General features: G+C 69.4%; 60 protein-coding genes (1 of these 60 cut by a window edge). 39 read left to right on the forward strand and 21 right to left on the reverse strand.

The annotated features are described in order from the left end of the window. The 4 genes from KAH28_RS12750 to KAH28_RS12765 form a co-directional block, all read left to right on the forward strand. Positions 1–578, forward strand: a 578-nt coding sequence (locus KAH28_RS12750; protein WP_366918184.1) for a DALR domain-containing protein, incomplete at its 5' end; no start/stop codon positions are given. Between the two features lie 380 nt (positions 579–958). Beyond that, positions 959–1,981, forward strand: coding sequence for a hypothetical protein (locus tag KAH28_RS12755; protein ID WP_290577198.1), 1,023 nt, complete (start codon positions 959–961; stop codon positions 1,979–1,981). A gap of 339 nt (positions 1,982–2,320) precedes the next feature. Continuing rightward, positions 2,321–3,136, forward strand: a complete 816-nt coding sequence (locus KAH28_RS12760; RefSeq protein ID WP_290577200.1) for an alpha/beta fold hydrolase — start codon at positions 2,321–2,323, stop codon at positions 3,134–3,136. A 90-nt stretch (positions 3,137–3,226) separates the two neighbouring features. Beyond that, entirely contained in the window at positions 3,227–3,688 is a 462-nt protein-coding gene (locus KAH28_RS12765) for a DUF6713 family protein (protein WP_290577202.1), read from the forward strand. On the opposite strand, the gene KAH28_RS12770 is transcribed toward KAH28_RS12765, so the two are convergent. The 4 genes from KAH28_RS12770 to KAH28_RS12785 are packed head-to-tail and all read right to left on the reverse strand — an operon-like array spanning position 3,636 to position 6,604. Further along, positions 3,636–4,049, reverse strand: coding sequence for a PGPGW domain-containing protein (locus tag KAH28_RS12770; RefSeq protein ID WP_290577204.1), 414 nt, complete (start codon positions 4,047–4,049; stop codon positions 3,636–3,638). The genes KAH28_RS12765 and KAH28_RS12770 overlap by 53 nt on opposite strands. Beyond that, positions 4,042–4,611 carry a DNA-3-methyladenine glycosylase I gene (locus tag KAH28_RS12775; RefSeq protein ID WP_290577206.1) on the reverse strand — a complete coding sequence of 190 codons (570 nt, stop codon included), beginning with the start codon at positions 4,609–4,611 and terminating at the stop codon, positions 4,042–4,044. The genes KAH28_RS12770 and KAH28_RS12775 overlap by 8 nt, the downstream gene beginning before the upstream one ends. Beyond that, positions 4,608–5,942: a dihydroorotase gene (locus tag KAH28_RS12780; RefSeq protein ID WP_290577208.1), complete on the reverse strand. Its 1,335-nt coding sequence runs from the start codon at positions 5,940–5,942 to the stop codon at positions 4,608–4,610. The genes KAH28_RS12775 and KAH28_RS12780 overlap by 4 nt, the downstream gene beginning before the upstream one ends. Before the next feature lie 17 nt (positions 5,943–5,959). Next, positions 5,960–6,604, reverse strand: coding sequence for a pyridoxamine 5'-phosphate oxidase family protein (locus KAH28_RS12785; RefSeq protein WP_290577210.1), 645 nt, complete (start codon positions 6,602–6,604; stop codon positions 5,960–5,962). Here KAH28_RS12785 and KAH28_RS12790 point away from each other — a divergent pair. Then, positions 6,603–8,159, forward strand: a complete 1,557-nt coding sequence (locus KAH28_RS12790) for a deoxyribodipyrimidine photo-lyase (RefSeq protein WP_290577212.1) — start codon at positions 6,603–6,605, stop codon at positions 8,157–8,159. The two genes, KAH28_RS12785 and KAH28_RS12790, sit on opposite strands and share 2 nt — an antisense overlap. Here KAH28_RS12790 and KAH28_RS12795 read toward each other — a convergent pair. Together KAH28_RS12795 and KAH28_RS12800 are read right to left on the reverse strand one after the other, a co-directional pair. Next, the gene (locus KAH28_RS12795) at positions 8,156–8,776 is read right to left on the reverse strand and encodes a DUF3047 domain-containing protein (RefSeq protein WP_290577214.1); all 621 of its coding nucleotides are present in this window, start codon (positions 8,774–8,776) and stop codon (positions 8,156–8,158) included. The genes KAH28_RS12790 and KAH28_RS12795 overlap by 4 nt on opposite strands. A 142-nt stretch (positions 8,777–8,918) precedes the next feature. Beyond that, positions 8,919–9,623: a ComF family protein gene (locus KAH28_RS12800; protein ID WP_290577216.1), complete on the reverse strand. Its 705-nt coding sequence runs from the start codon at positions 9,621–9,623 to the stop codon at positions 8,919–8,921. 121 nt (positions 9,624–9,744) lie between these two features. Here KAH28_RS12800 and bioB point away from each other — a divergent pair, with 121 nt between their 5' ends. Genes bioB through bioD form a run of 3 tightly spaced genes read left to right on the forward strand, consistent with a single transcriptional unit; the run spans position 9,745 to position 12,675 of the window. Continuing rightward, positions 9,745–10,758 (forward strand): biotin synthase BioB, encoded by a 1,014-nt coding sequence (gene bioB, locus KAH28_RS12805; protein ID WP_366918185.1) that lies wholly within the window; start codon positions 9,745–9,747, stop codon positions 10,756–10,758. Between the two features lie 7 nt (positions 10,759–10,765). Beyond that, complete coding sequence (locus KAH28_RS12810) at positions 10,766–11,968, forward strand: 8-amino-7-oxononanoate synthase (protein WP_290577218.1); 1,203 nt, start codon at positions 10,766–10,768, stop codon at positions 11,966–11,968. Then, a complete protein-coding gene (gene bioD / locus KAH28_RS12815; protein ID WP_290577220.1) occupies positions 11,965–12,675 on the forward strand; it encodes a dethiobiotin synthase in 711 nt (236 codons plus the stop codon). The genes KAH28_RS12810 and bioD overlap by 4 nt, the downstream gene beginning before the upstream one ends. Before the next feature lie 12 nt (positions 12,676–12,687). Here the strand turns inward: bioD and KAH28_RS12820 are convergent, their stop codons facing one another. Together KAH28_RS12820 and KAH28_RS12825 are read right to left on the reverse strand one after the other, a co-directional pair. After that, positions 12,688–13,659 carry a M56 family metallopeptidase gene (locus KAH28_RS12820; protein ID WP_290577222.1) on the reverse strand — a complete coding sequence of 324 codons (972 nt, stop codon included), beginning with the start codon at positions 13,657–13,659 and terminating at the stop codon, positions 12,688–12,690. Beyond that, on the reverse strand, positions 13,656–14,093 hold the full coding sequence (locus KAH28_RS12825; protein ID WP_290577224.1) for a BlaI/MecI/CopY family transcriptional regulator: 438 nt from the start codon (positions 14,091–14,093) through the stop codon (positions 13,656–13,658). The genes KAH28_RS12820 and KAH28_RS12825 overlap by 4 nt, the downstream gene beginning before the upstream one ends. An 89-nt stretch (positions 14,094–14,182) precedes the next feature. Here KAH28_RS12825 and KAH28_RS12830 point away from each other — a divergent pair, with 89 nt between their 5' ends. The 7 genes from KAH28_RS12830 to KAH28_RS12860 all read left to right on the forward strand — a co-directional run bounded on the left by KAH28_RS12830 (position 14,183) and on the right by KAH28_RS12860 (position 22,102). Beyond that, entirely contained in the window at positions 14,183–16,210 is a 2,028-nt protein-coding gene (locus KAH28_RS12830; RefSeq protein WP_290577226.1) for a TonB-dependent hemoglobin/transferrin/lactoferrin family receptor, read from the forward strand. 17 nt (positions 16,211–16,227) lie between these two features. Then, complete coding sequence (locus tag KAH28_RS12835) at positions 16,228–16,977, forward strand: DUF4198 domain-containing protein (RefSeq protein ID WP_290577228.1); 750 nt, start codon at positions 16,228–16,230, stop codon at positions 16,975–16,977. 107 nt (positions 16,978–17,084) lie between these two features. Beyond that, positions 17,085–17,612 (forward strand): DUF2244 domain-containing protein, encoded by a 528-nt coding sequence (locus KAH28_RS12840; protein ID WP_290577230.1) that lies wholly within the window; start codon positions 17,085–17,087, stop codon positions 17,610–17,612. A 55-nt stretch (positions 17,613–17,667) separates the two neighbouring features. Further along, positions 17,668–18,885, forward strand: a complete 1,218-nt coding sequence (coxB, locus tag KAH28_RS12845; protein WP_366918186.1) for a cytochrome c oxidase subunit II — start codon at positions 17,668–17,670, stop codon at positions 18,883–18,885. Positions 18,886–18,978: 93 nt separating this feature from the next. Beyond that, complete coding sequence (gene ctaD, locus KAH28_RS12850) at positions 18,979–20,526, forward strand: cytochrome c oxidase subunit I (RefSeq protein ID WP_366918187.1); 1,548 nt, start codon at positions 18,979–18,981, stop codon at positions 20,524–20,526. 118 nt (positions 20,527–20,644) lie between these two features. Further along, positions 20,645–21,202 (forward strand): cytochrome c oxidase assembly protein, encoded by a 558-nt coding sequence (locus KAH28_RS12855; protein WP_290577234.1) that lies wholly within the window; start codon positions 20,645–20,647, stop codon positions 21,200–21,202. A gap of 21 nt (positions 21,203–21,223) precedes the next feature. Then, entirely contained in the window at positions 21,224–22,102 is an 879-nt protein-coding gene (locus tag KAH28_RS12860) for a cytochrome c oxidase subunit 3 (protein ID WP_290577235.1), read from the forward strand. Positions 22,103–22,193: 91 nt separating this feature from the next. Here KAH28_RS12860 and KAH28_RS12865 read toward each other — a convergent pair whose 3' ends face one another. Continuing rightward, positions 22,194–22,397 (reverse strand): DUF2909 domain-containing protein, encoded by a 204-nt coding sequence (locus KAH28_RS12865; RefSeq protein WP_290577236.1) that lies wholly within the window; start codon positions 22,395–22,397, stop codon positions 22,194–22,196. A 32-nt stretch (positions 22,398–22,429) separates the two neighbouring features. Here KAH28_RS12865 and KAH28_RS12870 point away from each other — a divergent pair, with 32 nt between their 5' ends. The 8 genes from KAH28_RS12870 to KAH28_RS12905 all read left to right on the forward strand — a co-directional run bounded on the left by KAH28_RS12870 (position 22,430) and on the right by KAH28_RS12905 (position 29,013). Beyond that, positions 22,430–23,149 carry an SURF1 family protein gene (locus KAH28_RS12870; protein ID WP_290577238.1) on the forward strand — a complete coding sequence of 240 codons (720 nt, stop codon included), beginning with the start codon at positions 22,430–22,432 and terminating at the stop codon, positions 23,147–23,149. A 2-nt stretch (positions 23,150–23,151) separates the two neighbouring features. Then, positions 23,152–23,757, forward strand: coding sequence for a hypothetical protein (locus tag KAH28_RS12875; protein ID WP_290577240.1), 606 nt, complete (start codon positions 23,152–23,154; stop codon positions 23,755–23,757). A 6-nt stretch (positions 23,758–23,763) separates the two neighbouring features. Continuing rightward, entirely contained in the window at positions 23,764–24,771 is a 1,008-nt protein-coding gene (locus tag KAH28_RS12880; protein WP_290577242.1) for a heme A synthase, read from the forward strand. Beyond that, positions 24,768–25,694 (forward strand): heme o synthase, encoded by a 927-nt coding sequence (gene cyoE, locus KAH28_RS12885; RefSeq protein ID WP_290577244.1) that lies wholly within the window; start codon positions 24,768–24,770, stop codon positions 25,692–25,694. The genes KAH28_RS12880 and cyoE overlap by 4 nt, the downstream gene beginning before the upstream one ends. After that, positions 25,681–26,280: a GNAT family N-acetyltransferase gene (locus KAH28_RS12890; protein WP_290577245.1), complete on the forward strand. Its 600-nt coding sequence runs from the start codon at positions 25,681–25,683 to the stop codon at positions 26,278–26,280. The genes cyoE and KAH28_RS12890 overlap by 14 nt, the downstream gene beginning before the upstream one ends. Positions 26,281–26,398: 118 nt before the next feature. Then, entirely contained in the window at positions 26,399–27,034 is a 636-nt protein-coding gene (locus tag KAH28_RS12895; protein ID WP_290577246.1) for a hypothetical protein, read from the forward strand. Between the two features lie 87 nt (positions 27,035–27,121). Next, a complete protein-coding gene (locus KAH28_RS12900; protein WP_366918188.1) occupies positions 27,122–27,526 on the forward strand; it encodes a hypothetical protein in 405 nt (134 codons plus the stop codon). A gap of 122 nt (positions 27,527–27,648) precedes the next feature. Continuing rightward, the gene (locus tag KAH28_RS12905; protein WP_290577249.1) at positions 27,649–29,013 is read left to right on the forward strand and encodes a phosphomannomutase; all 1,365 of its coding nucleotides are present in this window, start codon (positions 27,649–27,651) and stop codon (positions 29,011–29,013) included. A 157-nt stretch (positions 29,014–29,170) separates the two neighbouring features. Here the strand turns inward: KAH28_RS12905 and rpoH are convergent, their stop codons facing one another. The 3 genes from rpoH to ftsE all read right to left on the reverse strand — a co-directional run bounded on the left by rpoH (position 29,171) and on the right by ftsE (position 31,767). Next, a complete protein-coding gene (gene rpoH, locus KAH28_RS12910) occupies positions 29,171–30,037 on the reverse strand; it encodes an RNA polymerase sigma factor RpoH (protein ID WP_290577251.1) in 867 nt (288 codons plus the stop codon). A 132-nt stretch (positions 30,038–30,169) separates the two neighbouring features. After that, positions 30,170–31,111, reverse strand: coding sequence for a permease-like cell division protein FtsX (ftsX, locus tag KAH28_RS12915; RefSeq protein ID WP_290577253.1), 942 nt, complete (start codon positions 31,109–31,111; stop codon positions 30,170–30,172). After that, a complete protein-coding gene (gene ftsE / locus KAH28_RS12920; RefSeq protein ID WP_366918189.1) occupies positions 31,108–31,767 on the reverse strand; it encodes a cell division ATP-binding protein FtsE in 660 nt (219 codons plus the stop codon). Before ftsE ends, ftsX begins: the two co-directional genes overlap by 4 nt. A 310-nt stretch (positions 31,768–32,077) precedes the next feature. On the opposite strand from ftsE, the gene KAH28_RS12925 reads away from it, so the two are divergent. Next, positions 32,078–33,841, forward strand: a complete 1,764-nt coding sequence (locus KAH28_RS12925; protein WP_290577257.1) for an SLC13 family permease — start codon at positions 32,078–32,080, stop codon at positions 33,839–33,841. A 269-nt stretch (positions 33,842–34,110) separates the two neighbouring features. Here KAH28_RS12925 and mnmG read toward each other — a convergent pair whose 3' ends face one another. Continuing rightward, positions 34,111–35,991, reverse strand: coding sequence for a tRNA uridine-5-carboxymethylaminomethyl(34) synthesis enzyme MnmG (gene mnmG, locus KAH28_RS12930; protein WP_290577259.1), 1,881 nt, complete (start codon positions 35,989–35,991; stop codon positions 34,111–34,113). Positions 35,992–36,131: 140 nt separating this feature from the next. Then, the gene (locus tag KAH28_RS12935) at positions 36,132–36,446 is read right to left on the reverse strand and encodes a DUF962 domain-containing protein (RefSeq protein WP_290577261.1); all 315 of its coding nucleotides are present in this window, start codon (positions 36,444–36,446) and stop codon (positions 36,132–36,134) included. Positions 36,447–36,480: 34 nt separating this feature from the next. On the opposite strand from KAH28_RS12935, the gene KAH28_RS12940 reads away from it, so the two are divergent. The 15 genes from KAH28_RS12940 (at position 36,481) to KAH28_RS13010 (ending at position 49,001) form a co-directional block, all read left to right on the forward strand. Beyond that, positions 36,481–36,915, forward strand: a complete 435-nt coding sequence (locus KAH28_RS12940; protein ID WP_290577263.1) for a RimK/LysX family protein — start codon at positions 36,481–36,483, stop codon at positions 36,913–36,915. Then, positions 36,912–37,817: a 30S ribosomal protein S6--L-glutamate ligase gene (gene rimK, locus KAH28_RS12945; RefSeq protein WP_290577266.1), complete on the forward strand. Its 906-nt coding sequence runs from the start codon at positions 36,912–36,914 to the stop codon at positions 37,815–37,817. The genes KAH28_RS12940 and rimK overlap by 4 nt, the downstream gene beginning before the upstream one ends. A 9-nt stretch (positions 37,818–37,826) precedes the next feature. Beyond that, a complete protein-coding gene (locus tag KAH28_RS12950) occupies positions 37,827–38,873 on the forward strand; it encodes a succinylglutamate desuccinylase/aspartoacylase family protein (protein ID WP_290577268.1) in 1,047 nt (348 codons plus the stop codon). 128 nt (positions 38,874–39,001) lie between these two features. Next, positions 39,002–40,360, forward strand: coding sequence for a Na(+)-translocating NADH-quinone reductase subunit A (locus KAH28_RS12955; protein WP_290577270.1), 1,359 nt, complete (start codon positions 39,002–39,004; stop codon positions 40,358–40,360). 4 nt (positions 40,361–40,364) lie between these two features. Continuing rightward, positions 40,365–41,585 carry an NADH:ubiquinone reductase (Na(+)-transporting) subunit B gene (locus tag KAH28_RS12960; protein ID WP_290577272.1) on the forward strand — a complete coding sequence of 407 codons (1,221 nt, stop codon included), beginning with the start codon at positions 40,365–40,367 and terminating at the stop codon, positions 41,583–41,585. A gap of 1 nt (position 41,586) precedes the next feature. Next, the gene (locus tag KAH28_RS12965; protein ID WP_290577274.1) at positions 41,587–42,363 is read left to right on the forward strand and encodes a Na(+)-translocating NADH-quinone reductase subunit C; all 777 of its coding nucleotides are present in this window, start codon (positions 41,587–41,589) and stop codon (positions 42,361–42,363) included. Between the two features lie 5 nt (positions 42,364–42,368). Continuing rightward, a complete protein-coding gene (locus tag KAH28_RS12970; protein ID WP_290577276.1) occupies positions 42,369–43,031 on the forward strand; it encodes an NADH:ubiquinone reductase (Na(+)-transporting) subunit D in 663 nt (220 codons plus the stop codon). A 12-nt stretch (positions 43,032–43,043) separates the two neighbouring features. Next, complete coding sequence (gene nqrE, locus KAH28_RS12975) at positions 43,044–43,649, forward strand: NADH:ubiquinone reductase (Na(+)-transporting) subunit E (RefSeq protein ID WP_290577279.1); 606 nt, start codon at positions 43,044–43,046, stop codon at positions 43,647–43,649. Between the two features lie 15 nt (positions 43,650–43,664). After that, positions 43,665–44,882: an NADH:ubiquinone reductase (Na(+)-transporting) subunit F gene (gene nqrF, locus KAH28_RS12980; RefSeq protein ID WP_366918190.1), complete on the forward strand. Its 1,218-nt coding sequence runs from the start codon at positions 43,665–43,667 to the stop codon at positions 44,880–44,882. A gap of 58 nt (positions 44,883–44,940) precedes the next feature. After that, a complete protein-coding gene (gene nqrM, locus KAH28_RS12985) occupies positions 44,941–45,132 on the forward strand; it encodes a (Na+)-NQR maturation NqrM (protein WP_290577281.1) in 192 nt (63 codons plus the stop codon). Positions 45,133–45,204: 72 nt separating this feature from the next. Further along, complete coding sequence (locus tag KAH28_RS12990) at positions 45,205–45,624, forward strand: CBS domain-containing protein (RefSeq protein ID WP_290577282.1); 420 nt, start codon at positions 45,205–45,207, stop codon at positions 45,622–45,624. Positions 45,625–45,655: 31 nt separating this feature from the next. After that, positions 45,656–46,480 carry a lysophospholipid acyltransferase family protein gene (locus KAH28_RS12995; protein ID WP_290577283.1) on the forward strand — a complete coding sequence of 275 codons (825 nt, stop codon included), beginning with the start codon at positions 45,656–45,658 and terminating at the stop codon, positions 46,478–46,480. Next, positions 46,477–47,442 (forward strand): NAD-dependent epimerase/dehydratase family protein, encoded by a 966-nt coding sequence (locus KAH28_RS13000; RefSeq protein WP_290577285.1) that lies wholly within the window; start codon positions 46,477–46,479, stop codon positions 47,440–47,442. The genes KAH28_RS12995 and KAH28_RS13000 overlap by 4 nt, the downstream gene beginning before the upstream one ends. A gap of 93 nt (positions 47,443–47,535) precedes the next feature. Next, the gene (locus tag KAH28_RS13005) at positions 47,536–48,003 is read left to right on the forward strand and encodes a Dps family protein (protein WP_290577287.1); all 468 of its coding nucleotides are present in this window, start codon (positions 47,536–47,538) and stop codon (positions 48,001–48,003) included. After that, complete coding sequence (locus KAH28_RS13010) at positions 47,976–49,001, forward strand: oligopeptide/dipeptide ABC transporter ATP-binding protein (RefSeq protein WP_290577289.1); 1,026 nt, start codon at positions 47,976–47,978, stop codon at positions 48,999–49,001. The genes KAH28_RS13005 and KAH28_RS13010 overlap by 28 nt, the downstream gene beginning before the upstream one ends. Before the next feature lie 176 nt (positions 49,002–49,177). Here the strand turns inward: KAH28_RS13010 and KAH28_RS13015 are convergent, their stop codons facing one another. The 7 genes from KAH28_RS13015 to KAH28_RS13045 all read right to left on the reverse strand — a co-directional run. Continuing rightward, a complete protein-coding gene (locus KAH28_RS13015; protein WP_290577291.1) occupies positions 49,178–50,782 on the reverse strand; it encodes a sulfite reductase subunit alpha in 1,605 nt (534 codons plus the stop codon). A 6-nt stretch (positions 50,783–50,788) separates the two neighbouring features. Next, a complete protein-coding gene (locus KAH28_RS13020; protein ID WP_290577293.1) occupies positions 50,789–51,610 on the reverse strand; it encodes a DUF4198 domain-containing protein in 822 nt (273 codons plus the stop codon). 25 nt (positions 51,611–51,635) lie between these two features. Next, positions 51,636–52,148 (reverse strand): DUF2271 domain-containing protein, encoded by a 513-nt coding sequence (locus KAH28_RS13025; protein ID WP_290577295.1) that lies wholly within the window; start codon positions 52,146–52,148, stop codon positions 51,636–51,638. 10 nt (positions 52,149–52,158) lie between these two features. After that, the gene (locus KAH28_RS13030; protein WP_290577297.1) at positions 52,159–52,785 is read right to left on the reverse strand and encodes a PepSY-associated TM helix domain-containing protein; all 627 of its coding nucleotides are present in this window, start codon (positions 52,783–52,785) and stop codon (positions 52,159–52,161) included. 142 nt (positions 52,786–52,927) lie between these two features. After that, positions 52,928–53,788 (reverse strand): acetylglutamate kinase, encoded by an 861-nt coding sequence (argB, locus tag KAH28_RS13035; protein ID WP_290577298.1) that lies wholly within the window; start codon positions 53,786–53,788, stop codon positions 52,928–52,930. After that, positions 53,788–54,231 carry a dUTP diphosphatase gene (gene dut, locus KAH28_RS13040; protein WP_290577300.1) on the reverse strand — a complete coding sequence of 148 codons (444 nt, stop codon included), beginning with the start codon at positions 54,229–54,231 and terminating at the stop codon, positions 53,788–53,790. The genes argB and dut overlap by 1 nt, the downstream gene beginning before the upstream one ends. A 36-nt stretch (positions 54,232–54,267) precedes the next feature. Beyond that, positions 54,268–54,373, reverse strand: partial view of a type II toxin-antitoxin system HicB family antitoxin gene (locus tag KAH28_RS13045; RefSeq protein WP_290577302.1) — the 3' end only. It continues 107 nt past the right edge of the window; only the last 106 of its 213 coding nucleotides appear in the window; the start codon falls outside the window, past its right edge — the gene reads right to left on this strand; the stop codon is at positions 54,268–54,270.

The following is a 54,373-nucleotide window of genomic DNA, read 5'->3' on the forward strand; positions in this document are numbered from 1 at the left end:
AGAAGATGAGCAAGTCGCTGGGCAACGTCCTGCTGGTGCGCGACCTGCTCGCCCAGGCGCCCGGCGAGGTCGTGCGTCTGGCGCTGCTCGCCGGTCACTACCGCCAGCCGCTGGACTGGAACGACGACACCCTGCCGCGTGCGCGCAAGCAGCTCGACCGGCTCTACGGCGCGCTGCGCGACACCGCCGACGTCGAGGCCGCCGCGGCCGAGCCGCCGGAAGCCTTCGTGGCGGCGCTGGAGGACGATCTCAACACGCCGGCGGCGCTGGCCGAGCTCTTCGAGCTGGCGCGCGCGCTCAACAAGGCGGAGGATCCCGCCGAGCGCGCCCGCCTCAAGGGCAGCCTCGTTGCCGCCGGCGAGCTGATGGGGCTGCTGGTCCAGCAGCCGGAGGCCTGGTTCGCGGGCGAATCCGGCGGGGTCAGTGCCGAGCGCGTCGAGGCGCTGATCGCCGCCCGTGCCGAGGCGCGCAAGGCCAGGGACTTCGCCGAGGCCGACCGCATCCGCGACGAGATCACCGCGCTGGGCGTGACCATCGAGGATTCGCCGCAGGGCACGCGCTGGCGGGTCGCGAGCTAGCGTCGCGGTGCATGCCCCCGCCGCCTCCGTGGCGGCGACGGCGATATCCGATGCTCACACCGGTCGGCCGGGTGGCTCCCGGCCACCGTGGCGCGTGCAGCCCGGTCGATCCGATGCGGTGCGAAGCCATCCGGGACGCGCCTTCAGCGCATTCGCGACCCTGCGGCGACAACCACCCACCGGTGCGTTCAGCGTGATCGCCGGCGCGGCGCATCGGCCCGCACGGCAGCGGTGCATGGTGCGGATGCGCGTGTCCCCGCGTTCGATTCCGGCAGCCATGCCAGCATCGCGCAACGCGACCCCTGTCCCGAATTCCCGGGTCTCGCGCAGGAACGAGAAATGCCATCGTCGGCCCCGAAAATCGCACAGGGGAGCCATCGATGCAGCGTTTCGAGAAGATCCCGTTATCCGAGCGGGTGGGGAAGGTCGGGTATCTGATCAAGCACACCTTCACGGTGGTCGGCCGCGATTCCGACATCGTCAATCCCATTGCGCGCATGGCGCTCTACGGCATCGTGCAGTCGTCTGCCTTTCTGCTCGGCGCCATGGCGCTTCTGTACGCCATGGTGGGCGAAGGAGAGGCGGAGGGGCTCTGGCTCTGGGGGTGGACGGGCGTGCTCGGCGGCCTGGCGCTGCTCGTGTACAAGTTCTTCTACTTCAACCGCCAGGAGTTCCGTCTGAGCTACCTCGTGCACCAGACGGTGACGGGGGAGGACAAGAGCTACGGCGATGCCGCCGGCGGAACGCGCGAACTGAAGTCCTCCATGCGCGGCATGGCCCTGATCGACATGCTCATGGCCTACGTCAACAAGACCAGCAGCAATGGGGAGAAGAAGGGGCTCTCCGGAATGCTGATCTCGCTGGTGCTGGCCGGGCTCAACGAGGTCTGGGACCTGGTCAACCACTTCATGATCCCGGCCATCGTCGTGGACCGGGTGCGTCTGCGGGATTGCGTCGAGCACATGAAGGAGCTGCAGCGGCAGGTTCCCGAGACCCTGGTCGGCGTCTTCGGCATCGATCTCTTCGGTCGGATCGTCGTCACGCTCATGGCGCCGATCTATCTCGTGATGCTGCTGCTGGCACTCTGGCTGAGCATCGCGCTGGCGGGGGCGCTGCCGTCGATCACCGTGCCGACGCAGGGCACGGAGCTGCCGGCCTGGATGCTCACTGATGGCGCGCTGGTCATCACGCTGATCCCGCTGTTCGCGCTCGTGCTGCTGACGAAGATCCTCAGCGTGGTGCTCGAACGCGCGGTAACGGCGATCAAGGTGATGTACTTCACCATCTTCTATCTCCAGATCAAGCATCCGGAAAGCATCGCCCCCGAATTGCGCGACGAGCTCACCGCCTATGTGCGCATGGAGGATGACAGCGCAGCGGTCGCCGCCGGCGAGCCGGCGTGAAACCGAAGACGAACCGTAAGGCGGGATCGACGGGGTAGCCTCCCGGCGAGACGGTCGCGCACCGGACCGTCACGGTGCGGCACGCCATCCGCCCGGGGGCGATATCCGGAAGGGGCACGACAATGTCGTCCACGGCGTGCGGGCGCTGCCCGGTCGCCCCTGCTCCCGGCTGCCCGTGCGGATGGTCGATGCCGATGCGCGCGTGGCCCGGCGATGACCGAGCACGTGGCGAAGTGCTGCGTGGCGGCGCGCACGGACAAGCACCGGTCCGCGCGCCGCGCGCCAAAGGCGGCGATACTGCGTCCGTTGCATGCAGCACGAACAAGGAGAGAGTCGGCGATGGCGAGCGAAACGCACCGCGTGCAGGGCGCGGACGTGCATGTCTGGCGGCAGGGCGAGGGCCGGCCGCTGCTGATGCTGCACGGCAATCCGGACAGCCACCGGGTGTGGCTGCCGCTGATGGAGCGCCTGCCGGCGGGCATCGAGGCCATCGCGCCGGATCTGCCCGGCTTCGGCGCATCGGGTGTTCCCGCGGAGCAGTCCCTGACCCTCGACGGGCAGGCGCAGTGGCTGGAGGAACTGGTCGCGTCACTGGGGCTCGACCAGCCCGCCGACCTGCTGGTGCACGACATCGGCGGCTTCATCGGGCTCGCCTGGCTGCTGCGCCATCCCGGGCGCGTGCGGCGGGTGGTGGTCACCAACACCGCCTTCCATTCGGACTATCGCTGGCATTTCTGGGCGCGGGTCTGGCGCACGCCGGTGCTCGGCGAGCTCACCATGGCGATGCTGGGCGCGCCGTTGATCGGGCGGATGCTGTTCGGGCAGAGTCTGCGCGTGGGCGGTCCGGGTCTGTCGCGCGCCCAGCGCGACGACACCTTCGACGCCTACCACGCCCGCACCCGCGCGCAGGTGCTGCGCGTCTATCGCGCTACCGACCCGGAGCGCTTCGCCGACGAGGAAGGCGAGGCACAGGCGCTGTTCGCGAGGCTGCCGGTACGCGTGGTATGGGGCCGGCGCGACATCTTCATCCCGCCCGGCTTCGCGCATCGCTTTGCCACCGACGACGTGCACGTGCTGGACGATATCGGCCACTGGGTGGCGCTGGAGGCCACCGATCGCCTGGCCGCGCTGGTCGCGGAGCATCTGGGCGACTGAGCATGCCGGACGCGATGACCCGCGAGGTCATTGGCGGTGCCGCACCGATCCGTGATCCTTGCCGCATCCTCCCATGACCGGCTCCGATCCATGACCGATACCTCTGCCTCCCGCGCCGCCGAGGCCGTGTTCTTCACCGGCTTCGCCGTGCTCATCTGTCATGAGCTGGACGCCGTGCTGCACCACGAGTGGCGCGTGCTGCCGCTGGTGCGGATGCTGCCGGACGCCGCCGGCTATGTCGTCTTCGTGCTGGCGCACGTGCCGCTGTTCGTTGCGCTGATGCTGATGCTCACCAGCGCCTCGGCGCGCCTGCGGCTCGGCACGCGTCTCGGCATCGACGCCTTCCTGCTGCTGCACGCGGTGCTGCACGTGCTGTTCCGCAACCATGTCCACTACGACTTCGCGGGCTGGCTGTCCAACGGCCTGATCTTCGGCGGCGCCGTGGTCGGCGCGCTGCATCTGGTGCTGCTGCGCTGGCCGATCGCCGCGGTGCCCGAGTCTAGGCCGGGGCGCGCAGGGGGGCGCAGCCGCGCCGGCGGCGGAGCCAGTTGATCGCCCGGAACACGGCGGGTTGTCCGACCAGCCAGCGTTCGGCGCGATACTTGCCGGGAAAGTCGAGCAGCAGCAGCGCCACCAGGATGGTGAGCAGCCCCTGACCCGGCAGCACCAGCATGGCGATGCCCATCGGCAGCAGTACCAGGCCGAGCAGGTTCTTGAGCACGATCAGCAGCGCGCGCAGTGCCGGGTGGCGGGCGATGTCGCGTCCGCGCGGGCGCCGGTCGGCGGCGAAGTAGTCGACGGGGATGCGCGCGACGAGCACGGGAACGGCGGCGAGCGAACCGGCGAACATCACCAGCGAGCCCGCGCCGAGCCACCAGAGCAGGGTCTCGTGCGCGCCGAGCCACTCAAGCACGGTCGGGGTGGCGGAAGCAGTCGACGACGTGGTCGCTGATCACGCCCACGGCTTGCAGGTAGGAGTAGACGATGGTGCTGCCGACGAAGCGGAAGCCGCGCTTCTTGAGGTCCTTGCTCAGCCGGTCGGAGAGGGCGGTGGTCGTGGGCGCCTCGGCCATCGAACGCCAGCGGTTGATGATCGGCTCGCCGTCGACGAAGCCCCATACGTAGGGCGCCAGCCCGCCCTCGGCGTCGCGCAGCGCGAGATAGGCGCGGGCGTTGCCGATGGCGGCGTCGATCTTGAGGCGGTTGCGGACGATGCCGGCATCGCCCAGCAGCCGGGCGCGCTCGGTCTCGCCATAGCGCGCCATGGCCTCGGGGTCGAAGCCGTCCATGGCGGCGCGGTAGTTCTCGCGCTTCTCGAGGATGGTCCGCCACGACAGTCCGGCCTGCGCGCCTTCGAGGATCAGGAATTCGAACAGGGTGCCCTCGTCGCGCTTGGGCACGCCCCATTCGACGTCGTGATAGACGCGCTCGGCCTCGCTGCGCGTCGCCCAGCCGCAGCGCGTCGGCTCGGTCATGCGGTGGCGAAGCGCAGCCGCTGGCCGGCCGCACGCTCGGCCACCTGCTGGCCGTTCCAGGCCTGGAATCCGTTCACGAAGGTGGCATCGATGTGGTGGCTGAAGCTCACGCCCTCGAAGGAGGACCAGCCGCACTTGGACAGCAGGCCCTCCGGCATCACGTCGGTGTGGTGGTCGGGGTTCACCAGCATGAGGTCGGCGAACTGCCCCTCGGCGATATGGCCGCGCTCCTGCACGCCGAAGCGTTCGGCGGGGGCGTGGCTCATGCGCTCCACCGCGGTGGCCAGGTCGAAGTGGCCCTGCCGCACCAGCTCCAGCACGACCAGCACCGCGTGCTGCACCAGCGGCAGGCCGGCCGCTGCCTTGAGGTAGGGCCGGTTCTTCTCGTCGACGGTATGCGGCGCATGATCGGTGGCGATGATGTTGAGCCGCCCGTCGGCCACCGCTGCGCGCAGCGCCGCGCGATCCTCGGCGGTCTTGATCGCCGGATTGCACTTGATGCGCGCGCCGAGGGCGTCGTAGTCGGCGTCCGAGTACCAGAGGTGATGCACGCAGGCCTCGGCGGTGATCTGCTTGCCCGTTACCGGACCCGGCTCGAAGAAGTCGAGCTCGCGCGCGGTGGTCATGTGCAGCACGTGCAGGCGGCTGCCGTGGCGACGCGCGAGTCCGACGGCGAGCTCGGTGGACTTGTAGCAGGCCTCGGCCGAGCGGATCAGCGGATGCGCCGAGAACGGGATGTCCTCGCCGTAGCGCTTGGCGAAGTGCTCCTCGTGCGCCTTGATGGTGGGCGTGTCCTCGCAGTGCGTCGCGATCAGGCCCGGAAAGGTGGCGAAGATCGCCTCCAGGGTCTGGGGATCGTCGACCAGCATGTTGCCGGTGGAGGCCCCCATGAATATCTTCAGGCCGCATGCCTCGCCGGCCGGCAGCGCCCGGATCTCCTCGATGTTGTCGTTGGATGCGCCGAAGTAGAACGCGAAGTTGGCGTGCGCGCGGCCCTCGGCGCGCTGGTACTTGTCGCGCAGTGCCTCGCGGGTGGTGGTAGTGGGGTTGCTGTTGGGCATCTCCATGAAGCTGGTGATGCCGCCCGCCACCGCGGCCGCCGATTCAGTGGCGAAGTCCCCCTTGTGGGTCAGTCCCGGTTCGCGGAAATGGACCTGGTCGTCGATCATTCCGGGCAGCAGCCAGCGCCCGTGCGCGTCGATCTCGCGGTTGACGCCGGCACCGTCGATGCTGCCGCCGATGCGCGCGATGCGCTCGCCGTCTATGAGGAGGTCGCCCTCGCGGCTGTCGCCGTCGCTCACGATGCGGGCATTGCGGATCAGGGTCTTCATGGTGTTCTCCGGGTGAGCTAGGGCGCCAGCCACCGGCCCCGCCAGATGTCCGCGCTGCGCTCCCAGCGCGCGCGGCGGTGCCCGGCGGCGGCCAGATAGAGCCATTCCATCATATCCGCGTGCACGACAATGGCGCGGAAGTGCACCCGGCCCGGGTCGGCCGCGCCGTCCTCCGGCACGCGGTCGACGCCGGGCGTATAGCCGTCCGGCATCGCGAGCGGCGTCCCGGGACCCGGTGCCATGCGGTAGCAGACCCGGCTCATGGCGTGCGCGTCGCGCCACGCCGCCTCGGCCAGCGCATCGTCGGCGTGCACCGCGACCGGGCCGCGCAGGCGCAGCTGCAGCCTGGCGCGCGCATCGTAGGCGTGCACCGCCGCCACCGGGTTGGCGGCCAGCGCCGCCAGCTTGTCGGCGCGCGCGTCGCTGTGAAAGCGGAGCGTTCCCGTGCACGCATCGACGCCGCGCAGGATGACGGTGCGCACCTCCGGGAGACCGTTCGCCGCGACCGTCGCGACCTGCACCTGATGGAAGGCATGGCGCCGGTCGGCGACGGCGCGCGCGAGCTCGCTCCAGGCGTGCGCTCTGCTTGCTTCGAGGTCGTTGTAGTACGCCGCTTCCACGCAGGGTTCCCGGGGACGGATGCGCCCGTAGTCTAGGCCCATGCTCCAGCTGGTCTGGTACAAGCGCGACCTGCGTGTCGAGGATCACGCGCCGCTGGCGAAGGCCGCGGCCCGCGGCCCGGTGCTGCCGCTCTACGTGATCGAGCCGGCGCTGTGGCGCCAGCCCGACATGGCGGGGCGACACTGGGCCTTCATTGCGGAAGCCCTCGGCGATCTCGACGCGGCGCTGGCGGCCCGCGGCCAGGCGCTGGTGGTGCGTCGCGGCGAGATGCCGGCAGTGCTGCAGGCGCTGCACGATGCACACGGCACCTTCGCGCTGTGGAGCCACGAGGAGACGGGCAGCGACTGGACCTACCGGCGCGATCGCCGGGTGGCGGACTGGTGTCGCGCGCACGGCGTGCCCTGGACGGAGCTGCCCGGCAACGGCGTCGTGCGCGGTCTGCGGCAGCGCACCGGCTGGTCGCGGCGCTGGCAGGCGCGCATGGCGCAGCCGCGTGTCGAGGTGCCGACCATACTGCCGCCGGTCTGCGCGGGCAATGCGGACGCGCTGGTGGAGCTCGCCGCCGGCATCGTGCCGGATGATCCGGTCGCGCAGCGTCAGCCGGGCGGTCGCGCTGCCGCCGAGGCGACGCTCCGGGGCTTTCTCGACGAGCGCGGGCACGCCTATCACCGCAGCATGTCGAGTCCGCTGAGCGCCGAGCGCAGCTGTTCGCGCCTTTCGCCGCACCTCGCCTGGGGCACGCTGTCGATGCGCGAGGTGGTGCAGACGACCGAACGGGTGCGCGCTGCCATGGATCCGGACGACCCCGCATCGCGCGAGCCGCGCCGGGCGCTGCATGCCTTTCTCGGCCGGCTGCACTGGCACTGCCACTTCATGCAGAAGCTCGAGGCCGAGCCCCGCCTGGAATTCGAGAACCTGCATTCCGCCTACGACGGGCTGCGCGAGCCGGAATGGTCCGATGCCCGCTTCGCCGCCTGGTGTGCGGGTCGTACCGGCCTGCCCTTCGTGGACGCCTGCATGCGCTATCTGCGCGCCACCGGCTGGCTCAACTTCCGCATGCGCGCGATGCTGGTCGCGGTTGCGAGCTATCACCTGTGGCTGCACTGGCGCGAGCCGGCACAGTTCCTGGCGCGGCAGTTCACCGACTACGAGCCGGGCATCCACTTCAGTCAGATGCAGATGCAGTCCGGGACCACCGGCATCAACACCCCGCGCATCTACAACCCGGTCAAGCAGGGTCTGGACCACGACCCCGACGGGCGCTTCATCCGGCGCTGGGTGCCCGAGCTCGCGGGTGTTGCCGACGCCGATGTGCACGAGCCGTGGAAGCTCCCGGCGGCGACGCTTCGCCGCGACGGTGCCGACGGCTATCCGGCTCCGGTGGTCGACCATCTCGAGGCTGCGCGCGCGGCGCGCAGGCGCATCTGGGCGGTGCGCGGCGGCGACGGCTACCGGCGCGAGGCCGACGCCATCCAGGAACGCCACGGCAGTCGTCGCTCCGGCATGGCGCAGCGCGGTGGTCGCCGACCGCACCGTTCGGCGCGCACCGACGCCGATACGCGGCAGCAGAGCTTCGACTGGGGCGACGGCTCCTAGTTCGCAGGCAGGAAGCGGATGCCGCCGTACCAGGCCCGAGTACGCTGCCCGGCGTTGTCGCAGTCGGTCATGATCGCGACCGCGTTGATGCGGTCCAGCTCGCGGTCGTGGAAGCGCTCGAAGTCGGCGCGGATGTTGCGCCTGGCGGTGCGCCAGCCGCCGTCATCGGTCGGCGCACCGGAGGCGAGGGCGACCATGTGCGCCTTGCCGGTGAAGGGATTGGGCCAGTCCGCGCCCGCCGGCTGGCTGTTGGCCCAGACATAGTTGATCGCCCGGGTACGCCAGCGCAGCACGCTGTGCTCGTCGACCACATAGAGGCGGGCGGGGTAGTCGTCGCCGGATTCACTGTGCGGGTCCAGTCCGCCGTAGACCGAGGCGACCTGCCAGCGCCACTCGACGATCGGTGTCTCGCGCAGGTCGATATCGCGCCGCAGCACCAGTCCCGAACCGGTGCCGCCGTCGCATTCGGCCTGCACGGCCTCGCGATCGTCGTGCTCGACCAGTCGGTAGCCGGTGCGGCCGTTGAAACTGTGGGTGTCCCAGTCGGCGATCGCCGCAGGCGGGAAGTGCAGGGCCGTCGTGTCCCGGTCCGCGGCCGGCAGCGCGAAGGGGGTCATCGCGCACGCCGCGATTAGCCCGCATGCGGCGCGCCGGACGGCGGGCGGATGTCCGCGTTGACGCAGTCCTGTCATGACACCCGACGCTAGCGCGTGCGCCGCGTTACCACAAGCGCTGTCCGGGCGCGCGCGACGCCCGCGATCACGGGGTGCGCGCGCAGCACCACACCTGGACGCGGCCGGCGCCGGCGGCGTGCAGTGCCGCGCACAGCGCCTCGCAGCTGGCGCCGGTGGTGAGCACGTCGTCGATGATCGCGACGTGGCGATCGCGCACCCGCCGCGGATCCGCACTGAAGGCGCCGCGCATGTTGCGGCGCCGCTCGGCGGCGGACAGGCCGGTCTGGTCTCCGGTCGGGTGCAGCTGGCGCGCCGCGCTCGCCGCAACCGGCAGGCGCCACTCGCGCGCCAGCGCGCGCGCGATCTCGTCGGCCTGGTTGAAGCCGCGCTCGCGCTGTCGCGCACGGTGCAGCGGCATCGGGATCACCAGCTCCGGCGCAGCCATGCCGGCGTGGCGCGCGCCCTGGGCCAGCAGCCAGCCCAGTCGCCGCGCGGCGGCGAGATCGTGCCGATACTTCAGGCGCTGCACCCAGCGGTCGGCCGGCGCGGCGTAGCGCAGCGCGCAGTAGGCCGCCGCCCAGGGGCGCGGGCGGCGCGCGCACGCGGCACAGAAGCCACCCGCGCCGGCGGGCAGCGGCAATGCACAGCCCGGGCAGGCGGGATCGATCCACGGCAGCGCGTCGATGCACGCTGCGCACAGCTCGGTCGCGAAGGCCGGTGCATGGCAGTGCGCGCAGCGCGCGTCGTTGAACAGCCACGAGCGGCGATCGCCTCGTCTTCCGTCAACCATTGTGCCGTCCGGAGGTTGACAGCGGTCCGGTCGGCACCAAAACTGGCCGTCCCGGTCGGCACCGCGATGCCGGCCACCATTCACCGGCGCGCGAGGGCGCGCCCATCGGGGGAGCACACCCATGCAGGCTGGCCAGATCCGCACCGACTGGACGCGCCAGGAGATCAACGATCTCTTCGCGCTGCCCTTCAACGACCTCCTGTTCATGGCGCAGAGCGCGCACCGTGCGCATTTCGACGCCAACACCGTCCAGCTGTCGACGCTGCTGTCGATCAAGACCGGTGCCTGCCCGGAGGACTGCAAGTACTGCCCGCAGTCGATCCGCTACGACACCGGCCTGGAGCGCGAGGCGCTGATGGAGGTCGAGGACGTGCTCTCCGCGGCGCGCGCGGCCAAGGCCGACGGTGCGTCGCGCTTCTGCATGGGCGCCGCCTGGCGTTCGCCCAAGGATCGCGACATCCCCAAGCTGCAGGCCATGATCAGCGGCGTGCGCGAGCTCGGGCTGGAGACCTGCCTGACCGCCGGCATGCTGACCGACAAGCAGGCGACGGCGCTGGCGGAAGGCGGGCTGGATTACTACAACCACAATCTGGACACCTCGCCGGAATATTACGGCGAAGTCATCACCACGCGCACCTACGACGACCGCCTGCGCACCCTCGAGGCGGTGCGCGACGCCGGCATGAAGGTGTGCTGCGGCGGCATCGTGGGCATGGGCGAGACGCGCGACGACCGCGCCGGCCTGCTGGCGCAGCTCGGCGTGCTGGATCCGCATCCGGAATCAGTGCCGATCAACAATCTCGTGCGCGTGCCCGGCACACCGGTCGACGGCCTGCCGCCCATCGATCCGCTCGAGTTCGTGCGCACCATCGCCGTGGCGCGCATCGTCATGCCGGCCTCGCACGTGCGCCTGTCGGCCGGTCGCGAGGAAATGAGCGACGAGCTGCAGACGCTGTGCTTCGCCGCCGGCGCCAACTCGATCTTCTACGGCGAGCGCCTGCTCACCACCGAGAATCCGCAGAACGCCCGCGACCGCGCCCTGTTCGAGCGCCTCGGCCTGCACGCCGAGGAGTGCCGTGCCGGCGCCGTCCATGGCGAGACGGCCACCACGCCGCGGCAGACGGCCACCGCCTGAGCCGGCCGTGAGCGCTGCCGGTGCCCTGGACGCGCGCCTGCGTCCGCAGATCCAGGCGCTGCGCGACAGGGATCTGCACCGGCAGCGCCGCGTCGTCGACGGCAGCCACGGCGCGCGCATCCGGGTCGACGGGCGCGACTGCGTCAACTTCTGCGCCAACGACTATCTCGGTCTGGCCGCCGACCCGCGGCTGGCGGAGGCTGCGCGTGCCTCGCTGGCGCGCGACGGCACCGGCAGCGGTGCGGCCGCGCTCATCTCGGGCCACAATCGCGAGCACCGCGCGCTCGAAGAGGCGCTGGCCGACTTTCTCGGCGCGGAGGCGGCGCTGCTGTTCTCGTCGGGCTGGGCCGCCAATCTCGGTGCCCTGCGCGCGCTGGCGGGGCCCGACACCCATCTCTGCGCCGATGCCCTCAACCATGCCTCGCTGATCGACGGCGTGCGCCTCACCAAGGCGCCGTACGCGCGCGTGACGCACGCCGATGCCGCCGCCTTCGACGCGGCGCTGGGCAATGCGCCCGATGCCGCCATCGCCGTCACCGACGGCGTCTTCTCCATGGACGGCGACGTTGCGCCGCTGCCCGAGCTGGCCGGCGTCTGCGCGCGCCGCGGCGCTACCCTCTACGTCGACGATGCGCACGGCTTCGGCGTGTGCGGTCCGGACGGGCGCGGCAGCCTCGCCGCCGCCGGTCTGTCGCACGCGGACGTGCCGGTCTACGTTGCGACGCTGGGCAAGTCGCTGGGTGCCAGCGGTGCCTTCGTGGCGGGTTCGCGCACCCTGATCGACTATCTGGTGCAGAAGGCGCGCACCTGGGTGTTCTCCACTGCACCGCCGCCGGCATTGTCGGCCGCGGCGCGCGCCGGTCTGGCGGTGCTGCGCAGCGAGCCGGAGCGCCTCGCCGCGCTGCACGCCAACATCGCCCACTTCCGCGCCGGCGCCACCGAGCGCGGCATCCGGCTGGGTCCGCCCGACGGCGCCGCCGGCGAGCACGCAATCCAGCCCCTGCTGCTGGGCGATGCCGGCCGCACCATGGCGGCGTCGCGTGCGCTGTTCGAGCGCGGCTACTGGGTGGCCGGCATTCGTCCCCCCACCGTGCCCGCCGGCACCAGCCGCCTGCGCCTGACGCTGTCCGCCGCGCACACCCGCGAGCAGATCGAGGGCGTGCTCGACGCGCTCCACGCAGTGCTGGCACCGCAGGCCGAGCCGGCGTGAGCACGGTGGTCGGCATCACCGGCACCGATACCGGCGTCGGCAAGACCGTCGTTGCCTGTGCGCTGCTGCGCGCACTGCGCGCGGCGGGGCACATCGCCACAGGCTACAAGCCGGTGGCCAGCGGCGCCGAGGCCACGCCCGAGGGGCTGCGCAACGAGGATGCGCTGGCGCTGCTCGATGCCTCGACGCCGGGGCTTGCCTATGCCGACATCAATCCGGTGACCTTCGAAGCCGCCATCGCGCCCCACATCGCGGCCGCGCGCGAAGAGCGTCCGGTCGACCCGGATGTGCTCGATGCCGGCCTGGCGGCGCTGCGCGCCCGGGCGGACCGGGTGGTCGTCGAGGGCGCCGGCGGCTGGTGCGTCCCGCTCACGCCGGAGCTGGATTTCGCGGACTGGTTCGCGGCCCACCGCATGCCGGTGGTGCTGGTCGTGGGACTCAAGCTGGGCGCCATCAACCATGCCGTGCTCAGCGCCCGGGCCATGCAGGATGCGGGTTGCTGGGCCGGCTGGGTGGCCAACCAGCTGCCCGACGAGGCCACCGGCACGGCCGACGAGATGGTTGCCACGCTGAGCGCGCGCCTCGGGCCGCCGCTGGTGCGCATCGGCAGTCACGAGCCGGTCGCGGCCATGGTCGAGGCCTGGACGGCGGCGCTGCCGCGCCTCGACGGTGCGATGGCGGCGGGCGAGGCCGCGCCAACGGTCTAGCGGCTCGGCCGGTTACCCCGAGGGTCCGGAGAGGCGCTGCAGCAGCTCGGCGCCATGGTGCACGGCGTCGATGCCCCACAGCATGGTGAGCAGGGCGGCGATGCCGAGACCGAGCAGCGCGAGCGGCATGGGCAGCAGCGCGGGCGGCGGCGGCGGGCCGATCAGGGCGGCGATGCGGGCGTGCAGCGCCCCGTCGGGGCGGCCGCCCGCATCCGGTGCGGCGGTGTGCGCGGCGCGGCGTGCCCGCAGCAGCGCGTCGGCGACGCGCAGTGGATCGGCTTCGGCGCGTGCGGCGGCGCGATCGCAGCTCTGCTCGCAGGCGACGCGCAGGTCGTGCATCAGCGCGCGACCCGGTCCGGAGAGGAGCGCGGGTCCGGCGATGGCGGCCAGCAGCTGGCGCAGGGCGTCGCGGCGCCGGGCGTGCGCTTCCTCGTGCAGCAGCACGCTCGACAGGGCCTGCGGGGCGAGTTGCGCGAGCATGCCCCGCGACACGAAGACGCGGGGGCGCCAGAGGCCGACCGCGAGCGCGACCGGCTGGTCGGTCTCGACGACGCGGAACTGGCCGTCCCGGGTCGGCGACGACAGCGCGGCCAGCTGACGCGCGCGGCGGTCGTGCCGCAGCAGTGGCAGCGTGATCCGCCAGATCGCCGCCGTCACGACCAGCGCGGCGAGCGCGTCGATCAGCCAGCGCGCCGGCCCGTCGTTCAGGGCGGGTGCGTGCGCGCCGCAGCCGATGCCGGCGTGGCAGTGCGCGGAGACGGCCAGTTCGCGCGCCACCGGCAGGTACAGCGCCAGCGTCACGGCTCCCGCGAGCAGCGCCGGCAGGACGGCGACGCCGGTGAGGGCGCGGGTCCGCGTCTCGGGCTGCAGCGTGTCGAGCGGTCGTCGCAGCAGACGGTAGGCGCCGGCGACCGCGAAGCCGGTCAGCCACCACAGCAGCGCGAATATGACCACCGCCAGCGCGGCGTGCTGCAGCAGGCTCATGCGCCGGCGCCGTCGTCCCGGCCGCGCTGGCGGCGCGTCTCGGCCACCCAGTCCTCGAGCTGCTGCAGCGTGGCCTCGTCGATGTCGGTCGACAGGTCGACCAGCCCCACGCTGCCCGCCGGCTCGGTGCCGGACAGGTCGTGGACGAGCTCGGCGACCAGGCGGGCCAGCAGCGTCTCGCGCGACATCGGCGCGGTGTAGCAATAGGCGCGGCCGCGCTTGTGGCGCGCCACCAGACCCTTGCGCGTCAGGCGCTCGACCGTGCTCTGCACGGTGCTCAGCGTCACGCCGCGCACGTCGGCCAGCCGCTCGTGGATGGCCTGGGCGTCGGCGTTGCCGTCGCGCCACAGCACTTCCAGGACGTCGCGCTCGAGATCGCCGAGCGGCGGCGTGCGCTTGCGGTAGAGGCCGAACATGTCGGCAATGTAGCGCAAATGGTGCGCCGCGCAAAAACCGATCGCTTCTCGGTCTTCGCGACCGGCCTTAGCCTGCGTCTCATTGCATACAACAGTGAGAACAAACGATGGCGTATCAGGGGCGCCCCGCCAGGGGCACGGGATGGCTGGCAGCTCTGCTGACCGGTTGGGCGGTCGCGACGCCGGTCGCTGCGCAGGACGAGGCCGCCACACCGGTCACCGATCTCGACGAGCTGGTGGTGACCGTGGGCCGGCAGGAGCTCCTCCAGAGCGAGACGCCGGCGCCGGTCAGCGTCATCGATCGCGACGCCATCGAGCGCCGGCAGGCGCGCAGCATCGACGATCTCCTGCGCGACGCACCCGGCGTGACCATCTCGGGTGGTCCGCGCCGCGCCGCGCTGATGCCCACCATCCGCGGTCTCACCGACGGCCGTGTGGTGGTGCGCATCGACGGCGCGCGGCAGAACATGCAGATCCGCCATCGCGGTCAGACCTTCCTCGACCCCAGCCTGCTGCAGCGTGTCGAGGTGCTGCGCGGGCCGGCCTCGACGCTGTTCGGCAGCGGCGCCATCGGCGGCGTGGTCGACTTCCGCACCCTCGATGCCGGGCAGTTCCTCGATGAGGGTGAGCGCTTCGGCGGCCGGCTCATGACCGGCTACCAGAGCAATGCCGACGAGACCATCGGGTCGCTGAGCCTGGCGGGACGGCGGGGCGACTTCGGCCTGCTCGGCGGCATCACGCGCAGCCGCGCCGACGACTTCGAGGACGGCAACGGTGACACCGAGCCGTTCTCCGGCAACGATCTGGTGTCCGGGCTGGTCAAGGGCAGCTGGACGCCGGCCGGCCCGAGCCGCCTGAGCGCCACCTATCTCGACTACTACGACGACAGCGACAGCCGCACCACCGCCGACCGGCCGCGCGGCGATGCGGTCCGGCGGCTCACGCGGCAGCGTACCGCCTCGCTGCAGTACGGCTTCCGGCCCGCCGGCAGCGCGCTGTGGGATGTGGCGGCGACGCTGTATCGCACCGATCTCTCGCTCGACGGCCGCACGCTCGAAACCGGGGACCGCAGCCTGTCCGAGCTCGCCACCACCGGTCTGGATCTGTTCAACAACAGCCGCGCCAGCGCGCTCGGTGTGGATCATCTGCTCACCTACGGCATCGAGCTCTATCGCGACGAGCAGACCGGGCGCGAGAACGGCGTGCCGGATCCGGGTTTCGCGAGCTCCGAGCAGAACACCGTCGGCGCCTTCGTGCAGGATCGCCTCGCGCTCACCGATCGCGCGACGCTGACGCTGGGCGTGCGCTTCGACTACATCGAGCAGGAGGCCGATCGCGAGGGCGAGGAAACCAGCCGTTTCGACGAGTGGTCGCCGCAGGCCACCTTCTCGTACCAGCTGTTCGGCGGTCTCAGCGCCTACGCCAGCTACGCAGAGGCCTTCCGCGCGCCCAACCTGCGCGAGCTGTTCGTCGCCGGCGAACACTTCCCCGGCAACACCTATCTGCCCAACCCGGACCTGCAGCCCGAGCGCGCGCACAACAAGGAGATCGGGCTGAACTACCTCCGTCGCGGGATCTGGACCAGCGGCGACCGCCTGCGCGGCGGCGTCAGCCTCTACCAGAACGACATCGAGGACTTCCTCGAGCAGATCGTGCGCGGCGGCAACGCCACCGACGGGCTGGCCAACACAACGCGCTTCGAGAATACCGAGGACGCACGCCTGCGCGGTGCCGAGATCGAGCTGCGCTACGACCACCCCGCCTTCTACGCCGCCATCATCGGCAGCCTGCTGCGCGGTGACGACGAGGGCGAGGACGAGCCGCTGGAGGGCATGCCGGCCGACAGCCTCACCGTCATCGCCGCCGTCACGCCGCCGGGACGCGGTCTCGAGACCGGGGTGCGGGTCGAGATGGTGGCCCGCCAGGACCGCCTGCCGCCGACCACCGATCCCGATGCCGCCGGCCCGGCGCCCGGCTATGCCGTCACCGATCTCTTCCTGCGCGCGCCCATCGCCGGGACCCTCGACCTCGAGCTGCGCATGGACAACGTGTTCGACCGCACCTATCGTCGCGCCACCAATCTCATCAACAGCCCGGGGCGCAATCTGCGCGCGCAGATCGCCTACCGCTTCTGATCCCCGACGGAGCCCCCATGCCGATCCCTCACCGTGCGCTCGCCTGCCTGGCGGCATCCTGTCTGCCGGTCGCCGCGACCGCGCATTTCCCGTGGCTGGCGCCCGACGCGATGCAGGTCGCGCCCGGCACGCCGCTGACCTTCGAAGTGGCCTTCGGCCACGGTCCGGAGGATGTCCGCTCGCTCGAGACCGATCGCATCGCTGATCTGGTCATGCTCGGTGCCGACGGCGGTCGCTGGTCCATCGCCGCGGGCGGTGAGGCGACGCTGATCGCCGACGACGTCGGCGCCGCCGGCGTGGCGGTGCTGGCGGGGCGGCAGAAGTCGGGCTTCTGGACCCGCACGCCCGAGGGCGGCAAGCGGCTGTCCCGCGCCGAGTATCCCGACGGTGGCGAGTGCAGCTACTCGAGCAACGGGTTCAAGGCGCTGGTCCGGGTCGGCGACGGCGAGGACGGCAGCGTCGCCACCGGCGCGGTCGGACATCCGCTGGAAATCGTGCCCGAGGCGCTGCCGTCGGCATCCGGCGGCGCGTCGCTGCCGGTGCGTCTGCTGTTCGACGGCGCGCCGCTGGCCGCCGACATCGCGGCGGTGCCGCTGACCGACGAGGGCGAAGCCGTCACCGTTGCCACCGATGCCGACGGCAGGGCGGATCTGACCCTGCCCGCCGGGCGCTGGATGCTCCACGCCACGCACAGCACGCCGTACGAGGATGCGGCCGTCTGCGACGAGAACAGTTACAGCGCGACGCTGGTGCTCGAACGCGAATGACCGCTCGTCCCGCCCGTGTCGAGGCCGCGGCGTCCGCGCGGCGGGCCTGACGGGCGGCGGCCGGACAACCGTTGTCGCTTCCGCGCCGGCTGCCTACACTTGCCGGCATGACGGACGCACTCGCCGGCCCGCCGCCGCGGCGGACCACGATCGTCGTGCAGCCCAATGCCAGCCTGAGCGTGGCGCAGGCGATCGGATTCATGATCAGCATCAGCGCGGTGTCGCTGGGCATCGCCGTGTGGCTCGCCTTCCAGGGCTTCTGGCCGGTGCTGCCCTTCGCCGGCATCGAGCTGGCGGCGCTCGGGCTGGCCCTGTGGGTCAGCGTGCGCGGCAATGCCTATCGCGAGGTGATCCGCGTCGACGGTGACGAGGTCGTCATCGAGTTCGGCATGGCGGGGCAGGGCGCGCGCAGTCGTCTCGCCCTGCCGCGCGCCATGGTGCGGGTGTGGAGTGAGCGCCAGTTCGCGGGCGAGATCCGCCTGCTGCTGGTGTGCGGGGAACAGCGTTTCGATATCGGGCGCTGCCTCGGTCCGCAGGACCGGCGCTCCCTGTATCGGCGGCTGCGGGAAGTTTTCCGCCCGGGATGGCAAAATAGTGCGGCTGTGCCGGCGGCTGGGGCCGCCTCCCTGGATTGAAGACAACAGAGGCGTATTGTCGATGAGGAACTGGCTCGCAGCTCCGCTGCTCTGGATGACCGCGCTGACCGTGCAGGCGGAAGCCGAGGTTGCGAAATGGAACATGCCGGTGGGCGTCACCGAGATCAGCCGTGAGGTTCATGGCCTGCACATGCTGATCTTCTGGGTGGTCGTCGCCATCGGCGTCGGCGTGTTCGCCGCCTTCTTCTATTCCATCTGGGCGCATCGCCGCAGCCGCAACCCGAAACCGGCAACCTTCCACGAGTCCACCACCGTGGAGATCGTCTGGACGGTGCTGCCCTTCGTGATCCTCATCGCGATGGCGATTCCGGCCACCGGAACGCTCATCAAGATCGAGGACAGCAGCGACGCCGAGATGTCGATCAAGGTCACCGGCTACCAGTGGATGTGGGGCTACGAGTACGTCGGCGAGGACTATTCCTTCTACAGCCGGCTGGACCGGGATTCCGACAGGGCGCGCCAGGTGGGCTCGGGCATCGATCCGTCGTCGGTCGACAACTATCTGCTCGAGGTCGACAACCGTCTGGTCGTTCCCACCGATACCAAGATCCGCTTCCTGCTTACCTCGAACGACGTCATCCACGCCTGGTGGGTGCCGGCTCTGGGCATGAAGCGCGACGCGATTCCGGGCTTCATCAACGAGATGTGGGCACGGATCGACGAGCCCGGCGTCTATCGCGGGCAGTGCGCCGAGCTCTGCGGTCGCGACCACGGCTTCATGCCGGTGGTTGTCGAAGCGGTCCCGCCGGCGGAATTCGAGGCGTGGCTGGCCGGCAAGCGCGGTGACGAGGGCAGCGACACCGCGGCTTCCGAGCCCGTGCAGGTCGCCGAAGCCGATACCGGCACCGCCACCGCGACGGACGCCACCGAAGTCGCCGCGGCGGATGCCGATGCCGATGCCGATGCCGATGCGGAGGCCGAGGCACCGGCCGACGACGCCGCTTCCGCCGAGCTCGAGCTCGCGGCGCTGATGGAGACCGGCGAGAAGGTCTACAAGACGAACTGCGTCGCCTGCCACCAGGCGTCGGGCAAGGGCATGCCGCCGGCGTTTCCGTCGTTGATCGGTTCGGCGGTGGTGACGGGCGATCCGACCACGCAGATCGAGCAGGTTCTCAACGGCAAGAACGCGATGCCGCCGTTCGGCCACCTCTCGGACGAGCAGATCGCTGCCGTGGTGACCTACACGCGCAATTCGTGGGACAACGATTCGGGCGTGGTTCAGCCGGCCGACGTGGCCGCACTTCGCCAGTAATTCTTGGAGCAAGCAGAGATGGCTGACGCACACGCACACGACGATCACCACCACGGCCCGGCCCAGCTGTCGGATGGCTTCGGCAAGTGGGTCATGCGCTGGGTCATGACCACGAACCACAAGGACCTGGGCACGCTCTACCTGGTCTGGGCGTTCACCATGTTCTTCGTCGGCGGCCTCATGTCGCTGGTGATACGCGGTGAGCTGTTCGAGCCCGGCCTGCAGTTCGTCGATCCCGAGTTCTTCAACCAGATGACGACGATGCACGCCCTGATCATGATCTTCGGCGGCGTCATGCCGGCCTTCACCGGCCTCGCCAACTGGATGGTGCCGATGATGGTGGGCTGCTCGGATCTCGCCCTGCCGCGCGTCAACAACTGGGGCTTCTGGATCCTGCCGTTCGCCTTCGGCATGCTGCTGTCGACCCTCTTCATGGACGGCGGTGCACCGGCTTCCGGCTGGACCATGTATCCGCCGCTGGTGCTGCAGACGGGCGAGGCCTTCCCGTTCCTGATCTTCTCGATCCACCTCATGGGCATCAGTTCCATCACCGGTGCGATCAATGTCGTCGTGACGATCCTGAACATGCGCGCACCGGGCATGACCCTGCTCAAGATGCCGCTGTTCGTCTGGACCTGGCTGATCACCGCCTATCTGCTGATTGCCGTCATGCCCGTCCTTGCCGGTGCGGTCACCATGCTGCTGACCGACCGCTACTTCGGCACCAGCTTCTTCACCGCCTCCGGCGGCGGCGACCCGGTGATGTTCCAGCACATCTTCTGGTTCTTCGGGCACCCCGAGGTGTACATCCTCATCCTGCCCGCATTCGGCATCGTCTCGACCATCATTCCGACCTTCGCGCGCAAGACCCTGTTCGGCTACGCGTCCATGGTCTACGCCACCGCGGCCATTGCCTTCCTGAGCTTCATCGTCTGGGCGCACCACATGTTCACGGTGGGCATGCCGCTGGCCGGCGAGCTGTTCTTCATGTTCAGCACCATGCTCATCGCGGTGCCCACCGGCGTGAAGGTGTTCAACTGGATCGCGACCATGTGGCGCGGCTCGATGACCTTCGAGACCCCCATGCTGTTCGCGCTGGGCTTCGTGTTCCTGTTCACCATCGGCGGCTTCTCGGGGCTCATGCTCGCGATCGCGCCGGCCGACTTCCAGTACCACGACACCTACTTCGTGGTGGCGCACTTCCACTACGTGCTGGTGCCGGGTGCGGTGTTCGCGATCCTCGGCGCCATCTACTACTGGATTCCGAAGTGGACCGGCGTGATGTACAACGAGAAGCTCGGTCAGTTCCACTTCTGGTGGTCGGCGATCTGGATCAACGTGCTGTTCTTCCCGCAGCACTTCCTGGGGCTCGCCGGCATGCCCCGGCGCATTCCCGACTACGCGGTGCAGTTCACCGATTTCAACGTCATCTCGTCGATCGGCGCCTTCGCCTTCTTCATCGGGCAGTTCGTGTTCATCTGGAACATGATCCAGTGCATGCGCGGCGTCGGCGAGCCGGCTCCGGCGCGTCCCTGGGAGGGTGCGCACGGCCTCGAGTGGACGGTGCCCAGCCCGGCGCCCTATCACACCTTCGAGGAGCCGCCGGTAGTCGACGACAAGGAAGTCGCGGCGCACGCCTGATGGCCCGGGATCCCGCCCAGCGTCGACGCAACATCCGGACCGCGCTGCTCCTGCTGGCGCTCGTGGTCGGGGTGTACGTCGCCTTCTTCATCTCGATGTCGGTGCGTTGAGGTGACGCATGGCTGAGCGCAAGAGCAACCGGATGCACGTGCTGAAGCTCATCGGCACCGTGTGCGCAATGTTCGTGTTCGGCTTTGCGCTGGTGCCGCTGTACGACGTGCTTTGCGATGTCACCGGGCTCAACGGGCGCAGCAGCGACGCGTTCGCGGCCAGCAGCGAGCGCGCGACCGGCTCCGCGGTGGATACCTCGCGCACCGTCACGGTAGAGATCGTGACCACCGTGAACGCCAGCGCACCGTGGGCTTTCGACGCCGTCACCGAGCGGATCGAGCTGCATCCCGGCGAATTCGTGACCGCCCGCGTGCTCGCCGAGAACCTTGAGCAGCAGGCCAAGACCGTGCAGGCGGTTCCGTCGGTGCTGCCCTACAAGGCGGCGCGCTACGTGCACAAGACGGCCTGCTTCTGCTTCGACCAGCAGAGCTTCGGGGCTGGGCAGAGCCGCGAGATGCCGGTGGTCTTCACCGTCGATCCGGAGCTGCCGGCCGAGGTCGACACCGTCACGATGTCCTACACCCTTTTCGAACTGACCGATACGGCTGCCGCCAAGGCCCGATAACACCTCCGGGGGATTCCTTCGATGTCCAGCAACACCGCCTCCTCGAAAGACCACTACTTCGTCCCGGCCCCGAGCTGGCTGCCCTTCGCGCTGACCGCCGGCCTGACGCTGTTCCTGATCGGCGTCATCCAGCTCATCGAGTACGGCAACGGCCTGTCCATCTCCTTCTTCGCCGGGCTCGCGCTGTCGCTGGCCATGATCTTCGCGTGGTTCTGGAAGATCATCGACGAATCGGAGAGCGGGAAGTACGGCGCCCAGGTCGACATGACCTATCGCTGGGGCATGGGCTGGTTCATCTTCTCCGAGGTGATGTTCTTCGCCGCCTTCTTCGGCGCGCTCTACTACGCGCGCGCGCTGTCGCTGCCGTGGCTCTCGGGGGAGGGCAACAACCTCTCGACCAATCTCTTCGTGTGGCCCGGTTTCGAGGCCGCCTGGCCGAGCAACGGGCCGGGCGATCTGGGTGGTGCCTTCAGCACCATCCCGGCCTGGGACGTGCCCTTCATCAACACGCTGATCCTGCTGACCTCGGGCGTGACGATCACCATCGCGCATCACGCCATCAAGGAAAACCATCGCCTGAAGTGCATCCTCGCGATGTGGGCGACGGTGGCGCTCGGCGTCGTCTTTCTCTTCTTCCAGGTCGAGGAGTACCTGCACGCCTACAACGATCTCAATCTCACGATGGAGTCGGGAATCTACGGCGCGACCTTCTTCATGCTGACCGGATTCCACGGCATGCACGTGACACTCGGCACGCTGATGCTGCTGATCATCACGCTGCGGCTGATGAAGGGCCACTTCTCGGCGGAGAACCACTTCGGCTTCGAGGGCGTGGCCTGGTACTGGCACTTCGTCGACGTGGTGTGGCTCGGCCTGTTCGTCTTCGTGTACGTCGTCTGATACTCAACCGAAGACCGTCGAACCGTCGGGGGGCGGGGCGCGAAGCGCTCCGCCCCTTGTCGTTGCGGAGCTTGTCGTTGCGGGGCGCCGGTCAGAGCGCGTTGGGCTGCAGCCAGCCCATCGCCACGGAGATGATGAACACCACGATGAGGGTGATGGACAGCACGATGCGCAGCTTCAGCGCATTGAGCGTGCGGCGCCGGGAGGTGTCGTCACGCACCAGGAACACCATGCTCGTGCCCATGGTCAGCACGACAGCAAGGAGCAGGATGATGATGAGGGCGCGCGCGTCCATGCCGGGATTGTCGACGGGTGACGGAGCAGTGTATGCGTGATGGCGCCGTCACGCCCGGAAGCGTGCGCTTTCGTCCACCGTGGTGGGCGTGGCTGGTCACGCTGATCCTGCTCGCGGTAATGGTGCGGCTGGGCTTCTGGCAACTCGATCGCGCGGAGCAGAAGCGCGACCTGCAGCGCGACTTCGCCACCGCTGCCGCCGCGCCGCCGGAAGCCCTGGCGGTACCGGCGCCGCCGGCAGACGACGCGCCCGCTCACGTGCGGGTGCGGGGGCACTACCTCGCGGCGCCGCAGTTCCTGCTCGACAATCAGATCCGCGAGCGCGAACCCGGGCTCCGGGTATGGACGCCGCTGCGCAGGGCGGGCGGAGGCATTATCCTTGTCGACCGCGGATGGATTCCGGACCCGGGGCGTGATCGTCGGCCCGACGTCGGTGTCGACGGCCGCGAGCGCACGGTGAGCGGCCTGTGGCGGCCGTTTCCCCAAGCCGGCCTTGCGGTCGGCAACGCGCTCTGCGATTCGGAGGCATCGCCGGAACGCGTTCAGTATCCCGCTCACGACGAGCTTCGCTGCCGCTTCGACGGCCGGCTCGCCAGCGGGCTGCTGCTGCTCGACCCGCAGGCGCCCGATGGCTTCCTGCGCGAGTGGGCGCCGGACCATCTCGAGCCCGAGGTTCACCTCGGCTACGCCGTGCAGTGGTTCGGTTTCGCCGCCGCGCTGCTGGTGATTTTCGTCGTCGTCAACTGGAAATGAGGATGACTGCTAGTCCCGACAATGCCCGCAGGCGCGGGCGCCGCATCTTCCTGCTCATCGCGCTGCTGTTCGCGCTGCCCGTGGCAGCGTCGTACCTGCTGTACTTCGCGATGCCGGAACTCATTCCCCAGGACACCACCAATCGCGGCCTGCTCGTGCAGCCGCCCCGGCCCGCCGGCGAGATTGCCCTGCGCGATGCCGACGGAGAGGCCGTGACGCTGGACACGCTGTGGAGCCTGGTCGTGTTCGACGATGGCACCTGCGCGCGCGAATGCGCCGAGCGCCTGCTCATGACGCGCCAGATGCGGCTGTCGCTGAATACCCGGATGAAGCGGCTGGACCGCGTCCTGATCGTGCCGCCGGATACCGATCTGGACGCGCTGCACGCCCTGCTCGATGCGGCCCACCCGGATCTCACCATCGCGATCGACCCCGACGGCGCTGCGGCCGAGCTGTTCGCTCCGGAAGCGGGCGGCACGCCGGTCCCGGGGCAGCTGCATCTGGTCGACCCGCACGGCAACTTCATGATGCGCTATCCGCGCGACATCGAACCCAAGCCGCTGCGCAAGGACATCGTCCGCCTGCTGCGCGCATCGCAGATCGGATAGCCGCCCATGGACCGTTCCCGCATCTTCCGGCGCCTGGCCGGTGCCGGCACGCTGCTCGCGCTGTGCGTGGTCGTGTTCGGCGCATTCGTGCGCCTGTCCGATGCCGGGCTGGGATGCCCGGACTGGCCGGGCTGCTACGGCCAGCTCGGCGCGCCCAGCACGGAAGCGCACATCGCGGCCGCGCAGGAAGGCTTCCCCCATGCGCCGGTGGATACGGCCAAGGCCTGGATCGAGATGGGTCACCGCTACATCGCCGGTATCCTCGGGCTGCTCATCCTCGGCCTGGCCGTTCTGGCCTGGCGCGGCCGCCGCGACGGACTGCCGATGGGGGCGAGCACGGCCCTGCTTCTGCTGGTGGGCTTCCAGGGGGCGCTCGGCATGTGGACCGTTACCCTGCTGCTCAAGCCGCTCGTGGTCACTGCGCATCTCATCGGCGGGATGAGCACGCTGGGGCTGTTGTGCTGGCTTTGGCTGTCGCAGCGCCCGCAACCGCGGATGCCCGCACCGTCGGGTGCGCGCGCGCTGGTCCTGGCCGCGCTGGCGGCGGTGGCGCTGCAGATCGCGCTCGGCGGCTGGGTGTCCACGAACTACGCGGCGATGGCGTGCACGGAGTTCCCGACTTGCCACGACGGCCAGTATTTCCCGGCCATGGATCCCGCCGAGGGCTTCGTACTCTGGCGCGGGATCGGGCAAAATTACGAATATGGCGTACTCGAACATCCCGCGCGCACGGCCATCCACGTCGTGCACCGGCTCTGGGCCGTGGGCGTGACCCTGATCGTGGCGGCACTGGCCCTGCTGCTCGTGCTGCGCGCGAGCGGGCCGCTGCGCGCGCTCGGTGCCGCGCTCGGCGCCGCGCTGGTGCTGCAGCTCGGCATCGGCGTCGGCATCGTGCTGCTGCATCTTCCGCTGGGGCTGGCGACCGCGCACAACGCCGGTGCCGCGATCCTGCTGCTGTGCATGATCGCGACCGTTCATACCGTCTGGCGCGCGCCCCGGGAGGTCGCCGCATGAGAAGCGCAGCCGCTGCCGTCACCGAGAAGCTGCCCGAGGCCACGCGTTCGCGCCTGGCGGACTACTACGCGCTGTGCAAGCCGCGTGTGGTCATGCTCATCACCTTCACGGCCATCGTCGGCATGCTGCTGGCCAGCCCCGGGATGGTCGCCGCCGGCGTGCTGGTGTGGGGGTCCATCGGCATCACGCTGATGGCTGCGTCCGCCGCCGCCCTCAACCAGATCCTCGACCGCCAGGTGGACGCCCGCATGGCGCGGACCTGCGGGCGACCGCTGGTCACCGGTCATCTGGGGATGCTCGAGTCCGGGATCTTCGCCGCCGTCATCGGTGCGCTCGGCTTCGCGCTCCTCTACGTGCTCATCAATCCGCTGACCGCGTGGCTGACGCTGTTCACGCTGGTGGGGTACGCCGGTATCTACACGCTCTACCTCAAGCGCGCGACACCGCAGAACATCGTCATCGGCGGTGCCGCCGGCGCGGCGCCGCCGGTGCTCGGCTGGGCGGCGGTGACCGGCACCATCGACCCGCACGCGCTGCTGCTGTTCCTCATCGTGTTCGTGTGGACGCCGCCGCATTTCTGGGCGCTGGCGATCGAGCGCCGCGACGAGTACGCGCAGGTGGACATTCCCATGCTGCCGGTGACGCACGGCATCGCCTACACGCGCACGCAGGTGCTGCTGTACACCATTCTGCTGGTGGCGGTGACCATGCTGCCCTTCGTCACCGGCATGTCCGGGTTCATCTATCTGCTCGCCGCGCTGGTGCTCGGCGGCATCTTCCTGGCCTATGCGCTGCGCATGAAGTTCGCGCCGCAGCCGGGGCTGCCCATGCGCACCTTCGGATACTCCATCGTCTATCTGATGGCGCTGTTCACCGCCCTGCTCGTCGACCATTACGTCGCGGTCTGGCATGGCGTCGCCTGAGCTGCGCACCGAGATCCTGAAGGGCGCGGAAGCCCGGCCCCATCTCGAAGCCATCGCCGCACTGCGCATGCAGGTGTTCGCGGAGTGGCCGTACCTCTACGACGGCACGCTGGCCTACGAAACCGAGTACCTCGAGTTCTACCTCGCCGAGCCTGCGAGCGTGATCGCGCTGGCGCGTGATGGCAACGCGGTGATCGGTGCCAGCACGGCCATCCCCATGGAAGCGGCCGAGACCGAGATGCAGGCGCCCTGGCTGGCGCGCGGCGACCGGCCGGGCGACATCCTCTACTTCGGCGAGTCGGTGGTGCTGCCCGAGTATCGCGGCTACGGGCTCGGGCGCCGCTTCTTCGAGATCCGCGAGGCCCATGCCCGTGGGCTCGGCCGCCCGCGCTGCTGTTTCTGCGCCGTGCAGCGTCCCGACGATCACCCCGCGCGGCCGCCGGGCCACGTGCCCAACGATGCCTTCTGGCAGCGACTCGGCTACCAGCGCATGGACGACATGGTCTGCCACTTTGGCTGGACCGACATCGGTGACGCCGAGGAGACGCAGAAGCCGCTGGTGTTCTGGCACAAGCGGCTCGATTGACCGCTTTTCGCAACGAACCCGCAAGTAGGGTTGCGTAGACTTGCCTCCGGTGCGGTCGTCGGTGCCGAGGGAGGGCCGCCGCCGCGATCACGATCGGTCCGGCACTTCGGGGGAAGGCATGAAGCACATCATGACGGCGGCGGCGCTGATCGCCGCGGCGGGCGCTGCTCACGCGGGGGAATTCCGGGGCTCGGCGGCCTACGGCATCGGCGGCTCGACCTACGAGGAAGGATCCGGCGACGAGCTCACGGCGGACGTCTCGCAGCTGGCGCTGTCGGCCACCTATTTTCTCGACGAGGCCGGTGCGTTCTTCGGGATGGGCTATCTCGTCGGCGAACTCGGCGACTTCGAGTTCAACGGACGCCCGGTGGGGCTGGAGGACCAGGACGTCAATGTCACCAGCTTCCGACTCGGCTATCGCGCCGGCCGCTACGGCGCAGCGCAGTTGGTCATTGCCGCCAACTACGCGCGCTCGGATTCCGACGACGGCGATGATTCGGATTCGACCGGTCTGGCGGTGGGCGTCGAGCGCACGTCGGAATCAGGCCGGCTCGCGCTGACCGCCGACTACAGCAACGGCGACAGCACGGACAGCTACGGCATCGAGGCGACCGGTGTCCTCGCCGTCGCGGAGAACATCGGGATCGGCATTTCCGCCCTGTACTCGCTGGGCGACGGCGAGTCGGGCGGGATGGACACCGATGTCTCGAGCTGGATCGTGGGCGTCGGCGTCGAGCTCCGCTTCGTGAACTGAGCGGCGTTCGCGTCGCGAGGGCGTCTGGCGCGATTGTTGCGGCGGATCCGGGGTCGCAGTGCCCCGGAGGGCCGCCCCATGATCCGCATGTCCATTCGTGGCGCCATCGCCTCGGCCCTGCTCGCGCTCGTCGCACTCGGGTCCGCGCACGCGGGGCCCGTGACCGTGGTGGCGGCCGAGTTCCATGATGCCGGCGACGGTCGCTGGACGGTGCTCGTGACCCTGCGCCACGCCGACACCGGCTGGGATCACTACGCCGACAACTGGCGCGTCGTGGACGGTGCCGGCAACGTGCTCGGCGAACGCGTCCTTCACCACCCGCACGTCGAGGAGCAGCCGTTCACGCGCGGCCTGCGCGACGTGCACGTACCCGAAGACGTGAGCACGGTCTACGTCGTTGCCCGCGACACCGTGCATGGCTGGTCGGAGCACCGACTGGCGGTCGACCTGACCATGGCCCGCGACGGGCATCTGCGAGTCGAGGCGGACTAGTGTTCCGGCCCGCGCCGGCGGCGCGATCAGGGCACAATCCCGGTGCCGGCGGCCGAGCCGGCGCCTCCGGCCGGGCGCGCCGCGTCCCGGGCCGATCATCCGACTGATCCAGGACCCCTCGCATGGCGCTCGCCTCGTTCAAGGCCTATGACATCCGCGGCCGCGTGCCGGAAGACCTCAACCGCGACATCGCGTACCGCCTCGGCATTGCGCTGGCCGATACCCTCGGCGGTGATCGCTACGTGCTCGGCGGCGATGTGCGCGACTCCACCGGCGATCTCAAGGAGGCCATCGCGCTCGGTCTCGCCAGCCGCGGCAAGTCGGTCGCCGATATCGGTCTCTGTGGCACCGAGGAAGTCTACTTCGCAACCTTCCACTATCAGTTCGACGGCGGGATCATGGTCACGGCCAGCCACAACCCGCTGGGCTACAACGGCATGAAGCTGGTGCGGGCGGGCGCGCGCCCGATCAGTGGCGACACCGGCCTGCGCGACATCGAGGCGCTGGTCGAGGCCGGCACCGAGCGCTGCCCGGACGGGCCGGCCGAGACCGTGCGCTGGCCGCACCGCGAGGATTACGTCCGCCATCTGCTGAGCTATCTCGCCGACCGCGCGCTGCCGCCGCTGAAGATCATCGTCAATGCCGGCAACGGCACCGCCGGACTGGTCATCGACGCGCTGGCGCCGCATCTGCCGGTCGAATTCATCCGCGTCCACCACGAGCCGGACAGCGCGTTTCCGAACGGCATACCCAACCCGCTGCTGCCCGAGAACCGTGCCGCCACGGCGGACGCCGTGCGCGCGCACGGTGCCGACTTCGGCGTCGCGTGGGACGGCGATTTCGATCGCTGCTTCCTGTTCGACGAGGGCGGCAACTTCATCGAGGGCTACTACATCGTCGGCCTGCTGGCCAAGGCCATGCTCGCGAAGGAGCCGGGCGCCAGGGTCATCCACGATCCGCGCTTGACCTGGAACACCATCGAGACCGCGCGCAACGCCGGCGGCGTGCCGGTGCAGTCCAAGACCGGCCATGCCTTCATCAAGGAGCGCATGCGGGCCGAGAACGCCATCTACGGTGGCGAGATGAGCGCACACCACTACTTCCGCGACTTCGCCTTCTGCGATAACGGCAACATCCCGTGGCTGCTGGTGGCCGAGCTCGTCGCGCGCGAGGGGCGGCCGCTGTCGGCGCTGGTGGCGGACTGCATGGCGGCCTATCCGGCCAGCGGCGAGATCAATCGGACCGTCGACGATCCCGCGGCGGTCATCCGGGCCGTGGAAGATGCCTTCAACGACGGCAGCGGGACCGTCGACCGCACCGACGGACTGTCGGTCGAGTTCGCCGACTGGCGCTTCAACCTGCGCATGTCCAATACCGAGCCGCTGATCCGCCTCAACGTCGAGTCGCGCGGCGATCCGGCGCTGATGCGCGAGCGCACCGACGCCATTCTCGACTTCGTGGATCGTGCCGGGGCTACCGCCGGCTGACGCCGGCACCCTTCACCCTGGCCCTCTCTCCCGAGGGTGGTCGAGAGGGGATCGTGGTGGCGGTGCCTCGGAGGCGAGGCGGGATCGACGAAACCACTCCCCCCCCCTTTCCCCATGTGGGAGAAGGGCCGGGGATGAGGGGAGCGCTGGGCGCGGATTACTCGGCGATGGCCCCGCGCAGCTTCTTCATCGCGGCGACCTCGATCTGGCGGATGCGCTCGGCCGAGACGCCATACTTGTCGGCGAGGGTCTGCAGGCCCTGCTTCTCGGCCTCGCCGTGGAGCCAGCGGCTGGCGATGATGTCGCGGGCACGGTCGTCGAGGCCTTTCAGCGCGGTGCGCAGGCGGCCCTCCTGACGGGACTGCCATTCGTTCTCGACGATGTCCTCGACCGGGTCGGCGCTGTGGTCGGTGAGCCACTGCTCCGGTGCGTAGGTCTCGTCGTCGTCGGCCGACAGGTTGAAGGAGAGATCGGTGCCGGAAAGGCGCGACTCCATGGCCAGCACGTCCTCGGGCCGTACGTCGAGGTCGGCGGCGACGTTGCGGACCTCCTCGGCGTTCATCCAGCCCAGGCGCTGCTTGGCGCGGCGCAGGTTGAAGAACAGCTTGCGCTGCGCCTTGGTGGTGGCCACCTTGACGATGCGCCAGTTGCGCAGGATGAACTCGTGGATCTCGGCCTTGATCCAGTGCACCGCGAAGGAGATCAGGCGCACGCCGACCTCCGGGTCGAAGCGCTTGACGGCCTTCATGAGGCCGACGTTGCCTTCCTGGATGAGATCGGCCATGGGCAGGCCGTAGCCGAGGTAGCCGCGCGCGATGTGCACGACATGGCGAAGATTGGACAGCACCAGGGCCTGCGCGGCCTGCAGATCGCTGCGGTCGCGGAGCTGCTCGGCCAGGCGGCGCTCGTCGTCGGCCTCGAGGACCGGGATGTCGCGCACGGCCGCGATGTAGGCATCGAGGCTGCCCGACTGCAGCGCGGGCAGGCGATTACCGTAGACGGTCAGTGCAGTGGCAGTGGACATGGCAGTGCTCCCTTACGGCACAGCAGTTTAGCAGTCGCTTCATGAGACTGCTAAGCGGCTGAATGGTTCCCGTCCATGGCGCGGGCTCGGGGCATTGTGGCATCCGCGCCGATCCGCGGTGCGCACCCCGGCTCAGGCGGGCTCGATGGCGCGCAGCCGGCGCCCCACCGCGATCAGGGCGCCGATCCATCCGAGCACGCAGCCGCCGGCGATGACGCTCAGCGTGGTCGCGGTATCGGGCCCGGTCAGCGTGAAGGCACTGCCGTAGGCGCCCGCCAGCCGCGCCACCGCACCATCCAGTGCCAGCAGCGCGATCCCCACCAGCACCAGCGCCACCAGTCCGCCGATCAGCCCGTACCAGAGGCCGCTGTAGAGGAAAGGGCGCCGGATGAAGGCGTCGGGCGCGCCCACCAGCTTCATGACCTCGATCTCCTCGCGCCGCGATGCCACCTCCAGGCCGATGGTGTTGCCGACGATGACCAGCACCGCCGCACCCAGCGCGCCCGCGAAGATCAGCACCGCGCGCTCGAGCAGGGCCAGCAGCGCCGACAGCCGCTGCAGCCACTGCGTGTCGAGCAGCACCTCGTCGACGCCGTCCAGCCCGGCGAGCGCGTCGCGCAGCGCCTGCACCTTGTCCGCCGCCAGCCCGTCGGCCGGGGTCACGGTCAGCGTCGCCGGCAGCGGATTGTCCGGCAGCAGTGCGACGGCGTCGGCGAGGCCCGACTCGCGCTCGAACTCGGCCAGCGCCTCGTCGGCGGTCAGGGCCTCGACGCGTGCCACGTCGCCGCGCGCGCCGATGCGGCCGGCGAGGGTGCCCAGGCGTTCGTCGCCGGCGTCGTCGGCCAGCAGCACGCTGATGCGCACCCCCTGCTGCCAGCCGGCGCCGAGGCCGTCGAGGTTGTGCAGCAGGACCTGCAGGGCCGTGGGCAGTGCCAGCGTCAGCCCCAGCACCGCGATGGACAGCAGGCTCGCCAGCGGCTGGCGCCAGAGCCGCCCCAGGCTGTCGAAGCAGGCGCGGCCGTGGGCCGCTGCCCAGCGTTTCGGCGCCGGCGGCTGGCCGCTGGCGCGACTCACGCCACGTCCTCCAGGCGGCCGTCGGCGAGCGCGATCTCGCGCACCGGCAGGCGGCGCACCAGATCGAGCGCGTGCGAGGCGATGAGCACGCTCACGCCGACCTCGTTGAAACGCCGGAACAGGGCCATGATCTCGGCGGACAGTGCCGGATCGAGGTTGCCGGTGGGCTCGTCGGCGAGCAGCAGCTCCGGTTTGGCCACGATGGCGCGCGCGATCGCCACGCGCTGCTGCTCACCGCCCGAGAGGGTCAACGGATAGGCGCGTTCGTGGCCCAGCAGGTCCACGGCGTCGAGCGCGGCCCGCACCCGCCGCGCGATGTCGCGCGGGTGCAGCCCGCGAATGACCAGGGGCAGCGCCACGTTCTCGAACACGCGGCGGTCGGTGAGCAGGCTGTAGTTCTGGAACACGATGCCGATGCGCTGCCGGAAGGCCGCCACCCGCCGGCGTGGCAGACGCCGCACATCCACCCCGCCGACGCGAAGCTGCCCCGAGCGCGGCCGCTCCAGGCAGGCGATGAGCTTGAGCAGCGTCGACTTGCCGGCACCGGACGGGCCGGTGAGGAAGGCCATCTCGCCGCGCGCCAGCGTCAGGTCGATGCCGGCCAGCACCTCGCCGCTTCCGGGGTAGCTGTGCCGCAGTTGCTCGGCAGTGATCATGGGCTGGTCGGGCATGGCGTCCTGATTATGCCGATCCGGTGATGGCCGGTTGGCGATGGCGATGCACGCGGCTCGCGGGATGATGCCTGCCGATGGCCGCGCACGCATCGCGTCGCCGGTCTCGTCCGCCCTCCGGCGAGCGGTGCAGCGTGCAGGGCGGGACGGGCGCCCGGTCCGTCATCGCTCGTCGCCCCGGGCGCCCATTAGATCGGCCCGGAATATCCAGCGATCTTGCTATTCGCGAAATGGCTTATGCGGCACGCATCCTGCTAGTCTCTCGCCCATTACAAGCGACCGGGAATGAAGGACGATGGGCTGGCAGGGCTGGTTCGCCGTAGCGGTGATCGTGAGCGTTCTGGTACTGCTGGCCTCGGAGCGCATGCGCCCGGAGCTGGCGGTGATCAGCGGCATGGTGGCGCTGCTTGCCTTCGGTGTGCTGACACCCGATCAGGCGCTCTCGGGCTTTTCCAATGCCGGCATGATCACGGTGGCGGCCATGTACGTGGTCGCGGCCGGGCTCCGCGAGACCGGCGCCATCGATCTGGCGTCGCGCGGCTGGCTGGGCAACGGCGCCGGTGTGCGGCGCGCCCAGCTGAAGATCATGCTGCCCACGGCGGGGCTGTCGGCCTTCATCAACAACACGCCGGTGGTGGCGACCTTCCTGCCGGTGATCACCGGCTGGGCCCGGCGCAACCGGGTATCGGCCTCGCGGCTCATGATTCCGCTCAGCTACGCCGCCATCCTCGGCGGCATGTGCACGCTGGTGGGAACATCCACCAACCTCGTGGTCAACGGCAAATGGCTGGCCGACGGCGGCCGTGGTCTCGGTTTCTTCGAGCTGGCCTGGATCGGCGTGCCGTGCGCGCTCATCGGCATGCTCTATCTGCTGCTGGTCGGCGGGCGCCTGCTGCCGGATCGCGACAGCGCCAGCAGCCCCTTCGAGAATCCGCGCGAGTACACCGTGGAGATGGATGTGCTCGCTGACGGCCCGCTGGTCGGCCGCACCATCGGCGAAGCGGGTCTGCGCAATCTCGGCAAGGTCTTCCTGGTGGAGATCGTGCGCGACGGCAGCGTGGTGCCCGCGGTGAACACCGAGGAGCGCCTGCAGGCCGCGGACCGGCTGGTCTTCGCCGGCGATGTCTCGTCGGTGCTCGATCTCCAGCGGATCAAGGGTCTGCAGTCGGTGCGCGAGGCCGATGCCGCCATCGCGCAGCAGTATCCCGAGCGCAAGCTGGTCGAGGTGGTGCTGTCGGCGCGCTGCCCGCTGATCGGCCAGACCCTGCGCGAATCGCGCTTCCACACCTACTACGGCGCCTCCGTCGTGGCCATGGCGCGTGACGGCAAGCGCCTGCGCGGCGGGCTCGGCGAGGTGCGCCTGCGCCCGGCCGACACGCTGCTGCTGGAGGCGCGGCCGGTGTGGGTGGATCGCAATCGCTACTCGCCGGATTTCCTGCTCATCAGCCAGCACGGCGAGGATCCGCCGCGCTACGAGCGCGCCGCAGCCGCCTGGGCCGTGCTCGGTGCCATCGTCGTGACCGCCACCACCGGCCTGCTCGACATGCTCACCGCGGCGCTGATCGGCGCCGGCGCCATGCTCGCCTTCGGTTGCGTGAGCGTGGCCGGCGCGCGCAAGAGCGTCGACATCCAGGTCCTGCTGGTCATTGCCGGCTCCTTCGCGCTGGGCGAATCGCTGGCGGTCACCGGTGCGTCGTCGACCATTGCCAGCAGCGCGCTGGCGCTAGCCGGCGACCGGCCCTGGGTGCTGCTGGCGCTGACCTATGCCATGACGCTGGTGATGACCGAGATGATCACCAACAACGCGGCCGCGCTGCTGATGTTCCCGATCGCGGTGGCGGCGGCGGAGGGCCTCGGACTGGCGCTGGAGCCCTTCGTCGTCACGGTGATGCTGGCCGCGTCGGCCAGCTTCGCGACGCCGCTGGGGTATCAGACCAATCTCATGGTGGCCGGTCCCGGCAACTACCGCTTCCTCGACTTCACGCGCGTCGGGCTGCCGCTGAATCTCATCATCGGTACCGTGGCGGTCCTGCTGATCCCCCGCATCTGGCCGTTCTGACGCCGCACCCCTCCGCATGCCCGGCCCGGTCGCGCGCGGTATTCCGGTGCAGTGGAAGGCACGGCGCAGGCAACAGGGAGCGGTATCCCGGGTCACGAAACCAGCGGGGGATAATTGCCGGGACAAAACGCGAGGGGACAGCGTGCTCGTTTCCCGCAGGAAATAAGTACACTGTCCCCTGTATATACACTGTCCCCTGTATATAGTCTGCGCGCTCCCGCTCGCGGGCGGTTGCGACGGTTCCGGAGGGGCCGGCGCAGCCGACGCGCTCAGGCGCTTTTCGCGAGCTGGCCGCGCTTCTTGAGGTGCACCAGCAGCAGTGAGGTCGCGGCGGGCGTGATGCCGGGGATGCGCCCGGCCTGCGCCAGCGTCTCGGGGCGATGCTCGGCGAGTTTCTGGCGCACCTCGTTGGAAAGCCCCGACACCGCACTGAAATCGAGATCCGCGGGCAGGGGCGTGTTCTCGGCCCGCTCCATGCGCCGGACTTCGGCCTGGGCACGCTCGATGTAGCCGGCGTAGCGCACGTCGATGGCGATCTGCTGCGCGACCGCTTCATCGATGCCGGGATCGGCGAGCCCCAGCGCCGTCAGGGTGTCGAAGCCGACCTCGGGGCGCCGCAGCAGGTCGGCCAGCGAGGTGCGGCCGTTCCCGGGCGCCGGGCCGAGCGCGGCCACGAAGGTCTCGTCCGCCAGCTCGTGCGGCTTGAGCCAGGTGCCTTCCAGCCGCTCGCGCTCGCGGGTGACCGCGTCGCGCTTGGTCTCGAAGGCCGCCCAGCGGGTGTCGTCGACCAGGCCGAGCTCGCGTCCCGTCGGGGTCAGCCGCGTGTCGGCGTTGTCCTCGCGCAGCAGCAGGCGGTGCTCGGCGCGCGAGGTGAACATGCGATACGGCTCGGTGGTGCCGCGGGTGGTGAGATCGTCGACCAGCACGCCGATATAGGCCTCGTGCCGTTGTGGGATCCAGGGCGCTTCGCCCCTGGTCGCGCGCGCGGCGTTGATGCCGGCGAGCAGACCCTGTGCGGCGGCTTCCTCGTAGCCGGTGGTGCCGTTGATCTGGCCGGCGAAGTAGAGCCCCTCGACGGCGCTGGTGGCGAGGCTGCGCGACAGATCGCGCGGGTCGAAGTAGTCGTACTCGATGGCGTAGCCGGGGCGGGTGATGCGCGCCTGCCCGAGGCCCGCGATGGTGCGCACGAAGGCGATCTGCACGTCGAAGGGCAGGCTGGTGGAAATGCCGTTGGGGTAGATCTCGGTGCTGTCGAGGCCCTCGGGCTCCAGAAAGATCTGGTGGCTGTCGCGGTCGGCGAAGCGGTGGATCTTGTCCTCGATGCTCGGGCAGTAGCGAGGTCCGGTGCCCTCGATGGCACCGGCGAACATCGGCGAGCGGTCGAGGTTGGCGCGGATGATGTCGTGCGTGGCCGCCCGCGTGCGCGTGATGTGGCAGGGCATCTGCCGCGGGTGGTCGGCGCGCGTGCCCAGGAAGGAGAACACCGGCCGCGGTTCGTCACCGGGCTGCAGGCCGGTCTGCGACCAGTCGATGGAGCGACCGTCGATGCGCGGCGGCGTGCCGGTCTTGAGACGGCCGACGCGCGGCATGGCCTCGCGCAGCTTTTCGGCGAGGCGCGTGCTGGCGGCGTCGCCGGCGCGCCCGCCGGTCTGCTGCTGCATGCCGACATGGATGCGTCCGGCGAGGAAGGTGCCGGCGGTGAGCACCACGGCGCGTGCGCCGAAGGTCAGTCCGCCCGCGGTGACGGCGCCGGTGACACGGTCGCCCTCGATGCACAGGTCGGTGACCTCCTGCTGGAACAGGTCGAGCCCGGGTTGCTGCTCGAGCATGCGCCGGATGGCGGTGCGGTAGCGCACGCGATCGGCCTGCGCGCGGGTGGCGCGCACGGCGGCGCCCTTGGAGGCGTTGAGGGTGCGGAAGTGGATGCCGGCGGCGTCGGCGGCGCGCGCCATGGCGCCGCCCAGCGCATCGATCTCGCGCACCAGGTGCCCCTTGCCGATGCCGCCGATGGCCGGGTTGCACGACATCTGTCCGAGGGTGTCGATGTTCTGCGTCAGCAGCAGCGTGCGCGCACCGCTGCGCGCGGAAGCCAGTGCGGCTTCGGTACCGGCGTGTCCGCCGCCGATGATGATGACGTCGTAGTGATCCATTCCTCAGCTTCGGCAGAACGACAGGAGCAAAGACAGAACCACAGATTTCACGGATTGAGGGGATCTTCTTCTGGTGGCGCTGACTCCGTCAGCACACACCGGACCCGAAAAAAAATCTGTGGTGAACAAGTTTTCGAGAACTAGAAGGGAATCTTGCCGGTGAGGGTTTCCCACCACATGCGCCAGTCGCCCTTGTAGGACTGCCACGGATAGGTGAAGGTCGCGGGCCGGTTCTTCTCGAAGAAGAAATGACCGACCCAGGCGAAGCCGTAGCCGATGATGAGCGCGAGCAGGATGAGGGCGGGGCTCAGGGTCACCGCGGCGGCGATGAGGGTCAGCAGCGCCAGGCTGGTGCCGACGAAATGCAGACGCCGGTTGGCACGATTGGCGTGCTCGGTGAGATAGTAGGCATAGAACTCGTCGAAGTCCCGGAAGGACTGTGCCGTCTCGGACATGATGCTACCTCGCAGACCGCGCGGGTCGCGGTAAATGAGTGAAAATTCTACGGGATCGCCCGGCGGCGACCCAAATCCGGTCCGTGTCGGCTGGCGCGAGTGGGTCAGTCTTCCGGACCTGCTCGGCAAGCCGGTGCGCGCCAAGATGGATACCGGCGCGCGCAGTTCGGCGCTGGCCGCCACCCACATCCGCATGCGCAACGACGAGGTGCGCTTCCGCGCGGTGGGGCAGACGCGGGAATCGCACGCGCCGCTGTTCGACGAGCGCTGGATCACCGACGCCGGCGGTCACCGCGAGCTGCGGCCGGTGATCCGCACGCGACTGCTGGTGGGCGAGTACACGGCCGACGTCGAGATCACGCTCACCGCCCGTCGCGGTTTACGCTATCGCATGCTGGTCGGGCGCAGCGCGCTGGCCGGGCATTTCGTCGTCGACCCACAAGCCAGTTACCTCCTGGGGCGCCCATGAAGATCGGCATCCTTTCCCGCAACCGTCGTCTCTATTCGACCTCGCGACTGGTCGAGGCCGCCGAAGCGCGCGGCCACCAGGTCGAGGTCATCGACGCGCTGCGCTGCTACATGAACATCGTGCCGCACAAGCCGGAGATCCATTACCGCGGGAAGCGGCTGGAAGGCTTCGACGCGATCATCCCGCGCATCGGTGCGTCCATCACCTTCTACGGCACGGCGGTGGTGCGGCAGTTCGAGATGATGGGCGTCTACTGCCAGAACGAGTCGGTGGCCATCTCGCGCTCGCGCGACAAGCTGCGCAGCCTGCAGCTGCTGGCGCGCAAGGGCATCGGCCTGCCGGTGACCGGCTTCGCGCACTCGCCCGACGACACCCAGGACCTCATGAGCCTGGTGGGCGGTGCGCCCATGGTCATCAAGCTGATCGAGGGCACCCAGGGGCGCGGCGTGGTGCTGGCCGAGACCAAGCAGGCGGCGGAGAGTGTCATCGACGCCTTCCGCGGCCTCGACGCGCACTTCCTGACCCAGGAATACATCGCCGAGGCCAAGGGCGCGGACATCCGCTGCTTCGTCATCGGCGGCAAGGTCGTGGCCACCATGCAGCGTCAGGCCAAGGAGGGCGAGTTCCGCTCCAACATCCACCGCGGCGGCAATGCGCGCATGGTGCGCATCACGCCCGAGGAGCGCTCCACCGCCGTGCGCGCGGCGGCGTCGATGGGGCTCAATGTCTGCGGTGTCGATCTCATCCGGTCGAACCACGGGCCGGTCGTGCTCGAGGTCAATTCCTCGCCGGGCCTGGAGGGCATCGAGCGCGCCACCGGGCGCGACATCGCCAACCAGGTCATCACCCACCTCGAGGCGCACGCCAAGCCCGGCCGGACCCGCACCCGCGGTCGCGGCTGAGGCGCATCCATGAGCCAGCGCCGCGCGACCGACTTCGAGATCGACGGACAGCGGATCGCGCCCGGCACGCGCCGCCAGGTCGCGCTGCATCTGGGCGCGCTGTACACCAGCGCGCCGGTGACGCTGCCGGTGCACGTGGTCCACGGGCGCCGGCCGGGGCCGGTGCTGTTCGTCTCCGCTGCGCTGCACGGCGACGAGATCAACGGCATCGAGGTCATCCGGCGTGTGCTGGAGCTGCCCGCCATCAAGCATCTCGCCGGCACGCTGCTGGCGGTGCCGGTGGTCAACGTGCTGGGTTTCCTGCAGCGCTCGCGCTATCTGCCGGACCGGCGCGATCTCAATCGCAGCTTTCCGGGATCACCCTCGGGCTCGCTGGCAGCGCGCATCGCGCACCGCTTCCTCACCGAGGTGGTCGACCGCGCCGATGCCGGCATCGACCTGCATACCGGCGCGCTGCAGCGACCGAACCTGCCGCAGATCCGCGCCGATCTCGGCAACGCCGCCACCGAGCGTCTGGCGCGCGCCTTCGGTGCGCCGCTGCTGCTGGATTCGGCCCCCGCGGCCGGCACGCTGCGCGAATACACCACCGGCCACGGCAAGCCGGTGCTGCTGTACGAGGCCGGCGAGGCGCTGCGTTTCGACGAAGTCGCGATCCGCATCGGTGTGCGCGGCGTGATGAACGTGCTGCGCGAGATGGACATGCTGCGGTCGCACATGCGCCGCGCGCTGCCGGTGGAGCCGGTGGTGGCGCACAGCAGCACCTGGGTGCGCGCGCCCATGTCGGGTGTGCTGCGGTCGCAGGTCAGGCTCGGTCACGCGGTGACCGAGGGACAGCGCGTGGGCTGGGTGGGCGATCCGGTGGGCGGTGTCGACACCGCCGTCTACTCGCATACCGACGGCATCGTCATCGGGGGAACCGGACTGCCGCTGGTCCACGAGGGCGACGCGCTCTTCCACATCGCGCGCGTCGAAGCCCCCCGGGCGGCGGCGCGCGCGGTCACCGAGGCCCGCCGCATGGCGCAGGCCATGCCCGGCGCCAGAGCCCGGTTCGACTAGGCTCGCGGGCGCTGCGGGCGCCGCTCTACGTCGAACGTCCACCTGCGCGCGCTGGATGGTCGTGCGGCGCAGCCGTTAAACTTCACGGGTTTCCCTACTCCGAACAGAGCAGAGGCGGGTATCCCACCGTGGATAAGCAACGCATAAAACTCAGAAAAGGGCTGGACCTGCGGCTGGCGGGCGAGCCCGAGCAACGCGTCGATGCAGGCGCCCGGGTCTCCTCGGTGGCGGTCATCGGCCCCGATTACGTCGGGCTCAAGCCCAGCATGTCGGTCGAGGAAGGCGATCGCGTCAAGCTCGGGCAGGCGCTCTTCGAGGACAAGAAGAACCCGGGCGTGATCGTCACCGCGCCCGCCGCCGGGACGGTCCGCGCCATCAACCGCGGTGCGCGGCGCGCGCTGCAATCGGTGGTCATCGACATCGACGGCGATGACGCCGAGACCTTCGACACCATCGATGCCGGCCGCATCTCGAGCGCCGACCCGAAGGCACTGCGCGAGACGCTGATCGCCTCCGGCCAGTGGACGGCGCTGCGCGCGCGGCCGTTCGGCAAGGTGCCGGCGGTGGATGCCGAGGCCTCCGCGATCTTCGTCAACGCCATCGACACCAATCCGCTGGCTGCCGACCCGCAGTTCGTGATCAACGAGGAGCCGGCACTGTTCAAGGCTGGGCTCGAGGTGCTGGCGCGCCTGACCGAGGGTCCGGTCTACATCTGCACCGCGCCCGGTGCCGACATCCCGGTGCCGGAATCCGATCGCTTCCGCACGGCGGAGTTCGAGGGACCGCATCCGGCGGGGCTGCCGAGCACCCACATGCACTTCCTGCACCCCGTCTCGATGGCGCGCCAGAACTGGCACATCGGGCCGCAGGACGTCATCGCCTTCGGCGCGCTGTTCACCACGGGCCGCATCCGGACCGACCGCATCGTCGCGCTCGGCGGTTCGGTCGTGGAGAAGCCGCGCCTGGTGCGCGCGCGTCTCGGCGCCAGCATCGACGACCTGCTGCGCGGCGAACTCCGGGACATGGATGCGCGCGCCATCTCGGGCTCGGTCTGGAACGGCCGTCGCGCCGCCGGCTGGGCGGCCTTCCTCGGGCGCTACAACACCCAGATCTCGGTGCTGCCGGAAGGCCACGAGCGCCGTCTCTTCGGCTGGCTCAACCCCTTCGGCGAGCGCTTCTCGGTCACGCGCGCCTACGTGTCGTCGGTGACGGCGCGTGCGCGCGACTTCGATCTCAACACCTCGACCAACGGATCGCCGCGCGCGATGGTGCCGATCGGCAACTACGAGAAGGTGATGCCGCTGGATGTCGTGGCAACACCGCTGCTGCGCGCGCTCCTCGTGCGCGACACCGACGTGGCGCAGGGGCTCGGCGCCCTCGAACTGATCGAGGAGGACGTGTCGCTGATGTCCTTCGTCTGCGTCGGCAAGTACGACTTCGGCCCGCATCTGCGCGCCAGTCTCGACCTCATCGAACGGGAAGGCTAGGACCATGGCTGGCAAGGGACTTCGCGGCTTCCTCGACCGCATGCACCCGCTCTTCGCGAAGGGCGGCAAGTTCGAGAAGTATTACGCCGTCTACGAGATGGTGGATACGTTCTTCTACTCGCCCGGGGACGTCACCCGTGGCGCCCCGCACGTGCGCGACGGCATCGACCTCAAGCGCACGATGATCTACGTCTGGCTGGCGACCTTCCCGGCCATCCTGATGGGGGCCTGGAACGTCGGCTTCCAGGCCAACACCGCGCTCGCGGCGATGGGCATGGACGGGCTCGAGGGCTTCCGTCATTTCGTGATCGATCCCTTCGGCTACGACCCGTCGAATCATCTCGCGAACATCGTCCACGGACTGACCTACTGGATACCGATCTACTTCGTGACGTTCCTGGTCGGCGGTCTGTGGGAGGTCCTGTTCGCGGGCGTGCGCAATCACGAGGTCAACGAGGGCTTCTTCGTCACCTCCGTCCTGTTCTCGCTGATCCTCGCGCCGACCACGCCGCTGTGGCAGGTGGCTCTGGGCATCAGCTTCGGTGTCGTGGTGGGCAAGGAGATCTTCGGCGGCACCGGCAAGAACTTCCTCAACCCGGCCCTGGTCGGCCGTGCCTTCCTCTATTTCGGGTACCCCGCTCAGCAGTCCGGCGACTCGGTCTGGGTGGCGGCCGACGGCTACACGCAGGCAACCGCGCTGTCGATGGCGGCCGACAACGGCGTGGCCGGACTGCAGGACGGCGGCATCAGCTGGATGCAGACCTTCATCGGCGTGCTGCCGGGCTCGGTGGGCGAGGTATCGACGCTTGCCATCCTCATCGGCGGTGTCTTCCTGATGTTCACCGGCATCGCCAACTACCGCATCACGCTGGGCATGTTCGGCGGCCTGATCGCGACCGTGCTGCTGTTCAACATCATCGGCGGCGAGGACAGTCCCTACTTCAACGTGCCGTGGTACTGGCACTTCACGATGGGCGGATTCGCGTTCGGTGCGGTATTCATGGCCACCGATCCGGTGTCGTCATCCCATACCAATCTGGGACGGTGGATCTTCGGCGCGCTGTGCGGTTTCATGACGGTGCTCATCCGCGTGGTCAATCCCGCCTTCCCGGAGGGTGTGATGCTGGCCATCCTCTTCGGCAACATCTTCGCGCCCCTGATCGACTTCTTCGTCGTCAAGGCGAACATGCGCCGGCGCGAGGCGCGCACTCTGACGGCGACCTGACATGGCTCTGAACAAGGACTCACGCAGCTACATCTTCATCATGGCGCTGGTGCTGTGCATGGCCTGCGCGGTCGTGGTCTCGGGTGCGGCCGTGTCCCTGCGCCCGCTACAGGAGCACAACAAGCTGCTCGACCAGCGCGCCAACGTGCTCGCCGTCGTCGGGCTCCGCGAGCCGGGCATGGACGTCAACGCGGTGTTCAACGACCGCATCGAGACCCTGGTCATCGACCTGGAGACGGGCGAGGAGGTCCAGGGCGTCGATCCGCAGAACTACGACATGTTCGCGGCGGCCAAGGAGTCGGGCAGCAACGTCGCGCTGTCCGGCGCCGAGGACATCGCCGGCATCGGCGCCATTCCGAAGAAGGCCATCGTCTATCTGGTGCGCGACGACGAGGGCAACGTGCGCAACTACGTCTTCCCCGTCGCCGGCTACGGGCTGTGGTCCACCATGTACGCCTACGTGGCGCTGGAGGACGACGCCAACACCATCGCCGGCGTCACCTTCTACGACCATGCCGAGACCCCCGGTCTGGGCGGCGAGGTCTCCAACCCCGAGTGGCAGGAGCAATGGGTCGGCAAGGAGGTCTACAACGATGAAGGCGAGGCGGCGTTCCGCCTGACCAAGGGCGGCGTCGACCCGCAGCGAGAAGGCTCGGAGCACAAGGTGGACGCGCTGTCGGGGGCGACGCTGACCTCCAACGGTGTCTCCAACCTCATGAAATTCTGGTTTTCCGAAATGGGCTACAAGCCCTTCATCGAGCGCAACGCGCGAGGCTGAACGGTATGGCTGACAATCTGAAGGGACTGGTCAAGGAGCCGGTGTTCGACAACAACCCGATCATCCTCCAGGTGCTCGGGATCTGCTCCGCGCTGGCGGTGACGGCCAAGCTCGAAACGGCCGTGACCATGGCGCTGGCGTTCACCGCGGTGTGTTCGCTGTCGAGCTTCTTCATCAGCTTCCTGCGCAACATCACGCCCAGCAACATCCGCATCATCGTCCAGATGACGGTGATCGCATCGCTGGTGGTGGTGGCAGACCAGGTGCTGCGCGCCTATCTCTACGACATCGCGCGACAGCTCTCGGTGTTCGTCGGGCTGATCATCACCAACTGCATCATCCTCGGCCGCGCCGAGGCCTATGCGATGAAGAATCCCCCGATCCCGTCGTTCTTCGACGCGCTCGGCAATTCGCTGGGCTACAGCTTCATCCTGGTCGCGGTCGGCGTGATCCGCGAGCTGTTCGGCTCCGGCTCGCTGATGGGCGTGCAGATCCTGCCGCTGGCGAGCGAGGGCGGCTGGTACGTCGGTAACGGCCTGCTGCTGCTGCCGCCGTCGGCCTTCTTCCTGATCGGCTTCCTGATCTGGGGTATCCGCACCTGGAAGCCGGAGCAGGTCGAGAAGCCCGACTATCAGATCCACCAGGTGCACCGCACCGAAGTCCTCTAACCGGAGACCGCGATGGAACTCGTCAATCTCGCCATCCGCTCGATCTTCGTCGAGAACCTCGCGCTTGCCTTCTTCCTGGGCATGTGCACCTTCCTGGCGATCTCGAAGAAGATCGAGACCGCGCTCGGCCTCGGCATCGCGGTGGTCGCCGTGCAGGCCATCACCGTGCCGGCGAACAACATCGTCTACCAGTACCTGCTGAAGGACGGCGCGCTGGGCTGGCTCGGGCTGCCGGAAGTGGACCTGTCCTTCCTCGGCCTGATCTCCTACATCGGCATCATCGCGGCGATGGTGCAGCTGCTGGAGATGTTCCTCGACAAGTATGTGCCGGCCCTCTACAACGCACTGGGGATCTTCCTGCCATTGATTACAGTGAACTGCGCCATTCTCGGCGGCACGCTGTTCATGGTGGAGCGCGACTACACCCTCGCCGAATCGGCGGTGTACGGCATGTCATCGGGTGCCGGCTGGGCACTGGCGATCGTCGCGCTCGCCGGTGTGCGCGAGAAGCTCAAGTATTCGGACGTTCCGGATGGCCTGCAGGGGCTGGGCATCACCTTCATGACGGTAGGGCTGCTCTCCCTCGGCTTCATGGCCTTCTCCGGCATCCAGATCTAGGAGATCTGTCTCATGATGGAAGTGGTACTCGGCGTGGGATTCTTCACCGGCATCATCATGGTGCTGGTGGCGGTGATTCTGCTCGCGCGCTCCAAGCTGGTGCCGCAGGGCAACGTCAACATCGACATCAACGGTGAAAAGACCATCTCGGTCCCCACCGGCGGAAAGCTCCTGGGCACGCTCGCCAACAACGGCCTGTTCGTGCCCTCGGCCTGTGGCGGCGGCGGCACCTGCGCGCAGTGCCGCGTCAAGATCTACGAGGGCGGCGGCTCGATCCTTCCGACCGAGGAAGGCCACATCACCAAGCGCGAGGCGCGCGAGGGTGATCGGCTGTCGTGCCAGGTGACCGTCAAGCAGGACATGAAGATCCAGGTCCCCGAAGAGGTCTTCGGGGTCCGCAAGTGGGAATGCACGGTCAAGTCGAACCACAACGTCGCGACCTTCATCAAGGAGCTCGTGCTCGAGCTGCCCGAGGGTGAGAACGTCGACTTCCGTGCCGGCGGCTACATCCAGATCGAGGCGCCGCCGCACGAGGTGCACTACAAGGACTTCGTCATCGAGGACCGTTTCCGCGGCGACTGGGACAAGTTCGACCAGTGGCGCTACGTCTCCAAGTGCGACGAGGAGGTGATGCGCGCCTACTCGATGGCCAACTATCCGGACGAGAAGGGCATCATCATGCTCAACGTCCGCATCGCCAGCCCGCCTCCGCGCAACCCGGACGTGCCGCCGGGCCTGATGTCCAGCTACATCTTCGGACTCCAGCCCGGCGACAAGGTGACCATCTCCGGGCCCTTCGGCGAGTTCTTCGCGCGCGAGACCGACAAGGAGATGATCTTCGTCGGCGGCGGCGCCGGCATGGCGCCGATGCGCAGCCACATCTTCGATCAGCTGCGCCGCCTCCAGACCGACCGGAAGATGACCTTCTGGTACGGCGCCCGCTCGAAGAACGAGATGTTCTACGTCGAGGACTTCGAGATGCTGGCCAGCGAGAACGACAACTTCGACTGGCACGTCGCGCTCTCCGAGCCGCTTCCGGAGGACAATTGGGAGGGGCCCACCGGCTTCATCCACGAGGTGCTCTACGAGAAGTACCTCAAGGATCACAAGGCGCCCGAGGACTGCGAGTACTACCTGTGCGGTCCCCCCATGATGAACGCGGCGGTCATCAAGATGCTGCTGGATCTCGGCGTCGAGCGCGAGGACATCATGCTCGACGATTTCGGCGGCTGAACGCGCATCCGGAACCGCTGCCCGCATCCGCTGTCCCTTCCGCATGGAGGCAACCGGCATGTCCGACATCATTCTCTTCGGCGTCACCTTCGCCGTATTCGCTGTCACCTTCGGTGGCCTGGCGGTCGGCCTGCTGCAGAACAAGCCCCTCAAGGGCAGCTGCGGCGGGTTGTCCGCCGCGACCGGGGAACGCTGCAATATCTGCGGCGCGTCGAGCGAGGACCGCTGCGAGCCGGCCGAGAAGCAGTAGGCGGCGGCTTGCTGACGGCCGCGCCGGGCTGCGGCATACTGCGGATCAACGAATAACGAACGGGTAGGCGCCGTGGGGACACCGCTCGACAAGATTCGCGTGCAGGACTACATGAGTGCGCATCTGCTCACCTTCACGCCGGAAACGGACGTGCTCAACGCCATCAACGAGCTGCTCGAGAAGGGGATCTCGGGTGCTCCGGTGGTGGATCGACTGGGCAACCTGGTGGGCATGCTGTCCGAGAAGGACTGCATGCGCGTCGCCCTGAACGCCGGCTACCACGGCGATTTCGGCGGCAAGGTGCGGGATTTCATGAGTCCGCGCGTGGTCACCGTGGACGCCGACGCCAGCATCCTCGAGATCGCGCGCATGTTCATGGAATCGTCCTTCAAGCGCTATCCGGTGGTCTCGGACAACCGGCTGGTCGGCAACATCAGCCGCTCGGACGTGCTCCGCGCCATCGACGCGCTGCGCGGCAAGTATCCGGTATGACCCGGTCAACGCGGGTCCCCAGACGCTCCGCATGAGGTCCGCCCTCCTGGGGCGCATCGCCGAGCGGCTGGTCACTCCCGAGGTCGAGTCGGCGCTCGCCCGGAGCGCCAAGCCCACGGGCAGCTTCGGATACGACCCGTGGGGCTACAACGAGCAGGCCGTCAAGCTCGCCTATCCGCTCGTGCAGGCGCTCTACGAGCGCTACTTCCGCGTGCGGACAACCGGGCTCGAACACGTGCCCGCGCACGGCCGGGTCCTGATCATCGCCAATCATTCCGGCCAGCTGCCGATGGACGGCGTGCTGCTGGGATACGCCCTGCAGTCGAATCCGGTGGCGCCGCGCGCCCCGCGCGCGATGATCGAGCGCTTCTTCCCCAGCGTGCCCTGGCTGGGCAACATGCTGACCCATCTCGGCGGCGTCATCGGCGACCCGGCGAACTGCGCGCGCATGCTCGAGCGCGAAGAGGCGATCATCGTCTTCCCGGAGGGCATCCGGGGCTCTGGAAAGCCCTACCGCAAGCGCTATCAGCTGCAGCGCTTCGGCAACGGCTTCATCCGGCTGGCACTGGCCCACGACACCCCGGTGCTGCCCGTGGGCATCGTCGGCTGCGAGGAGACCATGCCGTCGGTCGCCAACATCAAGCCGCTGGCGCGATTGCTGTCGGTACCCTACGTTCCGCTGGCGCCGCCGGTGCCGCTGCCGGCGCGCGTGTTCATCAACATCGGAGAGCCCATGCGGTTCACCGGCGATGATGACGACGAGGCGGCCGTGGATGCCAAGGTGGACCGGGTGAAGGCGACCATCGACGCGCTGGTCGCGCGCGGGCTCGAACAACGCGGAGACCGACTGTTTTGACATCGTCTGCACAGAGGGACGACCGGCCCAGCGTGCTGGTGACCGGTGCCGGCGGTTCGCTGGCGCAACGCGTCATCAGCCGGCTGCAGGGCCGCTACCGGGTGATCGCGGCCGACTTCCGCTGCCGCGTGGAGACCGATGCCGGCATCCCGAGCTACATGGTGGACATGCAGAAGCGCGGTTTCGAGGACGTCTTCCGCAATCACCGCATCGATGCCGTCCTGCACATCGGCCGCATTTTCGCGCACGAGTCGACTCGGCTCCGGCGCTACAACGCCAACGTGCTGGGAACGCGCCGGCTCCTGGAGCTGTGCCGCAAGTACCAGGTGGGGCAGGTCCTCATCCACTCCACCTACTTCGTCTACGGCGCGAGTCCGTACAACCCTGCGCTGCTGCTGGAGGACGCGCCGCTGAAGGCGAGCGAGGTCACCCACGACCTGGTCGATGCGGTCGAGCTCGAAAGCCTGGCCCAGATCTGGCTCTGGAAGCATCCGGAGATGAATCTGACCATCCTGCGCCCGTGCAACATTCTCGGGCCGGGTGTGCGCAACAGCATGTCGCTGCTGCTGTCACGCCGCTTCGTGCCGGTCCTGCTGGGGTACTCCCCGATGATGCAGTTCCTGCACGTGGAGGACATGGCCGACGCCATCCAGGCCGCCTTCGAGCGCAACCGGCCCGGCGTCTACAACGTGGCGCCGGACGACTACGTGCCCTATCAGGACGCGGTGCGTCATGCCGGTTCGCGCCCGCTGCCGGTGCCCTCCGTGCCGCCGGTGGTGCCGCGCATGCTCAGCCGTTCGCTCAACTGGAATGCCTTCTTTCCTCCGTACCTGATCAACTACTTCAAGTATCCGGTGGTGATCGACGGCTCGCTGTTCAGTCGCGAGTTCGGGTGGCAGCCGCAGCATAATCTTCACGAGGTCCTGGCGTACTATCGAACGCGCAAGCTGCGCGGGAATTGATGTCCGCTATCGGTGGCACACCGAGATGCAATTGGCACCGCCGCGAGCGACTCGCTAGGCTCGTGTGGATCACTGCAAAAGGAGAGTGAAGCAATGGATATCGACATCGGCATCAGCGAAGAGAAGCGCGCCGCCATCGCCAAGGGGCTGTGCCGACTGCTGGCGGACGAGTACACCCTCTACCTGAAGACCCACAACTTCCACTGGAACGTGACGGGCCCGATGTTCACGACGCTCCACCAGATGTTCGAGGAGCACTACACCGAGGCCGCCACCGCGGTGGACGAGATCGCCGAGCGCATCCGTACCCTGGGTGAGCGCGCGCCGGGCAGCTACAAGGAGTTCGACGAGCTGTCGACGGTTCGCGAGGAAACCACGCAGGTCGACGCGCAGGAGATGATCCGTCAGCTGGTCCGGGATCACGAGACGGTCACCAAGGTCGCGCGCGAGGTCTTCAAGCTGGCCGAGGAAGTGCACGACGAGCCGTCCGCGGATCTCCTCACGCAGCGCATGCAGCTGCACGAGAAGACTGCGTGGATGCTGCGCAGCCTGCTCGACTAGGGCCCGCCGGTCCGCCCGTCCTGACGGCGCGCAAGCTGCGCGTCGTCTACGGCGATCGCCGCGAGCTCCGCCGCGGGGCGGGGCTCGTTGCGGTCGACGATGTCAGCTTCGACATTGCACCCGGCGAGAGCGTGGCCGTGGTTGGCGAGTCCGGCTGCGGCAAGAGCTCGCTGGCGCGCACGCTGGCCGGTCTGCAGGCGCCCCGGGTCGGTTCGCTGCTGGTCGGCGGCGAGCAGGTCGGCAGCCCGCGCGCGTGGCGCCGCAAGCGCCGCGCCGTCCAGATGGTCTTCCAGGATCCCGCTTCCAGCCTGGACCCGCGCATGCGCGTCGAGCAGCTGCTGGACGAGCCGCTGCGTGCCCTGAGGCCGGACCTCGATCGCAGGCAGCGCCACACGCGCATTCACGCCATGCTGGAGCAGGTCGGGCTGCAGCCCGAACACGGCCAGCGCTACCCGCACAGCTTCTCCGGCGGCCAGGCGCAGCGCATCGCCATCGCGCGCGCCCTCGTCGTCGAGCCCGATCTCCTCATCTGCGACGAGCCGCTCTCGGCGCTGGATGTCTCCGTGCAGGCACAGATCATCAATCTGCTGCAGGACCTGCGCGAGCGCACCGGCATGGCCATGCTGGTCATCGCGCATGATCTCGCCGTCGTGCGCCAGCTCTGCGACCGCGTGCTGGTGATGTATCTTGGCAAGGTGGTCGAGCAGGGCGCCACCGCCGACGTCCTAGCCGCTCCGGCGCATCCCTACACGCGTGCGCTGCTGTCGTGCGTCCCGCGGCTCGATGCCCGCCGCGACGAGCAGATCCTGCTCGAGGGCGAGCTGCCCGATCCGCGCGAGCGGCCGACCGGCTGCGTCTTCCGCACGCGCTGCCCGCTGGCCGACGGCATCTGCGCCGAACGCGCGCCCGACTGGCACCGCCAGGAGCACGGCGGGTATTCGGCCTGCCACTTCGCCGCCCGGCACGCCAGTCCGATGGTGACGCGCGCATTGCGCTGAGGCGAGCGCACCGGTCGATGCCGGGGGCGCGACGGCGCGCTGGCGTCGGCCCGTTGCAGGAACACGCCGCACCGACCCGGACGGGCCGAAGATGCAAGCGCCGGCGAGTAGCGGGTCCCGAATCCCGGATCCCGGATGCTCCGTGTTCCGCACCGCTCCCGGACGCCGGCGACGGTCTAGTAGATGTCGCGCCGGTAGCGCCCGTCCTCCATCAGGGCGTCGACGCGATCGCTGCCCAGGATCTCGCGCAGCGTCGCGTCCACGCCGGCAGCCATGCCGTCGCGGCTGCCGCATACCAGCAGCGCGGCGCCATTGTCGATCCACGCGCGCAGTGTGTCGGCCGCCGCCGAAAGGCGGTGCTGGACGTAGACGCGCTCGTCCTGATCGCGCGAGAAGGCGAGGTCGACGCGCGTCAGCGTGCCGTCCTGTTGCCAGCGCGCGATCTCGTCGCCGAAGTGGAGATCGTGGGCGCGCGTGCGTTCACCGAACAGCAGCCAGTTGGGCCGCTCGCCGGCCGCGGCGCGTGCACGCAGGTGGGCGCGCAGTCCTGCCAGGCCGGTACCGTTGCCGATCAGGATCAGCGGGGGCGCACCCGGTGGTGCTTGGAAGCCCGGGTTGGAGCGGATGTGCAGATGCATGCTGCTTCCCGGCGGCGCGTGCTCGCAGAGCCAGCCCGAGCCCAGTCCGCTGTCGCCGTTCTCGCCGGGCATGCGCCGGACCAGCAGCTCGACGGCGCCGTCGGCCGGGATCGAGGCGATCGAGTAGCTCCGGTGCGGGAGCGGCCGCAGCTGCCCGATCAGCGCATCCGGCGTCAGGTCTCGCAATGCGGGGAGCGCCGAGGGGGCGGGCAGGCGGCGGTGGCTCAGCCGGTCGCGCAGCGGTGCGCCACCGGCATCCAGGTCGCCGTCGCGTCCCAGCGCCGCCAGCGTGCGCGCGACGGCCGCCGGATCGTTGCGCGGCGTGATCTCGGCGATGTCGCCGGCCTGCCATGCGGGCAGCGGGCCTTCCGGCACCAGACGTACCCGGTAGATGGCACCGCCCGGGCTCCCGGCATTGCTGTGCCGGCGCGCGTCCAGTCGCCACGGCGCCTCGGGTCCGGGCGCCAGTGCGGCGGCGTGGCCACCGCGGTCGGCGATCAGCGCGCGCCAGCGCGCCAGGGCCGTTGGGTCGCCGTCGTCCACCTCGATGGCCGGTGCCATCGGCCGGGCGCCGCAGGCGCGCAGCCATGCATCGAGGCGTCGTCCGAAGCCGCAGAAGTCGGTATAGCGCCGGTCGCCCAGCGAGAGCAGTGCGTACTCGAGATGGCCGAGGTCGGGCCGATGGTGCATGGCATCCGCGACGAAGTGGCGTGCCGGATCCGGCGCGTCGCCTTCGCCGGTGGTGCTGACCACGAACCAGGCGCGCTCGGCACCGCTCAGCGACGCCATGTCGAGGCGGCCGAGGGCGTGCGCGGGCGCAGCGTCGCCGTCGCCGGCGATCGCGGCGGCGGTGCGCTGCGCCAGCATCTCGGCGAGGCCGGTCTGACTCGCGTGCACCACCAGATCCGGCGATGCGCCCGCGGGCGGATGGTTGGCGCTGCGACCCGGGCGGAGGAGCGTTGCGCACAGTGCGGCGAAGGCCAGCAGCACGATGCTGGCCGCGCTCCATTCGTCCGCCCCCGGCCAGCGGTTCGGCGGCGGTGCGGTCTGGACGAAGGCAAGCGCGATGCCCGTCAGGCCGAGCGCGGCGAGCAGCGCGGGCTGAACGAGCGCGGCCGGGCGCAACCGGGTACGGGAGGTCATGGCGCCCTACTGCGGCAGCACCTCGAAGGTTGCGCTGTAGCTGCCGGTACGCAGGCTCGCGGGCGCTTCGGCGTTCTCGTCGCGGTACTCGGCGCCGAGCCAGTAGCGACCGGCCCGCGGCCACGTGATCGTGAAGGTGCCGTCGGCGTCGCTGGTCGTCACGATGGCGTCCTGCGCGTTGCGGTAGCGCATGCCCCCGGGGACGACCTCGATCCCGGCGCCGGCGGCCGGCTCGCCATCGATGAGCAGGCGGAAGGTCGCGGTCTCGCCGGTGAAGAGATCGTTGGGGTGCGTCTCGGGCACCAGCTCGAGCCCCTCGTTGGTCGGCGTGAGCACTTCGTCGCTGGGCAGGCCGGCGGTGACGAAGGTCACGATGCGGCGCGAGAACCGCCGGATCTCGAGGCTGTCGGCATCGTCGGGGACGTTCCGTTCGAAGCCTTCCGGCGTGTAGGTGCCACCGCGCGGGGGCCAGAAGCGACGTTCGCCGTCCTCCTCCCAGCGCGCGCTCAGGCCCTGCGCCACGACGCCGACGCGGTAGGTGCCTTCCCGTGCCAGGTGCAGGTCGAAGGTGCTGCGGTACTTGCCGGTGGCGGCATTCTGCAGCGCCACCGGCCTGCCGTCGGGGCCGGCAGCGCGGATCGCGTCGGTGGGCAGCGCGTGGTAGTCGGTATGGAAGATGTCGTTCGATACCGCGGCGTCGAAGGTCACCCAGGCGTCCTCGGCCGACAGCACGGTCGCTTCGGGGAGGATCCACAGGCGATGGGCCGCGGCCGGGAACGACAGGATCAGCGCGAGAATCGCGGCGAGCGGCGGGACGAAGCGTGGCATGGCGGATTCCTCGAGCGTCGTGGGGTCAGGGGGCGAGACGGAGCGTGACGGTGCCGAGCTCGCGATCGCCCGCGACCCCGGCCTCGACCGGTTCCGCGGGAGGCCAGGTGAAGGGCACGCGCAGCAGCTCGCGACCGCCGACCTCGCGCGCGGCCTCGACCACCAGCCGGTAGTCGCCGGCGGGCAGCTCGCCGAGTGGCGCTTCGCCGGTGGCGAAGCGCAGCGTGTGTTTGCCCGGCGGACGGGTGGCGGCGCTCACGGCGTCGACCGGCATGTCCAGTCCGCGCCCGCTGCGGCGCCACCACTGGCGCATGTCCTTGAGCCACTTCTCGCCCTCGTCGTCCGCCATGCGCAGGTCGTACCAGACCGCGAGGTCGGCAGCGACGTCGTGTCCGGGGGTCTCGACCCAGACGGCCACGTAGGGCCGGTGGTATTCGGCTACCGACAGGCGCGGGATGGTGATGTCGACGGCCAGCTCGGCGGCGGCCAGCGGCGCGGCGTGCAGGAACCCGAGAGCGAGAACGAAGGCGGTACGCATGGTGAGAGGCTCAGTGGATGAACAGGATGGCGAGCACCATCGGCACGATCAGACCCAGCCCGACCAGCGGCCAGGTGGCGGCGCGACGGCTGCCGTGGGCCTGCAGCAGCAGCAGGCCGGTGATGCAGAAGACGAGGCAGGCCACCGCGAAGGCGTCCAGGAACCAGCCCCAGACGGCGCCGGTGTTGCGGCCCTTGTGCAGATCGTTGAGATAGGACACCCAGCCGCGATCGGTACGCTCGTACTCGACCACGCCGTCCGCGAGGTCCAGCGCCAGCCAGGCGTCACCGCCTGGGCGGGGGAGATCGAGGTAGATCTCGTCGTCGTACCAGTCGGCCCTGCGCCCGCCGACGCGGATGTCCAGGGCCCCGCGGAGCCACTCGCGCAGTGCCGGGGGCAGCGGCGCGCGATCGGTGGGCGCGGCCTCCGCCAGCGACGCGCGCAGCGGCCCGGGCAGCTCGGCGGTCCGGTGGGTGATGCGGGGATCGGCGCCGATCTGTGCGGCATGGTTGAGGGTGATGCCCGTCGCCGCGAAGCCCAGCATGCCGATCAGGCAGATCGCCGAGCTGATCCAGTGCCAGCGGGTGACATGTCGAAGCCAGGCCGCGCGACGCTGCGGGGCGGCGTCACCGGTCACGCCGGGGCTGCATTGATGGAATCGGGGACACGGGCGACGGGGCGGCCGGAGCGGAATCGCCTGCAATTATGAATGCGAATGATTCGCAGCACAATACCGACACCGGGCCGCCGCATGGCGGCGTGCGAGATCCGGTCGACGATCAGGCCTTGATCAGCGTGCCCACACCTTCGTCGGTGAACAGCTCCAGCAGCACCGCGTGCTCGACGCGGCCGTCGACGATGTGCACGGCGCGCACGCCGCTCTTCACCGCGTCGAGTGCGCAGGCGATCTTGGGCAGCATGCCGCCGTGGATGGTGCCGTCGGCGATCAGCGCGTCAACCTCGTGGGTGTCCAGGCCGGTCAGCAGGTTGCCGCCGGTATCGAGCACGCCGCGGATGTTCGACAGCAGCATGAGCTTCTCGGCCCTGAGCACCGAGGCGATCTTGCCCGCCACGGTATCGGCGTTGATGTTGTAAGCCGCACCGTCTTCGCCCACGCCCACCGGCGCGATCACCGGGATGAAGCCACCGGCCTCCAGATGCGTGATCACCTCGGGATCGATGGCGGCGACCTCGCCGACCTGGCCGATGTCCTCCTCGGAGGGCAGCTTGCGCGCGCGGATCAGGCCACCGTCCTTGCCGGTGAGGCCGACCGCGCGGCCGCCCTGCTGGTTGATGGCCGCGACCAGCGCCTTGTTGACGTGGCCGCCGAGCATCATCTCGACCACCTCCATGGTGGCGGCGTCGGTCACGCGCAGGCCGTTGACGAAGCGCGAGGCGATGCCCAGCTTCTCGAGATGCTGGCCGATCTGCGGGCCGCCGCCGTGCACCACAACCGGGTGGATGCCGACCAGCTTCATCAGCGTGATGTCGCGCGCGAAGGAGGTCGCCTGCTGCGGGTTCTCCATGGCGTTGCCGCCGTACTTGACGACGACCGTCCTGCCGGCGAAGCGGCGGATGTACGGCAGCGCCTCGGTGAGGACGTGCGCGACCTGCATGGCGGTATCGGCGTTGAGCGCCATCACTGCCTCCCGGACGAGCCGAAGCCGCCCTCGCCGCGCACGCTGTCGCCGAACGCCTCGACCTGCCGGAAGCGTGCCTGCACCACCGGTACCAGCACCAGCTGGGCGACGCGCTCGAAGGGCTCGACAGTGAATGCGGTCTTGCCGCGGTTCCACACCGAGATCATGAGCTCGCCCTGGTAGTCCGAGTCGATCAGCCCCACCAGATTGCCCAGCACGATGCCGTGCTTGTGGCCCAGCCCCGAGCGCGGAAGGATCACCGCCGCCATGCCCGGGTCCTGGATGTGGATCGACAGGCCGGTGCGCAGCAGCTCGGTGTCGCCCGGCTGCAGCGTCAGCGGCGCGTCGAGCAACGCGCGCAGATCGAGTCCGGCGGACCCGAAGGTGGCGTACTCGGGGATGCGGGCGCGCTCGTCGAGCACACGCAGCTCAATTTCGGTCATTCGGTTCGGCCTCGTGCGGTCGGAAGCAGCAAGCGGTCACGCATACGCGAGCCGACCTTTCGGTTCCGGGATCGTGCGGCCGAGCTCACGAGCCGTATCGATCCACTCCGCGATGACCTGCCGGGCGTTGGCGACCGCGTCC

Source organism: Algiphilus sp. (genome assembly GCF_023145115.1).
Classification (GTDB): Bacteria; Pseudomonadota; Gammaproteobacteria; order Nevskiales; family Nevskiaceae; genus Algiphilus.

Excerpts from the sequence above, each read along its gene's own strand:
- KAH28_RS12755 (WP_290577198.1), top strand. The coding sequence starts at position 959 with ATGCAGCGTTTCGAGAAGATCCCGTTATCCGAGCGGGTGGGGAAGGTC.
- KAH28_RS12760 (WP_290577200.1), top strand. The coding sequence starts at position 2,321 with ATGGCGAGCGAAACGCACCGCGTGCAGGGCGCGGACGTGCATGTCTGG.
- KAH28_RS12765 (WP_290577202.1), top strand. The coding sequence starts at position 3,227 with ATGACCGATACCTCTGCCTCCCGCGCCGCCGAGGCCGTGTTCTTCACC.
- KAH28_RS12775 (WP_290577206.1), bottom strand. The coding sequence starts at position 4,611 with ATGACCGAGCCGACGCGCTGCGGCTGGGCGACGCGCAGCGAGGCCGAG.
- KAH28_RS12780 (WP_290577208.1), bottom strand. The coding sequence starts at position 5,942 with ATGAAGACCCTGATCCGCAATGCCCGCATCGTGAGCGACGGCGACAGC.
- KAH28_RS12790 (WP_290577212.1), top strand. The coding sequence starts at position 6,603 with ATGCTCCAGCTGGTCTGGTACAAGCGCGACCTGCGTGTCGAGGATCAC.
- KAH28_RS12785 (WP_290577210.1), bottom strand. The coding sequence starts at position 6,604 with ATGGGCCTAGACTACGGGCGCATCCGTCCCCGGGAACCCTGCGTGGAA.
- KAH28_RS12795 (WP_290577214.1), bottom strand. The coding sequence starts at position 8,776 with ATGACCCCCTTCGCGCTGCCGGCCGCGGACCGGGACACGACGGCCCTG.
- KAH28_RS12800 (WP_290577216.1), bottom strand. The coding sequence starts at position 9,623 with ATGGTTGACGGAAGACGAGGCGATCGCCGCTCGTGGCTGTTCAACGAC.
- bioB (WP_366918185.1), top strand. The coding sequence starts at position 9,745 with ATGCAGGCTGGCCAGATCCGCACCGACTGGACGCGCCAGGAGATCAAC.
- KAH28_RS12820 (WP_290577222.1), bottom strand. The coding sequence starts at position 13,659 with ATGAGCCTGCTGCAGCACGCCGCGCTGGCGGTGGTCATATTCGCGCTG.
- KAH28_RS12830 (WP_290577226.1), top strand. The coding sequence starts at position 14,183 with ATGGCGTATCAGGGGCGCCCCGCCAGGGGCACGGGATGGCTGGCAGCT.
- KAH28_RS12835 (WP_290577228.1), top strand. The coding sequence starts at position 16,228 with ATGCCGATCCCTCACCGTGCGCTCGCCTGCCTGGCGGCATCCTGTCTG.
- KAH28_RS12840 (WP_290577230.1), top strand. The coding sequence starts at position 17,085 with ATGACGGACGCACTCGCCGGCCCGCCGCCGCGGCGGACCACGATCGTC.
- coxB (WP_366918186.1), top strand. The coding sequence starts at position 17,668 with ATGACCGCGCTGACCGTGCAGGCGGAAGCCGAGGTTGCGAAATGGAAC.
- ctaD (WP_366918187.1), top strand. The coding sequence starts at position 18,979 with ATGCGCTGGGTCATGACCACGAACCACAAGGACCTGGGCACGCTCTAC.
- KAH28_RS12855 (WP_290577234.1), top strand. The coding sequence starts at position 20,645 with ATGGCTGAGCGCAAGAGCAACCGGATGCACGTGCTGAAGCTCATCGGC.
- KAH28_RS12860 (WP_290577235.1), top strand. The coding sequence starts at position 21,224 with ATGTCCAGCAACACCGCCTCCTCGAAAGACCACTACTTCGTCCCGGCC.
- KAH28_RS12865 (WP_290577236.1), bottom strand. The coding sequence starts at position 22,397 with ATGGACGCGCGCGCCCTCATCATCATCCTGCTCCTTGCTGTCGTGCTG.
- KAH28_RS12870 (WP_290577238.1), top strand. The coding sequence starts at position 22,430 with ATGCGTGATGGCGCCGTCACGCCCGGAAGCGTGCGCTTTCGTCCACCG.
- KAH28_RS12875 (WP_290577240.1), top strand. The coding sequence starts at position 23,152 with ATGACTGCTAGTCCCGACAATGCCCGCAGGCGCGGGCGCCGCATCTTC.
- KAH28_RS12880 (WP_290577242.1), top strand. The coding sequence starts at position 23,764 with ATGGACCGTTCCCGCATCTTCCGGCGCCTGGCCGGTGCCGGCACGCTG.
- cyoE (WP_290577244.1), top strand. The coding sequence starts at position 24,768 with ATGAGAAGCGCAGCCGCTGCCGTCACCGAGAAGCTGCCCGAGGCCACG.
- KAH28_RS12890 (WP_290577245.1), top strand. The coding sequence starts at position 25,681 with ATGGCGTCGCCTGAGCTGCGCACCGAGATCCTGAAGGGCGCGGAAGCC.
- KAH28_RS12895 (WP_290577246.1), top strand. The coding sequence starts at position 26,399 with ATGAAGCACATCATGACGGCGGCGGCGCTGATCGCCGCGGCGGGCGCT.
- KAH28_RS12900 (WP_366918188.1), top strand. The coding sequence starts at position 27,122 with ATGTCCATTCGTGGCGCCATCGCCTCGGCCCTGCTCGCGCTCGTCGCA.
- KAH28_RS12905 (WP_290577249.1), top strand. The coding sequence starts at position 27,649 with ATGGCGCTCGCCTCGTTCAAGGCCTATGACATCCGCGGCCGCGTGCCG.
- rpoH (WP_290577251.1), bottom strand. The coding sequence starts at position 30,037 with ATGTCCACTGCCACTGCACTGACCGTCTACGGTAATCGCCTGCCCGCG.
- ftsE (WP_366918189.1), bottom strand. The coding sequence starts at position 31,767 with ATGATCACTGCCGAGCAACTGCGGCACAGCTACCCCGGAAGCGGCGAG.
- KAH28_RS12925 (WP_290577257.1), top strand. The coding sequence starts at position 32,078 with ATGGGCTGGCAGGGCTGGTTCGCCGTAGCGGTGATCGTGAGCGTTCTG.
- mnmG (WP_290577259.1), bottom strand. The coding sequence starts at position 35,991 with ATGGATCACTACGACGTCATCATCATCGGCGGCGGACACGCCGGTACC.
- KAH28_RS12935 (WP_290577261.1), bottom strand. The coding sequence starts at position 36,446 with ATGTCCGAGACGGCACAGTCCTTCCGGGACTTCGACGAGTTCTATGCC.
- KAH28_RS12940 (WP_290577263.1), top strand. The coding sequence starts at position 36,481 with ATGAGTGAAAATTCTACGGGATCGCCCGGCGGCGACCCAAATCCGGTC.
- rimK (WP_290577266.1), top strand. The coding sequence starts at position 36,912 with ATGAAGATCGGCATCCTTTCCCGCAACCGTCGTCTCTATTCGACCTCG.
- KAH28_RS12950 (WP_290577268.1), top strand. The coding sequence starts at position 37,827 with ATGAGCCAGCGCCGCGCGACCGACTTCGAGATCGACGGACAGCGGATC.
- KAH28_RS12960 (WP_290577272.1), top strand. The coding sequence starts at position 40,365 with ATGGCTGGCAAGGGACTTCGCGGCTTCCTCGACCGCATGCACCCGCTC.
- KAH28_RS12965 (WP_290577274.1), top strand. The coding sequence starts at position 41,587 with ATGGCTCTGAACAAGGACTCACGCAGCTACATCTTCATCATGGCGCTG.
- KAH28_RS12970 (WP_290577276.1), top strand. The coding sequence starts at position 42,369 with ATGGCTGACAATCTGAAGGGACTGGTCAAGGAGCCGGTGTTCGACAAC.
- nqrE (WP_290577279.1), top strand. The coding sequence starts at position 43,044 with ATGGAACTCGTCAATCTCGCCATCCGCTCGATCTTCGTCGAGAACCTC.
- nqrF (WP_366918190.1), top strand. The coding sequence starts at position 43,665 with ATGGAAGTGGTACTCGGCGTGGGATTCTTCACCGGCATCATCATGGTG.
- nqrM (WP_290577281.1), top strand. The coding sequence starts at position 44,941 with ATGTCCGACATCATTCTCTTCGGCGTCACCTTCGCCGTATTCGCTGTC.
- KAH28_RS12995 (WP_290577283.1), top strand. The coding sequence starts at position 45,656 with ATGAGGTCCGCCCTCCTGGGGCGCATCGCCGAGCGGCTGGTCACTCCC.
- KAH28_RS13005 (WP_290577287.1), top strand. The coding sequence starts at position 47,536 with ATGGATATCGACATCGGCATCAGCGAAGAGAAGCGCGCCGCCATCGCC.
- KAH28_RS13015 (WP_290577291.1), bottom strand. The coding sequence starts at position 50,782 with ATGACCTCCCGTACCCGGTTGCGCCCGGCCGCGCTCGTTCAGCCCGCG.
- KAH28_RS13020 (WP_290577293.1), bottom strand. The coding sequence starts at position 51,610 with ATGCCACGCTTCGTCCCGCCGCTCGCCGCGATTCTCGCGCTGATCCTG.
- KAH28_RS13025 (WP_290577295.1), bottom strand. The coding sequence starts at position 52,148 with ATGCGTACCGCCTTCGTTCTCGCTCTCGGGTTCCTGCACGCCGCGCCG.
- argB (WP_290577298.1), bottom strand. The coding sequence starts at position 53,788 with ATGGCGCTCAACGCCGATACCGCCATGCAGGTCGCGCACGTCCTCACC.
- dut (WP_290577300.1), bottom strand. The coding sequence starts at position 54,231 with ATGACCGAAATTGAGCTGCGTGTGCTCGACGAGCGCGCCCGCATCCCC.